This is a genomic window from Actinoplanes sp. NPDC023936, from assembly GCF_040639325.1.
In the GTDB taxonomy this organism is placed as follows: domain Bacteria; phylum Actinomycetota; class Actinomycetes; order Mycobacteriales; family Micromonosporaceae; genus Actinoplanes.
This window is the reverse complement of sequence record NZ_JBEZZR010000007.1, coordinates 113,685-171,355: the sequence shown is the minus strand read 5'-3', so window position 1 is coordinate 171,355 and position 57,671 is coordinate 113,685. Positions and strand designations below refer to the sequence as shown.

General features: G+C 70.0%; 52 protein-coding genes, 1 tRNA gene and 1 pseudogene (2 of these 54 cut by a window edge). 21 read left to right on the top strand and 33 right to left on the bottom strand.

What is annotated here, in order from left to right; translation table 11 throughout:
* Both AB0F72_RS12915 and AB0F72_RS12910 read left to right on the top strand, forming a co-directional pair.
* On the top strand, positions 1–502 hold the 3' portion of the coding sequence (locus tag AB0F72_RS12915; RefSeq protein ID WP_360429724.1) for a helicase-associated domain-containing protein. 1,892 nt of this gene lie to the left of the window's left edge; 502 of the gene's 2,394 nt are visible here — the last part of the coding sequence; its start codon lies off the left edge, out of view; it ends in the stop codon at positions 500–502.
* A 135-nt stretch (positions 503–637) separates the two neighbouring features.
* Positions 638–2,299, top strand: a complete 1,662-nt coding sequence (locus tag AB0F72_RS12910; RefSeq protein WP_360429721.1) for a DNA repair helicase XPB — start codon at positions 638–640, stop codon at positions 2,297–2,299.
* Here the strand turns inward: AB0F72_RS12910 and AB0F72_RS12905 are convergent.
* From AB0F72_RS12905 to ligD (AB0F72_RS12870), 8 genes are all read right to left on the bottom strand, one after another.
* The gene (locus AB0F72_RS12905) at positions 2,282–2,980 is read right to left on the bottom strand and encodes a GntR family transcriptional regulator (RefSeq protein ID WP_360429718.1); all 699 of its coding nucleotides are present in this window, start codon (positions 2,978–2,980) and stop codon (positions 2,282–2,284) included. The two genes, AB0F72_RS12910 and AB0F72_RS12905, sit on opposite strands and share 18 nt — an antisense overlap.
* 21 nt (positions 2,981–3,001) lie before the next feature.
* Positions 3,002–3,739: a tryptophan synthase subunit alpha gene (gene trpA, locus AB0F72_RS12900; protein WP_360429715.1), complete on the bottom strand. Its 738-nt coding sequence runs from the start codon at positions 3,737–3,739 to the stop codon at positions 3,002–3,004.
* Complete coding sequence (gene trpB, locus AB0F72_RS12895) at positions 3,736–4,926, bottom strand: tryptophan synthase subunit beta (RefSeq protein WP_360429713.1); 1,191 nt, start codon at positions 4,924–4,926, stop codon at positions 3,736–3,738. Before trpB ends, trpA begins: the two co-directional genes overlap by 4 nt.
* Before the next feature lie 115 nt (positions 4,927–5,041).
* On the bottom strand, positions 5,042–6,457 hold the full coding sequence (locus tag AB0F72_RS12890; RefSeq protein ID WP_360429710.1) for an Ig-like domain-containing protein: 1,416 nt from the start codon (positions 6,455–6,457) through the stop codon (positions 5,042–5,044).
* Between the two features lie 33 nt (positions 6,458–6,490).
* On the bottom strand, positions 6,491–7,915 hold the full coding sequence (locus AB0F72_RS12885; RefSeq protein ID WP_360429931.1) for an Ig-like domain-containing protein: 1,425 nt from the start codon (positions 7,913–7,915) through the stop codon (positions 6,491–6,493).
* Positions 7,916–8,100: 185 nt separating this feature from the next.
* Positions 8,101–9,789, bottom strand: coding sequence for an Ig-like domain-containing protein (locus AB0F72_RS12880; protein WP_360429707.1), 1,689 nt, complete (start codon positions 9,787–9,789; stop codon positions 8,101–8,103).
* A 23-nt stretch (positions 9,790–9,812) separates the two neighbouring features.
* The gene (ligD, locus tag AB0F72_RS12875; protein WP_360429704.1) at positions 9,813–10,739 is read right to left on the bottom strand and encodes a non-homologous end-joining DNA ligase; all 927 of its coding nucleotides are present in this window, start codon (positions 10,737–10,739) and stop codon (positions 9,813–9,815) included.
* On the bottom strand, positions 10,726–11,670 hold the full coding sequence (ligD, locus tag AB0F72_RS12870) for a non-homologous end-joining DNA ligase (RefSeq protein WP_360429702.1): 945 nt from the start codon (positions 11,668–11,670) through the stop codon (positions 10,726–10,728). Before ligD (AB0F72_RS12870) ends, ligD (AB0F72_RS12875) begins: the two co-directional genes overlap by 14 nt.
* A gap of 63 nt (positions 11,671–11,733) precedes the next feature.
* On the opposite strand from ligD (AB0F72_RS12870), the gene AB0F72_RS12865 reads away from it, so the two are divergent.
* The 3 genes from AB0F72_RS12865 to AB0F72_RS12855 are packed head-to-tail and all read left to right on the top strand — an operon-like array spanning position 11,734 to position 14,515.
* Positions 11,734–12,651 carry a Ku protein gene (locus tag AB0F72_RS12865; protein WP_360429699.1) on the top strand — a complete coding sequence of 306 codons (918 nt, stop codon included), beginning with the start codon at positions 11,734–11,736 and terminating at the stop codon, positions 12,649–12,651.
* A 51-nt stretch (positions 12,652–12,702) separates the two neighbouring features.
* Positions 12,703–13,191, top strand: coding sequence for an NUDIX domain-containing protein (locus AB0F72_RS12860; RefSeq protein WP_360429696.1), 489 nt, complete (start codon positions 12,703–12,705; stop codon positions 13,189–13,191).
* 34 nt (positions 13,192–13,225) lie between these two features.
* On the top strand, positions 13,226–14,515 hold the full coding sequence (locus AB0F72_RS12855; RefSeq protein WP_360429693.1) for an MFS transporter: 1,290 nt from the start codon (positions 13,226–13,228) through the stop codon (positions 14,513–14,515).
* Here the strand turns inward: AB0F72_RS12855 and AB0F72_RS12850 are convergent.
* Both AB0F72_RS12850 and AB0F72_RS12845 read right to left on the bottom strand, forming a co-directional pair.
* Entirely contained in the window at positions 14,512–15,051 is a 540-nt protein-coding gene (locus tag AB0F72_RS12850) for a type 1 glutamine amidotransferase domain-containing protein (RefSeq protein WP_360429929.1), read from the bottom strand. The two genes, AB0F72_RS12855 and AB0F72_RS12850, sit on opposite strands and share 4 nt — an antisense overlap.
* 24 nt (positions 15,052–15,075) lie before the next feature.
* The gene (locus tag AB0F72_RS12845; protein WP_360429690.1) at positions 15,076–15,561 is read right to left on the bottom strand and encodes a DUF2231 domain-containing protein; all 486 of its coding nucleotides are present in this window, start codon (positions 15,559–15,561) and stop codon (positions 15,076–15,078) included.
* Between the two features lie 437 nt (positions 15,562–15,998).
* Here AB0F72_RS12845 and AB0F72_RS12840 point away from each other — a divergent pair, with 437 nt between their 5' ends.
* From AB0F72_RS12840 to AB0F72_RS12820, 5 genes are all read left to right on the top strand, one after another.
* On the top strand, positions 15,999–16,436 hold the full coding sequence (locus tag AB0F72_RS12840) for a DUF6232 family protein (protein ID WP_360429687.1): 438 nt from the start codon (positions 15,999–16,001) through the stop codon (positions 16,434–16,436).
* A gap of 230 nt (positions 16,437–16,666) precedes the next feature.
* A complete protein-coding gene (locus AB0F72_RS12835; protein WP_360429684.1) occupies positions 16,667–17,518 on the top strand; it encodes a helix-turn-helix transcriptional regulator in 852 nt (283 codons plus the stop codon).
* A 21-nt stretch (positions 17,519–17,539) separates the two neighbouring features.
* Positions 17,540–17,734 carry a DUF397 domain-containing protein gene (locus AB0F72_RS12830; RefSeq protein ID WP_360429681.1) on the top strand — a complete coding sequence of 65 codons (195 nt, stop codon included), beginning with the start codon at positions 17,540–17,542 and terminating at the stop codon, positions 17,732–17,734.
* A gap of 213 nt (positions 17,735–17,947) precedes the next feature.
* A complete protein-coding gene (locus AB0F72_RS12825) occupies positions 17,948–18,148 on the top strand; it encodes a DUF397 domain-containing protein (protein ID WP_360429678.1) in 201 nt (66 codons plus the stop codon).
* 56 nt (positions 18,149–18,204) lie between these two features.
* The gene (locus AB0F72_RS12820) at positions 18,205–18,726 is read left to right on the top strand and encodes a DUF6226 family protein (RefSeq protein ID WP_360429675.1); all 522 of its coding nucleotides are present in this window, start codon (positions 18,205–18,207) and stop codon (positions 18,724–18,726) included.
* A 50-nt stretch (positions 18,727–18,776) separates the two neighbouring features.
* On the opposite strand, the gene AB0F72_RS12815 is transcribed toward AB0F72_RS12820, so the two are convergent.
* Entirely contained in the window at positions 18,777–19,907 is a 1,131-nt protein-coding gene (locus AB0F72_RS12815; RefSeq protein ID WP_360429672.1) for a geranylgeranyl reductase family protein, read from the bottom strand.
* Between the two features lie 129 nt (positions 19,908–20,036).
* Here AB0F72_RS12815 and AB0F72_RS12810 point away from each other — a divergent pair, with 129 nt between their 5' ends.
* Positions 20,037–20,612 (top strand): acyltransferase family protein, encoded by a 576-nt coding sequence (locus AB0F72_RS12810; protein WP_360429669.1) that lies wholly within the window; start codon positions 20,037–20,039, stop codon positions 20,610–20,612.
* Between the two features lie 275 nt (positions 20,613–20,887).
* Here AB0F72_RS12810 and AB0F72_RS12805 read toward each other — a convergent pair.
* A tRNA-Thr gene (locus tag AB0F72_RS12805) sits at positions 20,888–20,964 on the bottom strand.
* 82 nt (positions 20,965–21,046) lie between these two features.
* On the opposite strand from AB0F72_RS12805, the gene AB0F72_RS12800 reads away from it, so the two are divergent.
* Entirely contained in the window at positions 21,047–22,798 is a 1,752-nt protein-coding gene (locus tag AB0F72_RS12800; RefSeq protein ID WP_360429666.1) for a metallophosphoesterase, read from the top strand.
* On the opposite strand, the gene ricT is transcribed toward AB0F72_RS12800, so the two are convergent.
* Positions 22,764–23,636 (bottom strand): regulatory iron-sulfur-containing complex subunit RicT, encoded by an 873-nt coding sequence (gene ricT, locus AB0F72_RS12795; protein WP_360429663.1) that lies wholly within the window; start codon positions 23,634–23,636, stop codon positions 22,764–22,766. The genes AB0F72_RS12800 and ricT overlap by 35 nt on opposite strands.
* Positions 23,637–23,778: 142 nt before the next feature.
* Here ricT and AB0F72_RS12790 point away from each other — a divergent pair, with 142 nt between their 5' ends.
* On the top strand, positions 23,779–25,236 hold the full coding sequence (locus AB0F72_RS12790; protein WP_360429660.1) for a hypothetical protein: 1,458 nt from the start codon (positions 23,779–23,781) through the stop codon (positions 25,234–25,236).
* A gap of 58 nt (positions 25,237–25,294) precedes the next feature.
* Here the strand turns inward: AB0F72_RS12790 and AB0F72_RS12785 are convergent, their stop codons facing one another.
* The 3 genes from AB0F72_RS12785 to AB0F72_RS12775 are packed head-to-tail and all read right to left on the bottom strand — an operon-like array spanning position 25,295 to position 26,516.
* Entirely contained in the window at positions 25,295–25,891 is a 597-nt protein-coding gene (locus AB0F72_RS12785; protein ID WP_360429657.1) for a hypothetical protein, read from the bottom strand.
* Positions 25,892–26,188 carry a hypothetical protein gene (locus tag AB0F72_RS12780; protein WP_360429654.1) on the bottom strand — a complete coding sequence of 99 codons (297 nt, stop codon included), beginning with the start codon at positions 26,186–26,188 and terminating at the stop codon, positions 25,892–25,894.
* A 1-nt stretch (position 26,189) separates the two neighbouring features.
* Entirely contained in the window at positions 26,190–26,516 is a 327-nt protein-coding gene (locus AB0F72_RS12775; protein WP_360429651.1) for a YbaB/EbfC family DNA-binding protein, read from the bottom strand.
* Between the two features lie 808 nt (positions 26,517–27,324).
* Here AB0F72_RS12775 and AB0F72_RS12770 point away from each other — a divergent pair.
* On the top strand, positions 27,325–28,518 hold the full coding sequence (locus AB0F72_RS12770) for a DNA polymerase III subunit delta' (RefSeq protein ID WP_360429648.1): 1,194 nt from the start codon (positions 27,325–27,327) through the stop codon (positions 28,516–28,518).
* 109 nt (positions 28,519–28,627) lie between these two features.
* Here AB0F72_RS12770 and tmk read toward each other — a convergent pair whose 3' ends face one another.
* Positions 28,628–30,625 (bottom strand): dTMP kinase, encoded by a 1,998-nt coding sequence (gene tmk / locus AB0F72_RS12765; RefSeq protein ID WP_360429927.1) that lies wholly within the window; start codon positions 30,623–30,625, stop codon positions 28,628–28,630.
* Between the two features lie 253 nt (positions 30,626–30,878).
* Between tmk and AB0F72_RS12760 the strand changes: the two genes are divergently transcribed.
* Positions 30,879–32,084: an amino acid deaminase/aldolase gene (locus tag AB0F72_RS12760; protein WP_360429645.1), complete on the top strand. Its 1,206-nt coding sequence runs from the start codon at positions 30,879–30,881 to the stop codon at positions 32,082–32,084.
* A gap of 4 nt (positions 32,085–32,088) precedes the next feature.
* On the opposite strand, the gene AB0F72_RS12755 is transcribed toward AB0F72_RS12760, so the two are convergent.
* Positions 32,089–32,718, bottom strand: coding sequence for a TetR family transcriptional regulator (locus AB0F72_RS12755; RefSeq protein ID WP_360429642.1), 630 nt, complete (start codon positions 32,716–32,718; stop codon positions 32,089–32,091).
* A 157-nt stretch (positions 32,719–32,875) separates the two neighbouring features.
* Here AB0F72_RS12755 and AB0F72_RS12750 point away from each other — a divergent pair, with 157 nt between their 5' ends.
* The gene (locus AB0F72_RS12750) at positions 32,876–34,174 is read left to right on the top strand and encodes a D-arabinono-1,4-lactone oxidase (protein ID WP_360429639.1); all 1,299 of its coding nucleotides are present in this window, start codon (positions 32,876–32,878) and stop codon (positions 34,172–34,174) included.
* Between the two features lie 3 nt (positions 34,175–34,177).
* Here AB0F72_RS12750 and topA read toward each other — a convergent pair whose 3' ends face one another.
* The 6 genes from topA to AB0F72_RS12720 all read right to left on the bottom strand — a co-directional run bounded on the left by topA (position 34,178) and on the right by AB0F72_RS12720 (position 42,121).
* A complete protein-coding gene (gene topA, locus AB0F72_RS12745) occupies positions 34,178–37,021 on the bottom strand; it encodes a type I DNA topoisomerase (protein WP_360429636.1) in 2,844 nt (947 codons plus the stop codon).
* 195 nt (positions 37,022–37,216) lie between these two features.
* On the bottom strand, positions 37,217–37,870 hold the full coding sequence (locus AB0F72_RS12740) for a hypothetical protein (protein ID WP_360429925.1): 654 nt from the start codon (positions 37,868–37,870) through the stop codon (positions 37,217–37,219).
* A 141-nt stretch (positions 37,871–38,011) separates the two neighbouring features.
* Positions 38,012–38,542, bottom strand: coding sequence for a hypothetical protein (locus tag AB0F72_RS12735; RefSeq protein WP_360429633.1), 531 nt, complete (start codon positions 38,540–38,542; stop codon positions 38,012–38,014).
* A 103-nt stretch (positions 38,543–38,645) separates the two neighbouring features.
* Entirely contained in the window at positions 38,646–41,069 is a 2,424-nt protein-coding gene (locus AB0F72_RS12730) for a sodium-translocating pyrophosphatase (RefSeq protein WP_360429630.1), read from the bottom strand.
* Positions 41,070–41,327: 258 nt separating this feature from the next.
* Positions 41,328–41,768, bottom strand: a complete 441-nt coding sequence (locus AB0F72_RS12725) for an ATP-binding protein (protein WP_360429627.1) — start codon at positions 41,766–41,768, stop codon at positions 41,328–41,330.
* Entirely contained in the window at positions 41,765–42,121 is a 357-nt protein-coding gene (locus AB0F72_RS12720; RefSeq protein ID WP_014440444.1) for an STAS domain-containing protein, read from the bottom strand. Before AB0F72_RS12720 ends, AB0F72_RS12725 begins: the two co-directional genes overlap by 4 nt.
* Before the next feature lie 111 nt (positions 42,122–42,232).
* Between AB0F72_RS12720 and AB0F72_RS12715 the strand changes: the two genes are divergently transcribed.
* Complete coding sequence (locus tag AB0F72_RS12715; protein ID WP_360429623.1) at positions 42,233–44,614, top strand: DEAD/DEAH box helicase; 2,382 nt, start codon at positions 42,233–42,235, stop codon at positions 44,612–44,614.
* Between the two features lie 636 nt (positions 44,615–45,250).
* On the opposite strand, the gene AB0F72_RS12710 is transcribed toward AB0F72_RS12715, so the two are convergent.
* From AB0F72_RS12710 to ssd, 7 genes and pseudogenes are all read right to left on the bottom strand, one after another.
* Entirely contained in the window at positions 45,251–45,598 is a 348-nt protein-coding gene (locus AB0F72_RS12710; protein WP_360429620.1) for an Rv3654c family TadE-like protein, read from the bottom strand.
* Positions 45,599–45,711: 113 nt separating this feature from the next.
* Positions 45,712–46,074: a TadE family type IV pilus minor pilin gene (locus tag AB0F72_RS12705; RefSeq protein WP_360429617.1), complete on the bottom strand. Its 363-nt coding sequence runs from the start codon at positions 46,072–46,074 to the stop codon at positions 45,712–45,714.
* Positions 46,071–46,199 (bottom strand): DUF4244 domain-containing protein, encoded by a 129-nt coding sequence (locus AB0F72_RS12700; protein ID WP_231859364.1) that lies wholly within the window; start codon positions 46,197–46,199, stop codon positions 46,071–46,073. The genes AB0F72_RS12705 and AB0F72_RS12700 overlap by 4 nt, the downstream gene beginning before the upstream one ends.
* 221 nt (positions 46,200–46,420) lie before the next feature.
* A complete protein-coding gene (locus AB0F72_RS12695; RefSeq protein ID WP_360429923.1) occupies positions 46,421–47,008 on the bottom strand; it encodes a type II secretion system F family protein in 588 nt (195 codons plus the stop codon).
* A 122-nt stretch (positions 47,009–47,130) separates the two neighbouring features.
* A pseudogene (locus AB0F72_RS12690) lies at positions 47,131–47,607 on the bottom strand (hypothetical protein); the annotation flags it as partial.
* Between the two features lie 323 nt (positions 47,608–47,930).
* Positions 47,931–49,106, bottom strand: coding sequence for a TadA family conjugal transfer-associated ATPase (locus AB0F72_RS12685; RefSeq protein ID WP_360429614.1), 1,176 nt, complete (start codon positions 49,104–49,106; stop codon positions 47,931–47,933).
* Positions 49,103–50,176: a septum site-determining protein Ssd gene (gene ssd / locus AB0F72_RS12680; RefSeq protein ID WP_360429611.1), complete on the bottom strand. Its 1,074-nt coding sequence runs from the start codon at positions 50,174–50,176 to the stop codon at positions 49,103–49,105. The genes AB0F72_RS12685 and ssd overlap by 4 nt, the downstream gene beginning before the upstream one ends.
* Positions 50,177–50,384: 208 nt before the next feature.
* Between ssd and AB0F72_RS12675 the strand changes: the two genes are divergently transcribed.
* Together AB0F72_RS12675 and AB0F72_RS12670 are read left to right on the top strand one after the other, a co-directional pair.
* Entirely contained in the window at positions 50,385–50,762 is a 378-nt protein-coding gene (locus AB0F72_RS12675) for an STAS domain-containing protein (RefSeq protein ID WP_360429608.1), read from the top strand.
* A 311-nt stretch (positions 50,763–51,073) separates the two neighbouring features.
* Positions 51,074–51,877 (top strand): HAD-IB family hydrolase, encoded by an 804-nt coding sequence (locus tag AB0F72_RS12670; protein WP_360429605.1) that lies wholly within the window; start codon positions 51,074–51,076, stop codon positions 51,875–51,877.
* A gap of 265 nt (positions 51,878–52,142) precedes the next feature.
* Here the strand turns inward: AB0F72_RS12670 and AB0F72_RS12665 are convergent, their stop codons facing one another.
* Positions 52,143–52,616, bottom strand: coding sequence for a PH domain-containing protein (locus AB0F72_RS12665; RefSeq protein ID WP_360429602.1), 474 nt, complete (start codon positions 52,614–52,616; stop codon positions 52,143–52,145).
* A gap of 20 nt (positions 52,617–52,636) precedes the next feature.
* Positions 52,637–53,374: an oxidoreductase gene (locus AB0F72_RS12660; RefSeq protein WP_360429599.1), complete on the bottom strand. Its 738-nt coding sequence runs from the start codon at positions 53,372–53,374 to the stop codon at positions 52,637–52,639.
* 202 nt (positions 53,375–53,576) lie between these two features.
* Between AB0F72_RS12660 and acs the strand changes: the two genes are divergently transcribed.
* Both acs and AB0F72_RS12650 read left to right on the top strand, forming a co-directional pair.
* On the top strand, positions 53,577–55,562 hold the full coding sequence (acs, locus tag AB0F72_RS12655) for an acetate--CoA ligase (protein WP_360429596.1): 1,986 nt from the start codon (positions 53,577–53,579) through the stop codon (positions 55,560–55,562).
* Positions 55,563–55,761: 199 nt separating this feature from the next.
* Positions 55,762–57,671, top strand: partial view of a S8 family serine peptidase gene (locus AB0F72_RS12650; protein ID WP_360429593.1) — the 5' portion only. 1,399 nt of this gene lie beyond the right edge of the window; only the first 1,910 of its 3,309 coding nucleotides appear in the window; its start codon is at positions 55,762–55,764; its stop codon lies beyond the right edge, outside the window.

Genomic DNA, 57,671 nt, shown 5'->3' with positions numbered 1-57,671 from the left:
CCGTCCGGTGGCCCGCCTGCTGGGCGCGCTGCGGGACGCGGGCTACGCGCCGGTCGCCGAGGACGCCGGCGGCGCGACGGTGCTCACCCGGCCGAAAACGCGACGGGCGCCGACCCGTACCCCTCGGATCGCCGAACCGCTGGGGCCGCCGCTGCTGGCCGGCCCCCGCCTGGCCGGCGTGGTCGAACAGCTGCGCCGCGGCGACATCGCGACGCGTGCGGCCCGGCGGGCGCCGGTCACCGTGCGCGCCGCACAGGGCCAGGCGATGCCCGGGCTCACCGCCGTGCAGCAGCACAGCCAGGCCATGGCGGTGCTTCAGCAGGCGGTCCGGGACAAGGCCCGGGTCTGGGTCGGGTACGTGGACTCGCACGGCGCCACGCTCTCCCGGCTGGTCAAGCCGGTGTCGTTGAGCGCCGGTTACCTGCGGGCCGAGGACGAGCGCGGGGAGAGCCTGCACACCTTCGCGCTGCACCGGATCACCGCGGCGGTCACCGAGGAGTGAGGTTTTGCCGGGCCGCGCGCCCCCGTATCGCGCACGGCCCGGCACCCTATACACGCACCAGCGCCGCGGAATGTTGCACCGGATTTCCGTGGCAGACTGGAGGGTCGGCTTTTTCGCGGTGCGGAGGGTGTACGAGTGAGCGGCGGACCACTGATCGTGCAGTCGGACAAGACTCTGCTCCTGGAGGTGGATCACCCGGACGCGCATGCGTGCCGGATGGCAATCGCACCCTTCGCCGAGCTGGAGCGCTCGCCGGAGCACGTGCACACGTACCGGCTGACCCCGCTCGGGTTGTGGAACTCGCGGGCCGCCGGGCACGACGCCGAGAGCGTTGTCGACGCGCTGATCAAGTTCTCGCGCTACCCGGTGCCGCACGCGCTGCTCGTGGACATCGCCGAGACGATGGACCGTTACGGCCGCCTGCAGCTGCTGAACGACCCGGTGCACGGCCTGGTCCTGCGCGGCCTCGACAAGATCGTGCTGGTCGAGGTGGCGAAATCGAAGAAGCTGGCCGGCATGCTCGGCGCCCGGATCGACGACGAGACGATCGCGGTGCACGGCTCGGAGCGCGGCCGGCTCAAGCAGGCGCTGCTGAAACTCGGCTGGCCGGCCGAGGACCTGGCCGGTTACGTCGACGGCGAGGCGCACGAGATCGACCTGGCGGAGGACGGCTGGACGCTGCGCTCGTACCAGCAGGAGGCGGTCGACGGCTTCTGGGCCGGCGGCTCGGGCGTGGTGGTGCTGCCCTGCGGCGCCGGTAAGACGCTGGTCGGTGCGGCCGCGATGGCGACGGCGAAAGCAACGACCCTGATCCTGGTGACCAACACGGTCGCCGGCCGGCAGTGGAAACGCGAGCTGATCGCGCGCACGTCGCTGACCGAGGACGAGATCGGGGAGTACAGCGGCGAGCGCAAGGAGATCCGCCCGGTCACCATCGCGACGTACCAGGTGCTCACCTCCCGCCGCGGTGGCGCCTTCACCCACCTGGACCTGTTCGGCGCCCGCGACTGGGGCCTGGTGATCTACGACGAGGTGCACCTGCTGCCCGCGCCGATCTTCCGCTTCACCGCGGACCTGCAGGCCCGCCGCCGGCTCGGCCTCACCGCCACCCTGGTACGCGAGGACGGTCGCGAGGGTGACGTCTTCTCGCTGATCGGCCCGAAACGCTACGACGCCCCGTGGAAGGACATCGAGGCACAGGGCTGGATCGCCCCGGCCGAGTGCGTCGAGGTCCGGGTCACGCTCACCGACGCGGAACGGATGGCGTACGCGGTGACCGAGGCCGAGGAGCGGTACCGGGTGGCGGCCTCCGCGCGTACCAAATTGCCCGTGGTGAAAGCCCTGGTCGAGAAACACCCGGGCGAGCAGGTGCTGGTGATCGGCGGCTTCCTGGACCAGTTGCACGAGCTCGGCGAGTACCTGGACGCCCCGATCGTGCAGGGCTCCACCACGAACAAGGAGCGGGAACGGCTCTTCGACGCGTTCCGTGACGGCTCGCTGCGGACGCTGGTGCTCTCCAAGGTCGGCAACTTCTCGATCGACCTGCCCGAGGCGGCGGTCGCGGTCCAGGTCTCCGGCACGTTCGGCTCCCGCCAGGAGGAGGCGCAGCGCCTCGGCCGGGTGCTGCGGCCCAAGGGCGACGGCCGGCAGGCGCACTTCTACACGGTCGTCTCCCGGGACACCATCGACACCGAGTACGCGGCGCACCGGCAGCGCTTCCTGGCCGAGCAGGGTTATGCGTACACGATCGTCGACGCCGACGACGTTCTCGGCCCGCCGCTACCCCAGGTCGACTGAGCTGCCCCACTGCAACGAGAGGCGGGTGGCGGCCCGCTCGGCCCGGATCTCCAGCAGGTCACCGAGGATGATCGCGCGGTCCTCGACGAGAGTCTTCTCGTCGAGGCCGAACGTGGTGCGCTCGCTGACGAAGACCGGGCTGCCCGCCGGGCGTTCCAAGAACGGGGCGAGCTCATCGGCGAGCAGGCCGGGAACGATCCGTTCGGAGGCCCTGGCGATGGTCGCCCCCGCTTCGGCCAGCGCCGCATAAAGCGAGGTCTTCCGGAAATCGGCACTCGCCACGGCCGGAACGAACGGCATGGCGATCCTGGAGGTCTGGTGGATCGCCGGTTGCCCGTCGAGCAGCCGGAGCCGTTCCAGGATGCCGTCGCCGAACCCCAGCACCACTGTCGTCACCTCGTGCCCCTGCTCCCGCAGATCCTCGACGAAGCTGCGCAGGGTGTCGACGCGATAAGCGGCGTGGGCCGGTGTCACATAGGTGCCCCGGCCCGCCTGCTGCACGATCAGACCCTGGTCGCGAAGCTCCTGCAACGCCTGGCGCAGGGTCATCAGCGTCACGCCGTAACTGGCGCTGAGCTCCCGCTGAGCCGGCAACGCGTCACCGGGCCGATAGACGCCGTCACGGATCTTCTCGGCCAGGTCGGTGGCGATCCGCCGATAGGCCGGTACCCGATCCGCCATGGTCCTCCTGTCACGGTCACCTCAAACCGTCACAGTATCGAGGGCCACGCGAAACTCACCGAGGACCGCACCCAGCTCCTCCGGAGTTCCGCCGTCCAGGATGCGGCGCATCAGCGCGGCACCGATCACCACACCGTCGCAGACGCCGGCGGCGGCCGCCGCGTGCTCCGGCCGGGAGATCCCGAACGCCAGCAGCACCGGCTTGTCGGTGAGTTTCCGCAGCTCACCGGCGAGTCGGATGCCGGATTCGGCGATCTGGTCGCGCTCCCCGGTGGTGCCCATCACCGAGATCGCGTAGATGAAGCCGCGACTGCGCCGGGCGATCTCGGCGAGGCGGTCCGGCGGGGTGGTGGGCGCCGCCAGCAGGGTGAGGCCGACGCCGTGCTTCTCGGCGGCGGCCGCGAGGACGCCGGCCTCGTCGATCGGCAGATCGGGCACGATCAGACCGGTGATGCCGGCGTCCGCGAGTTCGCGGCAGAACAGGTCCGGCCCACGATGGACGACCAGGTTGTAGTAGGTCATCGCGATCAGAGGGATGTTCAGCTGCACGGCGGCGAGCTCGTCGAGGATCGTGGAGACTGAGGCACCTCTTCGCAGCGCCCGATCGGACGCCTCCTGGATCGTCGGCCCGTCCAGGATCGGATCCGAGAACGGCAGGCCGATCTCGATCGCGGTGGCCCCGTTCCGCTCGTACTCCCGCAGGTAGCGTGTCCAGTCCGGCCCGATTCCGCCGGTCAGATAGGGAACCAGGCCCTTCACTGCTCCTCCATCAATGTCGCCATGTCCTTGTCGCCCCGGCCGGAGAGCGTCACCAGAACTGTGGAGAACGGCGGCAGTTCGCCGGACTCGGCCGCCCGGATCACCCAGGCGATCGCATGTGCGGATTCCAGAGCAGGCAAAATTCCTTCGGTACGGGCTAAACGATGCACCGCAGGCACCACTTCGTCATCGCTCACCGTGACGTACCGAGCTCGCCCGATGTCGTTGAGATACGCGTGCTCCGGCCCCACGCCCGGATAGTCCAGCCCCGGCGCGATCGAGTGCGCCTCGCTGACCTGCCCGTTCTCGTCCTGCAGCAGGTAGGACCGGAACCCGTGCAGCACACCGGTCCGCCCCGACGCGACCGCAGCCCCACCGGCCGCCTCCACACCGATCAGCTTCGCCCCGGTGTCCGCGAACCCGGCGAACGTCCCGGCCGCGTTCGATCCGCCGCCGACACACGCGACCACGTAGTCGGGGATCCCGGTGCTCAGCTCGGCCGCGCTCTGCCGCCGCGCCTCGTCCCCGATGACCCGCTGAAATTCCCGGACCATCCATGGGTACGGGTGTGGGCCCATCACCGAGCCGAGGCAGTAGTGCGCCTCGTCCACGCAGGTGACCCACGCACGCATGGCCTCGCTGGTGGCGTCCTTGAGGGTGCGGCTGCCACTCGTCACCGGCACCACCTCGGCGCCGAGCATCTTCATCCGGAAGACGTTCAGCGCCTGTCGCTCGATGTCCTTCTCGCCCATGTAGACCGTGACACCGAGCCCGAGCAGCGCGCCCGCGGTCGCGGTGGCCACGCCGTGCTGCCCGGCGCCGGTCTCGGCGAGCAGCCGGGTCTTTCCCATCCGGCGGGCCAGCAGCGCCTGGCCGAGCACGTTGTTGATTTTGTGGGAGCCGGTGTGCGCCAGGTCCTCGCGCTTGAGCAGCACGGTGATCCCGAGCTCCGCGGAGAGCCGCCAGGCCGGGGTGAGCGCGGTTGGGCGTCCGGCGTAGACGGCGAGCAGCCGTTCCAGGTCGCGGTGAAAGCTCGGGTCGGCCCAGGCCTCCCGGAACCCCTCCTCCAGCCGGGCACACGCCGGCACCAGCGACTCCGGGACGAAGCGGCCGCCGTGCTCACCGAAGCGGCCGAGCTCACCCGGCTCCGCCATCATCCGCTTCGCGGGCAGCACAAGATCAGACATGACCCACCCCACTGTTCTAGAACTCCACAGTTCTAGAACAGTGTGACACGCCGTCCCGGAAATGCAAACGACCCGGCCCCCGTCGTCCGGGGCCGGGCCGTTCACGCAGCTCAGATCAGCGGCGGTACCAGGTGCGGGTGCTCGTGGTGGTCACGTTGCCCGCCTTGTCGTACGCCCGCAGTTGGACCTTGATCTTCTTGCCGTACTTCTTGGTGTTCAGTGAGAACTTGTAGGCGGCCTTGGCGTCGGTCGCCACCACCTTGCCGTTGACCAGCAGCTGAACCTTGGCGACGCCGTTCCTGTCGCTCGCCGAAGCGGTGATCTTCACGGTGCCCTTGACCTTCGCCTTGTTCTTCGGCGCCTTGGTCACCTTCAGCGAAGCCTTGGTGTTGTCCACGATCACCGGGCGGCGGACGGTCGTCGCGTTGCCGAAGCGGTCGTAGACGTACCAGACCAGGTTCTGCTTGCCCTCGACGAGCAGGGCCTTCGAGCTGCAGATCGGCTTGCAGACCAGGTATCCGGAGGCGTTGTTGCCGAGCAGGGCCTCCGACTCGGTGTGCGCGTCGACCGCGCGGATCGACGTCGGCACCGTCTTCCCTCGGAGCAGAACGCCGGACTTCGGCGAGATCCAGGTGACCACCGGGCCGGTCGCGTCCACCGTCACCTTGCGGGTGAGCGAGGAGGCGTTGCCGAACCTGTCCCACGCCTTGATGGTCACCGTCGCGACACGGCTTCTGGTACCGAAGTCGTGCTGGTAACCGTTCTGTGTGGACCGCCGGACGCCGTCGATCCACCACTCGAAGCGATCAGTGCCGGTCACTTCACCCGTACGTGCGTACAGGTAGGTCTGGCCGGTTCCGACCAGAGCCGGTAGCGAGCCGACCGTGATCGCCGGACCGGTGGCGTCGATGTAGTGCCGCCGGACGTATTCGGCATAGTTGCCCGCTCGGTCATAGACCCAGAGTGTGAGCCCCGACTCCGTGTTGACCTCTGCTCGGGGATCCCATGTGAGGTTCCACGGCGCCGACGTCGCTTGAGCACCGTTGGATGCCTTGATCGTGACAACGTCCGGGGACACCTCTGTCGCCTTGATGGTCACGACCGCACTGGGCAGCGCGGTGCCGTTCCTGGGCGTGAACTCCGCCTCCGGCGCAACCGTGTCCACCCGCACCCGTGTCATCGCCGTGCCGGAGTTTCCAGCGGCGTCGACGGCCTCGACGGTGAGGTCCACCTCACGACCGTTGAACTTGGTGTCCGGCTGAAGAGGAAGGCTCCAGATACCCGGAGAGATTTTGTACGAGTGCTGAAGCTCCCCGTTGATCAGCAGATTCAGCCGATCCACTCCGACGTTGTCGCTGAAGACGGGCGCGACCCGCTGGAACGTCCCGAGGAACTGCCCCGCGACGACGCCGGTCGACGTGACGATCGGCTTCGTGTCGTCGGGGACTTCCTCAGCCGAGGCCGGCGATGCGCCGGCGAGAAGCAGAGAGGTGACGAGCGCCGCGACGGCGCCCGCACGCGAGTATGTCATTCGTTGTCCCCAGTCACCCCGTGTCGGCCCTGATCAGCGGCGGTACCAGGTGCGGGTGCTCGTGGTGGTCACGTTGCCCGCCTTGTCGTACGCCCGCATTTGGACCTTGATCTTCTTGCCGTACTTCTTGGTGTTGACCGAGAACGTGTAGGCCGCTTTGCTGTCCGTGGCCACCACCTTGCCGTTGACGAGCAGCTGAACCTTGGCGACACCGTTCTTGTCGCTCGCCGAGGCGGTGACCTTCACGGTTCCCTTGACCTTCGCCTTGTTTTTCGGCGCCTTGGTCACCTTCAGTTTCGCCTTGGTGTTGTCCACGGTCACGGTCCGGCTCACCGTGGTCCGGTTGTCCACCCGGTCGTAAACGTTCCAGGTGAGCGTGTACCGACCGTCGGCCTTGACGTACCGGACTCCGGTCACCTTGCCACTTGTCGCATCGACGGCCGGCCCGCTGATCGTCTCGCCACCGACCACACTGCCGTGGATGAAACCGGACGGGTCGGAGACCTTGACGACGGTCGAAATCTTGGTGCCTCGCAGGAGCGCACCGGACTTGGGCGTGACCCAGGTGGCCCCGGGCCCGGTCGCGTCCACGACCACGTTCTGGCTCACCGCCGTAAGGTTGCCGAACCTGTCCCAGGCCTTCACCGTGACCGGGGCGACCCGGCTGCGGGTCCCGAAGTCGTAGGAGAAGTCCCAGTCTTTTCCACGCAGCGCGCCGTCCACCCACCACTCCAGGCGGGCGACTCCGCCCTGGTCGGAGACGAAGGCGTAGAGGTTCGAACGCCCACGACCCACCAGAGGCGTGACGTCTTCGACCTTGGGTCCGAGGTTGTCGACGCGGTAGGGCTTGTAGACCTCAGTCACGTTGCCGGCCCGGTCCCGAACGGTGAACTTGACCTTCGAGTTCCCGTCCCGACCGGGATCCGTGCTCCGGGTGTGCCAGGTGAGGACCCACGGCGCGGCAGTCGCCCGGCTGAGCTTCCGGTCGCCTTGGCTCAGAACGATCTCGATGACGTCGTCCGGTACGGCTGAGGCCGTGATCGTGGCGGTGCCACTCACCCGCTGGTAGGAGCCCGGCGTGAAGGTGGCCGTCGGCGCCACCGCGTCAACATGGACCCGCGTCGTGGCTTCGGCATAGTTCCGGGCAGCATCGTAGGCACGGATCGTGAGATCCACATCCTTGCCGTCGTACTGGACCCCCGGCGTCACCAGCAATCCGTCCTTCGCCACCGACTCGCGGGTCTGCATACGGCCCCTGCCGTCGATCAGCACCGCCAGGTACTCCACGCCGGTGTCATCGGTGGCGGTGGGGAAGATCCTCGATGAGAGCCCGATCAGCTGCCCCTCGGTGACGCCGGTCGAGGTGACCACCGGATCCACGTGGTCGACGACCTCATCGGCAAGGGCGGGCGCCGCGCCCGAGAGGATGAGAGAAGTGGAAAGCGCCGCCACAACCACGGTCCGCAACGTGCTCAAAGATGTCTCCCGAAGATCAACTGAGCAGGAGCCTAATCCCTGCGAATCATGAAAGTCGATCTCAATCGGCGATCATTCTGCGGGTAGCCGAGATGACGTTGCCGGCTCGGCACGGGAGGCTGACCTCGGCCGATCGACCGGGTCGATCGGCTGAGAAGCTCAGATCGTCACTTCCGGTACCAGGTCCGGGTCGCCGTAGTCGTCACGTTGCCCGCCCTGTCGTACGCCCGCAGTTGGATCTTGATCGTTTTGCCGTATTTCTTGGTGTTGACCGCGAAGGTGTAGGCCGCCTTGGCGTCCGTGGCGACCACCTTGCCGTTGACCAGCAGCTGGACCTTCGCGACGCCGTTCTTGTCGCTGGCCGAGGCGGTCATCTTCACGGTGCCGCTCACCTTGGCCTTGTTTCCCGGCGCCTTGGTCACCTTGAGGGAGGCCTTGGTGTTGTCCACGATCACGGTCCGCCGGACCGTCGTCGGGTTGCCCAGCTTGTCCAGGACCGTCCAGGTCAGCGTCTTCTTGCCGTCCTTGCCGGCGGCGATCGACGCGGCGTAGGGCGCCAGGGTGTCCGCCTTCGCGCCGGAGAGCGTGGCCGACCGGACGCCTGCCGCGTCACTGGCCTTGACGCTCGACGCGATCTTGGAACCGCGAACGAGGGCGTTGTTGCCCGGCGAGAGCCAGCCCACCGACGGACCGGTGTTGTCGACGATGACGGTCTGGTAGATCTTCCGCTCGTTGCCCCAGACGTCCGCGACCAGCCAGCCAAGGTTGTGCTTGCCGTCCGGACCGAGCCGGAACCGGGCCGTGTAGGGGGAGGTCCCGACGGGCCCGTAGCCCTCATCCGTCATGACCCACCCGACCCCGGAGGGGTCCGACACACGCAGCGAGGCCTGAAGAGTCGTGCCCCGCACCCGGGTGTTCGCGGCGGGCGAGTGGGACACGAGAGTCGGCGCCTGCGTGTCGACCTTGAACGGGTACCGCCCGACTGTCACGTTGCCGAGTTTGTCCCAGACGCGCAGCTCCACGGTGACGGTCCGCTCCCGCGTGCCGAAGTCGTAGTTGAGCTGGTCCAGGTTCCGCCCGCGCACCGCGCCGTCGACCCACCACTCGGCCCGCGCGACGCCGGCCCGGTCCTCCGCGAAGCCGAGCACGGGCCGCATGCCGGGACCCATGACCCCGGGAACCTGGGACTCGATGGAGATCTCCGGACCGGTGGTGTCGATGTCGAAGAAGCGGTAGTAGTCGGTCTGGTTGGTGGCCCGGTCGACGATGCTGATCCGCACGGAGTGCACGGTGCCCAGGTCCGCTGTGTTGAGAGGTAGCTTCCAGGGCGCGGCGGTCGCCCGGGCGAGCTCCCGGTCGTCGCGGTCGTACATCACGATCGACCTGGTGTCCACCGGCACGTCCGACGCGGTGAACGTCAGGGAACGCCCGACCAGGAGGAACTCGTCCGCCGGCGAGATGGTCGCCGTCGGTACCACCCGGTCGACGAGGACCTTCGTCGTGACGGTCTCGCTCCAGTTCCACGCGGCGTCCCGGACGCGGATGCCGACCTTCACCTCAGCGTCGTCAGCGATGTCCACGAGGGGGATCTGCGCGAGGAGCTGCCCGTTGTAGAGGCCGTAGGCGCCACCGGGTGGCTCGCCGTTGACGATGACCTCCACGGCCACGGGCGCCACGTCGTCGGTGGCGGTCACGACGAGCCGGTGGAACGGCCGGATGTACTGGCCCTCGGTCAGGCCGGTGGAGACGATCACCGGCGGAGTGGTGTCGGGAGCCGGCTCGGCGGCGGCGGCCGGTCCGGCGGCGGTGAGAAGAAGAGAAGAAGTGATCACCGCTGATGCGGCAGCGCGAAGCATGCCGAGACTCTACGACCTGAAGATCACTTACGTCGATCCGGTTCCGGTACGACGGGCCCGTCGCGCAACAAATTCACCAGAAGGTCACCATGCTCCTCCACCCGCTGGAGCACCTCGCCCGCCCCGAACTGCCGCGCCTCCGCCTCCCCGGTCGCCATCGCGATCACTTCGTCCCAGGTCAGCGGTGTCGAGCCGGTCGGCGTCTCCCCCGCCCGCAGCGAATACGGCGTCACCGTCGTCTTCGCCGCCGCGTTCTGGCTCCAGTCGATGAAAATCTTGCCCGGCCGGACGGCCTTGGCCATCTTCGCGGTGATCGAGCCGGGGACCATCGCCGCCAGCTCTTCGGCGACCTTCTTCGCGTACGCGGAGACGACCTCGGAGTTCTGCGTGCCGGAGATCGGGCAGCACAGTTGCATGCCTTTCTTCCCGGACGTCTTCGGGTAGGCGTCGATCCCGTCCGCGGCGAGCCGGTCCCGCATCAGGGTCGCCACCGCGCAGCACTCCCGCAGCCCGGCCGGCGCGCCCGGGTCCAGGTCGACCACCATCAGGTCCGGGTCGGCGCCGATCCGCCACTGCGGGGTGTGCAGTTCGATCGCGGCCAGGTTGGCCAGCCAGACGAGCGTGGGCAGGTCCTCGACGACCACGAACTCGATGGTCTCCCGGCTCTTGGTGGAACCGGGCACCGGCAGGGTCTCCAGGCGCACCCAGTCCGGCGTACCCCCGGGCTTGTTCTTCTCGAAGAAGTGCATGCCCTCGACGCCGTTCGGGAAGCGGATCCGCGTGGCCGGGCGATCGCGCAGGTGAGGCAGCATGACCGGGGCGATCCGGGTGTAGTAGTCGATCACTTCGCCCTTGGTGAATCCGGCCGCCGGGTACATCACCTTGTCGAGGTTGGACAGCTCGAGGTCGCGACCCTCGACGGTGACCACGAACCGGTCAGGCGTCTTCATCGTCGGCACACTCCGCTGCGGTCTTGTCGTCGCGCAGCCGCAGGAACCGGGGGAACCGCAGACGACGGTCGGGCGTCTGGTTGCCGTATCTGATCTCGGCGACCAACTCCGGGCGTACCCAATGGGCTCCGCGCGAATCCTCCCTCGGCACCGCGCCCGCGGCGAAGGGCGACTCGCTGGAAGCGAGTGGCTCGAGCCGGGCCAGCAGCTCTTTCTCCGCGACCGCGCCGATGCCGCCGCCGACCCGGCCGCGGAACGCCAGGCCGCCGGCGGTCGGCACGCCGATCAGCAGGCCGCCCAGTTTGCGGGCGCCCGGCCGCCAGCCGCCGATCACGTAGTCGCCGGTCCGGTCGAACTTGACCTTCACCCAGTCCGGCGAGCGATGTCCGGGCAGGTAGACCGAGTCGGAGCGCTTCGCCATGACGCCCTCGAGGTGGTTCTCCCGGGCGGCCGCGGCGGTCGCGGCCCCGTCACCGAACGACGGCGGCACCATCCAGCGTGGCCCCCCGAGGCCAAGCTCCTCCAGCCGCTCCCGGCGGGCGAGATAGGGCAGCCCGGTGTGATCGATCCCGTCCAGATAGAGCAAATCAAAGATCATGTACGTGACCGGCAGGCTCACCGCGAGTCGGGCGGCCCGGGTCTTGTCCCGCACATGCATGCGCTCGGCCAGCGCGGTGAACGACGGCCGTCCCGCCGCGTCGAGGACCACCATCTCGCCGTCGAGCAGCGTGCCCTCCGGCAGATGCAGGTCAGTGATCTCCGGGTAGGCGGCGGTGACCACGGCTCCGGAGCGCGCGAAAAGGTCCGGCGGACCGCCGCCGAACAGGGCCAGGACGCGGACGCCGTCCCACTTGAACTCGTAGCTCCACTGCGGCCCCACCGGTAGCGGGCCCGCCGTCGCGAGCATCGGCGACAGGGGTGGACCCGGCATCTGATCACCATAAGCAGAAGCAATCACCTTACGCAGGCGTCCCAGTAATGCGATTCTGAGAACATGCGGGCGATCTGGAAAGGCGCTGTCTCGTTCGGCCTGGTGTCGATCGCGGTCAAGCTGTATTCGGCGACCGAGGAGAAGGACATCCGGTTCCACCAGGTGCATCGCACCGACGGTGGCCGGATCAAGTACCAGCGCACCTGCTCGGTCGACGGCGAAGTGGTCAGTTACGACGACATCGCCAAGGGGTACGACATCGGCGGCGGCGAAATGGTGATCTTGACCGACGAGGACTTCGCCGAGCTGCCGCTCAGCACCTCCCGAGCCATTGACGTGCTGGAATTCGTCCCGGCCGAGCAGATCGACCCGATCCTGTTCGCGAAGTCGTACTACCTGGAGCCCGAGGGCCAGGCCGCCAAGCCGTACGTCCTGCTCCGCGACGCCCTGCGGGACGCCGACCGGGTCGCCATCGTCAAGATCGCCATCCGGCAGCGGGAGCAGCTCGCCACCCTCCGGGTCCGCGACGACGTGCTGATCCTGAACACCATGATGTGGCCCGACGAGGTCCGCACCCCCGACTTCGGCTTCCTCGACGACGACATCGAGACCCGGCCGGCCGAGCTGGCGATGGCGAGCTCCCTGATCGACTCGATGGCCGGGACGTTCAACGCGGACGACTTCACCGACAACTACCGGGCCGCGCTCCAGGAGGTCATCGACGCCAAGGTCGAGGGCCGCGAGGTGGTCCAGCCGGAGGAGGCCGAGGAGGCGCCGGCCGCCGCGATCGACCTGATGGCCGCGCTCAAGGCGTCCGTCGAGCGCGCGCGTCAGGCACGCTCTTCCACGGAAGAGGCGCCGGCGAAGAAGGCGGCGCCGGCCAAGAAGAAGGCCGCTCCGAAGAAGGCGGCGCCCGCCAAGAAGGCCACCACTGCGAGGAAGTCCACGTCCGCCGAGAAGCCCGCGAAGAAGTCCGCGTGACTACGCTCGGCCCATGGGATTTGCATGGGTCGTCAGCGGCGGGGTGGCCCGGTGGCGCTGACGTGGGCTGAGTCTTACCTGGGCCGGGTTCGGGCCAGCGTCGGTGACACCGACACCATTTTCTTCGTCGGGGCGCGCACCCTGGTCTTCGACGATCAGAACCGGTTGCTGCTGATCCAGCGCTCGGACAACCATCGCTGGGCGATCCCGGCCGGTGCGATGGAGCTCGGCGAGAGCATGGAGGAGTGCGCGGTCCGCGAGCTCTGGGAGGAGACCGGGCTGCGGGCGACCTCGCTCACGCCGTACGCGTTCTACACGGCGTACACGTACACCAACGAGTTCCAGCACACGTACCAGCAGGTGCTGATGTCGTTCGTGGTGCACAGCTGGGAGGGCGAGCTCCTCCGGCAGACCGACGAGAGCGTGGACGCCGGGTTCTTCCCCCTGGACGCGCTGCCCGGTCCGAAATCGTTCGTCCTCGACGAGGCGTTGAGCGACCTCGAGAACTTCCGCAAGACCGGGCGGCTGGTAATGAAGTGACCGGCGGGGGCCAGGTCAGGCAGGATGGCCCCTCGTGACCGACCGCAAGCGCTTCGCCCTCGACCTCACGCCGTTACGCACGTCCCGGGACTTCCGGTTCGTGTTCACCGCCGGCGTGGTGACGAGCTTCGGGTCCTTCATCAGTTACGTCACCATCCCGTACCAGGTGGCGAAGCTGACCGACGACCCGCTGATGGTCGGTCTGATCGGCGTCTGCGAGCTGGTCCCGATTCTGATCATGGCGTTCGTGGGTGGCGCGCTCGCCGACTACATCGACCGGCGGCTGCTGGTCCGCGGCGCCGAGGTCGCGCTCGCCGTGATCTGCGGCATCCTCCTGGTCAACTCGCTCTCCGACGAGCCGCACCTGTGGCTGCTCTACGTCGCCGCGTTCCTCACCGCGGCCGTGGCCGGCCTGCAACGCCCGGCCCTGGAGGCGATGGTCCCGCGTCTGGTCAAGCCGGAACAGCTGCCGGCGACAATGTCGCTGCAGTCGCTCGGCGCCCAGTTCGCCCAGCTCTTCGGCATGCCGCTGGCCGGCATCCTGCTCGCCAACTTCGACCTGGCTTGGGTGTACGCGTTCGACCTGCTCACCTTCGCCGTCTCGCTGACCTGCCTGACCCTGGTCAAAGCCGTCCCGCCGCCCCCGGCCGCGGACCGCCCGTCCCTGTCCAGCGTCGTCACCGGCCTGCGGTACGCCAAGTCCCGCCCCGAGCTGCTCGGCACGTACCTGGTCGACATCAACGCGATGTTCTTCGGCATGCCGTCCGCGCTCTACCCGTTCCTCGCGAACAAGCTCGGCGGGCCCAGCGTGCTCGGCCTGCTCTACGCGGCGCCGGCGGTCGGCTCCCTGATCGCGACGCTCGGCTCCGGCTGGACCGGGCGGGTGCACCGGCACGGCCTGATGGTGCTGATCGCGGCCGGCTTCTGGGGTGTCGGCATCGTCGGCGTCGGCCTGTCGACATCGCTCTGGCTGACGCTGCTCTGCCTGGCCTTCGCCGGCGCGGCCGACATGATCTCCGGCATCTTCCGCATGATCATCTGGAACCAGACCATCCCCGACCATCTGCGCGGACGGCTGGCCGGCATCGAGATGCTCTCGTACACCACCGGCCCGCTCACCGGCCAGCTGCGATCCGGCCTGATGGCCCGCACCTCGCTGGGCGTGCCAGGCGCGATCTGGGTGGGTGGCGTGCTCTGCGTGGCCGGGACCGTCGCCCTGGCCGCCGCGCTGCCGAAACTGGTCCGCTACGACGGCAAGGACGGCATGGCCCTGAAGAAGGCCGCCGACGACGAATGGGCCGCCGCGGCAGCCGCCCGCTCCTAGGCGGCGATCTGGTCCAGCATCGCCTCGCAGAATGCCGGCAGGTCGTCCGGCTTGCGGCTGGTGACCAGCCCGTTGTCCACGAAGACCTGCTCGTCGACCCACGTCGCCCCGGCGTTGACCAGGTCGGTGCGCAGGCTGGGCCAGCTGGTCAGGGTGCGGCCGTCGACCACGCCGGCTTCGACGAGGGTCCACGGGCCATGGCAGATCGCAGCCACCGGCTTGCCGGCGTTGACGAAATCACGCACGAATCGGACCGCGTCCGAGTCGGCACGCAGGAAATCCGGATTGGCGACGCCGCCGGGGAGGACGAGCGCGTCGTAATCGGCGGGGTCGGCGTCGCTGACGCTCTTCTCCACGCGGTACGTGCCTGCCTTGTCCATGTGATTGACGGCCTGGATGTCGCCGTCTTTGATCGAGATCAGTTCCGCGGTTCCACCGGCGGATTCCACGGCTTTCCGGGGTTCGGTGTACTCGATCTCCTCCACACCGTCGGTCGCGAGGAAAGCAACGCGCTTCCCCTTGATCGATGCGGCCATCATCCACTCCTTCCGCAACAACTGTCAGATGTTGCGGTTCCCGGTGACCGGCCGGGCAAACGCCTTCCCGGTGGCGGCTCGGGCGAACGCCGGCGTGCGGCCGTTGGCGAGCTCACCGGCGAACCAGGCTCCGAAGATCGCGAGCGCCAGCGCGAGCACCTCGACGACGAAGAGACCGCCGCCGACGACACGTTCGGGGGTGTGCACGCGGAGCATCAGGGTGACCGCGAAGATCACCAGCACACCCATGTTGATCAGGCCGCGGAGCACACCGAGGCGGCGCGCTTCGGGGCTGCTCACGAACATCACGTCGACCGCTCCGGCCAGCGTGGCGAGCACCCCGCCGACCAGTCCGGCGATGACGTTCCAGTAGGCCAGGGCTCCCAAGATGCTAGGGCCCCCCAGCAAGTCGGCCATATCGAACATAACGGCCATCGCGAATAGACCGAGCGGGAACATCACCAATATCGGCTGCACCGCCTGGCCCGCGACACTCAATCGGCTCTCCATCCGGCATTCGCCTTCCCACCTGGGTAAATACGGGTTCGTCGCGGCGTCCGTGTCTGGGCTACCCGGTCGACTCGGGGCTGAAACGCCACCGGGGGAGGCCATGCCCGTACCCACAGTCGGTCACATCGGCTTGTACGCAATCTGCAACATGGCAGATTGAGTGATGGCGGACAGCGGGGTGGCGTGCTGTACTACAGATACGGCAAGAAAGGGTGGAGTCGGAGGGAGAGACATACAACGGCACCCGGCGGCAAACGGGTGCCGTTGTCCGCCTCTACGGCATCGTTCTGTGTACGGCTCTTCTTGTTTACGGCTCTTCTGTTACGGCTCTTCTGTTACGGCTCTGATCTTTTGCGGCACGCGAGGCGGGGGCGTCCTCGCGCCAATGGTGGCCCGCTCTCCTCCCCCTCGCAAGACAAAGCGAAGAGGAGTTCGCCATGCGCACGCGAACCTATTATCACGGGCCCGACGCCATGGTGACCGACGATCTTTTCGTCTGGAACACCGTCTCGGCACAACGCTCCTTCACCGTGCGGGAACTTCGCAATGTCGGCCTCGTCCAGGCGCCCGCGCGGATGCGACCATTCGCGCCGGCCCTCGCCGTCGGCGTCATGTTCGCGGCGGTCGCCGGCTGGAGCCTGATGCCGAGCCCCACGTGGTACGTGGCGGGATTCCTCGCCGTCTCAGCACCGGCTGTAATGGCCGTGTGGCGGCAGCCGAGGCACTGGGAGCTGCATGCGCAGTACCGGAACCAGGCAGTGGTGCTCTATTCCTCGTCCGACGCACGGGTCTTCAACCAGGTGAGCCGGGCGCTGCGAAGGGCCATGGAAGGCTCCGGCCGAACGCCCTGGGGGTACGGGCTAGCCGTGGCCTGACCAGGCGATTCGCGAATACCTCTCGGGTGAGATCTCTATTTGATCAAAACCGCACCTTGCACCCCTCGTTCTGATAGGACAGTAATAGGATGTCCGCGACCTCGCTGAGTGCCACTTGGCATTCAGCGAGGTAGCACATCGCAGGTCCGCTGTTACCGAATGTCACCATTTACTTCGACGATGAAGGACTCATGGCTGAGGGTGACTCGCCTACGATCGCGCGCCGACGCGTGCGGCTCGCGCTTCGTGAAGCGCGGGAGCGAGCCGATCTCACCCAGCTCCAGGTCGCCGAGGAGATGGAGTGGTCGCTCAGCAAGGTGATCCGGATTGAGAACGGGGACGTCAGCATCTCCCCGAACGACCTCCGGCCCCTGCTGTCCTACCTCGGGATCCGGGACAAGGCGGCCGTCGCGGCGATGATCGCGGACGCCCGCGTCGCACGGACCCGGCAACGCCAGGCGTGGTACCAGGCGCCCGGGTTCCGCGAGAACCTCACCGACCACCTGCGCAAACTCATCGAGTACGAGTCCGAGGCCGCTGAGATCCGGTCGTACTCGATCTACTACATTCCCGGCCCGTTGCAGACGACGGCGTACGCAACTGCCCTGATGCAGCGGTACGAGGATGAGTTGACCGAAAAACAGCGGAGCTGGCGGGTGAAGGCCCGGGCGCTGCGCCGGGAGGCGCTGCTGTCCCGGAACGACGTACAGATCCTGATGATGGTCGACGAATCGGTGCTGCGACGCACCATCGGCGGGCCGGAGATTTTTGCCGACCAGCTGCGTGACATCAAGGCGCTGGCCGAGAACGGCACCGTCCGGGTACGGATGGTCCCGTTCTCCCTCGACGCCTCGGTCACCAACAACGCCAGCTTCGACCTGCTGGTGCTCGGCGAGGGTGAGGTCCTCTACCGGGAGACCGGTATCGGTGACGAATTGATCGAGGACCGCGAGTCGACCGCGAAACATCGCGCTCGTTACGACAAGGTCTGGCAAGAGGTCGCGGATGAGGAAGACACGATCGAATTCATCCGCGGGCAAATAGAGATCCTGGAGAGCAACGGCTCTCGGGAAACCCGATAAACAAAGCGTGGAAGGTCCACAATGGTAGACATGAACGTGCCCGCATGGCGCAAGAGCAGCCGCTGCGGAACGTCAACCTGCGTCGAGGTCGCCAAGGTCGATGACCGGTACCTCATCCGCGACTCGAAGAACCCGCAGTCCGCGGCGCTCGCCTTCACGAAGGACGAGTGGGACGCGTTCGTCGAGGGTGTGGCCGCGGGCGAATTCCGCTTCTGACAGTCCGGCCAGCCGCCCGCTTCGCGTAGCCGGCTTCGTGAGGCGGGCGCGGCAAAAAATATTCACAAATAACGTATATCAGTTCGAAGAGGCGCCGCATACCTCACATTTGAGGTGATAAGCGGCGCCCTTTCGTTTCACTCATGTGAATACGCTTCCAGGCCCGGTTCATTCGCATACCGTGGATTCGAGCCGTCATGGAGGTACGCACACATGATCAATCCGACGGAAAGGCTGCACTGGCGACGTAGCAGAGATTGCACCGGCGGCACCTGTGTCGAGGTGGCGACGGTCGGAGACGAGGTCCTGATCCGGGACTCGAAGAATCTCGGCATCGCTCCGCTGGCCTTCACCCGTGCCGAGTGGGAGGCGTTCGTCGCGGGAGTCAAGGCCGGGGATTTCGGTTTCGGATGACTCCGCTTCCGGTGGAGCATCCTGGCGCCGCGGGCCGTACGCGGCATACTGCACTGGTGGACGGCGATCGGCACGCCACCCCGACGGACCGCTTCGGTGCGCTGCACGATGCGGCCGACGCCCTGCTGGACGACCTCACCGAGCGCTACCTGGTGGAGCGCCGGGAGACCAAGGAACCGTTCGGGCTCGACGACGCGCTCGTGCGGACCGTCCGCCTCATCCCCCGCTCCCCCTCCGCCGCGCCGCTGGCGATCCACTTCACCAGTCCGGGCCTGGTTCTGCGGCTCGGCCGCTGGTGGGAGGAGTCCCTGCCGCCGTGTGCCTGCGACACCTGCGACGACGACCCGCGAGTGCTGGCGGAACGGTTACGCGTTCACACCGCTGCCCTGATCGAGGGCGGGCTCTGGGAACGCGTTCGTCGTGGCGTGGGGGGATCCTGGTTCGAGACCAGGCTGATCGGCGCCGGCGTCACCGCGGACCGGGAGGGCCCGCTCTCCGCGGCCGGCGCGCGGGACGCCCGCCGCGGCGGATTCGCCGCTGCGGTGCAGTGGGCGCCCTGGCAGTTCCGATCGCGGTAATTCCGATCGCGGTAATTCTGATCCTGACGAACTCACCGACCCTGACAAACTCACCGACCCAGAAACCCGACGGCCGCACGGATCGGGCGGCGGCGCAGGACCCGGGTCATGGAGATCTCTCCACGACAGAAGCCGGTGAACGCCCGCCACCCGAGCGGACTCGCCATGGCAGCGTGCACGAGCGCCGGATGCCTGCCGAAAAGCCGCAGCAGCCGCCGGCCGGCCGCCATCTCCGGCGCGAGACGCTCGCCGACGATCCGGTCGTACTCACCGAGGTCCGCGTCGCCCGCGGCGATGCGCCCGGCCCACGTCCCGGACCGCAAGGCGTAGCTGATCCCCTCACGCGTCCACGGTTCGAGCAGCCCGGCAGCGTCCCCCGCGACGAGTACCCGCCCGCGCCGCACCGGGGCGTCCGCGCGCCGGCACCGGGTCAGATGCCCCGAGTCACGCAGCACCGCGCGATCAGCCAGGCCGAGCCGCGCCACGAAGTCCCGCAGGTACCGCTTCGTCTCGGCGCCGCGCCCCTTTTCCATGATCACGCCGACGGTGGTCTGGTCGCCCTTGGGAAACACCCAGCCGTAGGAGCCCGGCACCGGCCCCCAGTCCAGCAGCAGCCGCCCCTGCCACCGCTCCCGGTCCTCCCTGGTCGCCGCCAGCTCCAGTTCCAGCCCGAGATCCTGCTGTTCGAACGTCACACCGACATGCCGCGCGCTGACCCCCGCCGAGCCGTCCGCCCCGATCACCACCCGCGCGGTGATCTCCGCACCGCCGTCGAGCGTCACCGTGGCCCTATCCCGGTCCTGCGCGATACCCCGTACCAAAATGTTTTGTCTGACGATGCCGCCGGCCTCGACGACCGCGCGGCACCAGGCAGAGTCGAAGTCGTCCCGGCGCACCATCGTGACCACCGGCTCCCCGGCCGACCTGCGGGTGAAGGCCCGCCGCCCGTCGTGGGTGAAGGTCACCGCATTGATCCGGTCCCGAGCCGGAACGGTGAACTTGTCGGCGCTCAACGCCACGGACGGCGCGAGCAGCCCGCCACCACATGTCTTGTAGCGGGGATGTTCGGCCCGCTCCAGCACCACCACCCGGGCGCCGGCCGAGGCAGCGGCATGAGCCGCCGCGAGGCCCGCCGGGCCGCCCCCGACCACAGCGACGTCCCATTCCGCCTCCGGCCGCATCCCGGAAGTCTATTGAGATCACCCCGGCAACGAAAAGGCAGACGTCGATACGTGGCGGGACGACCTCACGGTGGGTGATCTTTCCCACACCTGCTAGCCCGGATATCGACCGACCGGCACCCTAGCCGGGTGACAACCACGGTGGCCACGGTGCTCGGTCACCCCCTGTCCTTGAACCGGGTGGCGGGAATGCTGCCCTTCTTCGTCCTCGGCGTCTGGCTCGGTCGCGGCAAGCTCGCGTACCGCCCGTCTCGGCTCGTGCAGCTGACCGCGGTCGCCGTGCTCGTCGCCGCCGTGCCGATCGCCTATCTGGTCGCCTCGCGCCTGTCGAACGCCTGGGTGTACTGGAACAGCGCTTACCAGCGGCTCGAGGTGGAGGTGAGCGAGGGCATCCTGATCCGGCTCGGTCTGATGGCCGTGGGGGTGGCGATGATCTGGGCGATCATGATGCTTGCTCCCCGTCGCCAGACGGTCCTCACGGGCTGGGGAGCCAACTCCATGTACCCGTACCTGCTGCACGGGTTCGTCGTCCTCGCCTTCGCCTGGTCGTCCCTCCCCCGCCAGGTCGACAACATCGCAGCCTTGCTGCTGCTGGTCGCCGCGGTCGTCGCGCTGGTCTGGATCACCGCCAGCAGGCCTGCGGTGCGGGTGTTGCGACCGCTGGTCAGCCCTCCGGTCGACTGGCTGCTCAAGCCACAGCGGTGACCTGCCGGATCACCCCGGCAAGATGCACAGCGAGCACTCCGCGCACCGCACCGACCGCGACTCCTGGGTGGTGCGGGGCTGGGTTGTGACGGACCCGGACGCCATGGCCGCCATGGACATCCCCGAAGGCGAGGCATGCGTGGAAGACCTGTAGTCACCCCGCCCGGGCGGCTTATGGACAGGATGCCGACGCGGCAGTGCCCCCATTGCAGAGCGTCACAGCTTTTCGATCTTCAAATGCAGAAACCCCAGGCCTTATGACCTGGGGTTTCTCGTGGAGCCGCCTGACGGAATCGAACCGTCGACCTACGCATTACGAGTGCGTCGCTCTAGCCGACTGAGCTAAGGCGGCAACGAGAAGTCAGTGTACGGCATTGTCCGGAACCGTCCGCACGGGGACGGCACATCCCCCTCGCCGCGACTACGATCGTTCGATGGCCTTCGTTCCGCGGCAGGATCCGGTGGAGTCGGAGCAGACGGTTCCGGAGCGGCCGAGCAGTCTGCACCCGCAGGAGCTGGGCTTCACGCCGAGAGGGCCGATCGGCTGGCTCTCGCCGCTGCTGCTGCTCAGCACCGGGCTGCGGGCGCTGCTGGCGATCCTGTTCGGTGCCTACCTGGACAAGCGTGAGCTGCAGAACGCTCTGGACGACGACGTCTTCGACCACTCGTCGACGGCGGACGGCGAGTTGTGGCTGGACTACGTGGCGGACCTCGGGGACGGGTTCGACGCGACGTACTCGGTGGCCTATCTGCTCGCCCAGCCGGAGCTGGAGGTGGACGGCGAGCGGCTGCCGCGCGGCCGGCTGCTGCTGATGGGTGGGGACCAGGTCTATCCGCTGGCCAGCGGCGACGGTTACGAGAACCGGATGAAGGGACCGTACCGCGCGGCCCTGCCGGAGGCGCCGGCCGGCGAGCCACGGCCCACGCTCTTCGCCCTGCCGGGCAACCATGACTGGTACGACGGTCTGACGGCTTTCCTGCGTCTCTTCGCTCGCCGCAAGGACGGCTACATCGGCGGCTGGCGGACCGAGCAGCGCCGGTCGTACTTCGCGGTGAAGCTGCCGGGGAACTGGTGGCTCTTCGCGGTGGACGAGCAGTTCGGGGCGTACATCGACGATCCGCAACTGCTGTATTTCGAACGGGCCGCCGAGCAGGTCGGGCCGGACGACCGGGTCATCCTGATGACCCCGTCGCCGGCCTGGGTGAAGGCGGCCGACACGCCGGAGAGGTACGACGCTGTCGACTACTTCATCCGGACGATTCTGGCGCCGGCGCGGGCGCACGTCCGGGTGCTCGTCTCCGGTGACCTGCACCACTACGCGCGCTACACCGGCGACGACCGGGAGCTGATCACCTGCGGCGGCGGCGGGGCGTACACGCTGGGGACGCAGAATCTGCCGGGTGAGCTGACGGTGCCGCCGAAGGAGACGCTGACCCGGAGCAAGAGCCGGAGCCGGACGTACCGGCTGAAGAAGAGCTTCCCGGACGCGGCCATGTCCCACCGCTGGGGCCGGGGCGTGTTCCACCGGCTGCCTCGCCGCAACAAGGGCTTCGCCACGATGCTCGGGATCATTCAGACGCTGACCATGCTGGCGATGGCCGGCGCGGCCGCCTCCCGACAGGACGGCAGCATCCTGAAGCTGTTCACGATCCCGCTGGCGCTGATGCTCCTCGTGATCATGGCGGCGACGACCCTGTTCGCTCAGCCGCCGCCCGCCTCGTCACCGAAGCGCGCCCGGTACTGGATCCTCGGCATCCTGCACGGCTTCGCCCAGATCGCCCTGGCGGCCGGTGGGACGTTCGTCTGGCTGCGGCTGGACTTCCGGGACTGGCCGTGGCCGTGGCCGCTGGTGGTCGCCGCTGTCGTGTACGGGCCGCTGATCGCGGTGCTGTCGACCCAGCTGACCGCGCTCTACCTGCTGATCGCGGCCCGGTTCGGGGTCAACGTCAACGAGCTCTTCGCCGGTCAGGGCATCGAGGACGGCAAGAGTTTCCTGCGGATGCACATCGACGCGCACGGGACACTGACGATCCACCCGATCGGGCTGAAGAAGGTCTGCCACAAGTGGGTGCCCGACCCTCAGGGATCACCGCAGAGCCCGTGGCTGCGCCCGGAGACCCCGCTGACCCCGCACCGGATCGAGCCGCCGGTCAGGGTTGCGGGTCCGCAGGGGCCGCGGCCGTAGCGTCGTAGTGCGCGTCGTGGGCCTGGCGCGGGCCGCAGACCGAGGCGCGGCTGCACGAGCAGCGCGAACCGTCGGCGTCGAGGCGGACCACCACCTCGTCTTTCGGGACGCTGTGCCCGACGACCCGGCCGTCGCCCTCGGCGGTGGTGACCCGGGTGCCGACCGCCGGCGCGGAGGCCTGGAATTTCTGGTACAGCGGATGCTCGTACTTGAGGCAGCACATCAGCCGCCCGCAGGCGCCGGAGATGCGCAGCGGATTGAGTGGCAGATCCTGGTCTTTCGCCATCCGGATGGTGACCGGCTCGAAGTCGGTGAGGAACGTGGCGCAGCACAAATCCCGCCCGCACGAGCCGATGCCGCCCTGCACGCGGGCGGAGTCACGGGCGGAGAGCTGGCGCAGCTCGACCCGGCAGTGCAGGGTCGCGCCGAGGTCGCGGACCAGGGAGCGGAAGTCGACCCGGTGCGGCGCGGTGAAATAGATCGTCGTCCGGGCGCTGCCCGGTGACCCGCCCTGGTCCAGGACGTGGTCCACGGCGACCACCTTCATCGGCAGGTCGTGCGCCTTGATCAGTTTCTTGGCGGCGACTTTCGCCTCGGCTTTGCGTTTGCGCAGCAGCTCGTCGCGGCGCAGGTCGCCGTCGTCGGCGAGCCCGACCACCTTGGGGAAACCGTCGGTCTCCTCGCTGACCCATTGCGGCGCCCAGACGCACTCCGCCACCTCGGGGCCGTCGTCGGTCGGGACCAGAACGCGATCACCGACGGACGGGGTGAACCCGTTCGGATCGAGGTAGTAGAGACGGCCGTACCGGTTGAAGCTGACCGCGCACAGCATGCCCATGCGACAACCCTACGACGGACAGCAAGCCGTACCAAATGCCGGTTTTGACCTACCCGCGAGGGTTGTCGCATAGATGCTGCGCAACCGCCCCAATCGACAGTCGTTGGCCAGTCCCGTAGACGACACGTCGAAAGGAACTGCCATGACACCCCCCAGGTCGGTGGCCGCCAGTGTCGTTGCGCTGGGCTTCGCGGGCGCGCTCACGGCGCCGCTGCCCGCGCTCGCCCAGAACGCCCGCTGCACCTCGCCGGGCAGTCACGCCGCTCAATCCAGTGCGCAGGTGCTCCGAATCAATCGGCTGGAGCTGGGCGCTGTCGCGGAGCCGGCGCCACGATCAACGGCCGCGGAGCCGGCACCACGATCAACGGCCGCGGAGCCGGCACCACGATCAACGGCCGCAGACCCGGCACCACGATCAACCGCGGAGCCGGGCGACCGTGGCACGACCGAGGGCGAGCCGAAAACGCCCCCCGCGATCAGCGGGGTAGCGCTGGGCGACGTCCGCAGCGTCCTGATCGCGGGCGGTGAGATCAAGTCAGCGGCGGCGGCCCGCACCCTCGACGGCCGCGTCTCCGGCGGATCCCGCAACGATCTCGTCCTGCAGCAGGCGCCGCCGGACAACCGCACGGCGAGCCGGCAGCGCGTCAGCACGAAACGCTTCGGCCCGCTGCGTACCGGACCTGGCACGCTCACCGCGCACGCCCGCTGGAACAACGGGCTGGCCTGCGCGAGCGTCACCGGCGAGTCGTCCGAGTCCGCCGCCGCGCTGAACCGGGTGACGCTGACCGGCGGCGGCAACCAGTCACTGGTCCGGGTGCCGGAGGCGTTCTCGGCGACCAGCAGCACCGGTCTGCGCAAGCGCGACGGCGAGACGGAGTCGGTGTCGACCACCACCCTGAACGCCGGAAAGATCAGCCTGGTCGACGGCGAGGTGCGCCTCCGGGTGCTGCGGGCGGCCACGCTGCGGGTCAGCATGTCCTCCGGCGGGCGCGGCGAGGCCGCATACGAGCCGGCCGTCGTCGAGATCACCACGCGGGAGGGCGAGCGGACCCTTCTCGACACGCCGGGTGACCGCCATGACATCACGCTGAGTGATCCAGCGACGCCTCCGGAGTCGCTCCCGTCGCTGCTCCCGGCCGCTGACCCGCTGCCCCTGCCGTCGATCCCCGGCGTGCCCGCCGCGCCCGAGTCGGAGAACGCTCCGGCACCGACCTCCCCGACCGGTGCGAAGCTGCACATTTCTCTCGGCGCGGCACGCCAGGCCACCAAGGGCAAGGCCATCGCGGCGCGGGCAACTGCGATCAAGATTTCCCTGGTACGGGGTGACGACGGTCCCGCCACCACCGGCCACCAGTCGTCAGCAGTGGTCGCCGACCTCAGCCTCGGCGTGCTCGACGGCGCCGCAGTGGCGCCGAAACGCTCCACCGGCCACCCCTCTCCGCCCGCCGCACCCGGTTCACCCGGTGTCTCCCCGGCCGGCGCGGCCGGTCTGCCGATCACCGGGCCGGGCCTGGTCCCGTTGCTGCTGGCCGGTTCGGGCATGGTGATCGGCGGAGTGTGCGCGTTCCTCCTGAGCAGCCACCGGCGCCGGGAGTTCTGAGCGGCACACAAAGTGGACGGTCGCCCGGTGGCGGCCGGGCGACCGCCCCACCCGGACGTCACGTCTGCAGGGACACCGATGCGTCCAGCAGCGCCTCACCCCGGTCGTAGCTGTCGGCCACCGTCCGCAGCACCGGAGCTGCCACGTCGGCGGCCAGCCGAGCCTCCTCGTCCGGCGGGAGGTCCCCGGCGGTGAGCGCCACGGCCTCCGCCGAGGTCAGGACGGCGGCCAGCATCGCTGCCAGATCGCCACGAGAACGCGCCATCCAGGCGGTCAACGCGTCGGCCAGGTCGGCTGTCGCCTCCATCCGGTGCCCCAGGCTCTCCGGACCGCCGTTGAGGTGTTCGGCGGTGCGGCGACGGGCTTGCTCGTACGCATCGGCGGCCTCGCCCTCCCACGCACCCGCCAGCGGCAACGCATCGGCGACCGCAGCGTAGGCCCGCGCGTCAGCACGCAGCTCGGGCACCGCGTCGAGGATCGCCTCCGGATAGAGCGCACCCACCGCGCGGGCCGCGTCGCCCGGCAGCACGCGCACCCGGCGCAGCTCCGGCCAGACCGGGTGGCCCTCCGGCGCGCCGACCGTGGAGAGCACCCGATCAACCCGGTCCAGCAGCGGGCTCGCGGCGTCGAGCAGGTGATCCAGCCGGTCCATCATCTACAGCTCCCGGTGGAACCTGTGCCGGACCGCTTCGTCAGTCTCGGCATAGGCGCGGGCACCCGCCCGCACCGAACGGGCCATCTCGGCCAGGCTCGCGGACGCGTTCGCCGCCTCCCGGGCACGCGCGGCCAGCACCGCGGTCCAGCCGGCGTAGAGGGCACGGCCGATCCGCCCGGGCCGGCCCGCGTCGTCGGCGCCGAACGCGGCGGCGGCCGGTGTCAGCAACGGCATCTGTCGGTCCATCGTCGACAGAACAGCCGCCGCGTTGTCGATCTGGTCGGCGAGTCGGTCCACCTCAGTGCCCCTCCAGCGTGCGGAACGATCCGAAAACTTCGCCGTGCAGTTTTTCCCTCGCCCACCGGGCGGCCTCCGCCGCGCTCACCACCGCGGCCTTGATCTCGGCCGCGAACTCGGCCGGCACACGATGGCGCAGCTCACCATGCAGCCGGACGTCCACGATGGTGCCGGCGGCGGTGACCACGACCTCGATCGACTGGTCCGGCGAGTGCACCGAGACAGAATGTGCGGACACCGCGCGATCGAACTCGGCACGCAGGTCCTCGACACGCCGATACCGCTCGATCGCCTCGTCGATCCACGCTTCGTCGATCTCGCGGGCCATTCCGGCTCCTCACCGCGTGTCATGCCGCCGTTGCGCTCCGGCAACAGACCGTACCGCTTCGGTGACCGTCCCGCTACGCCACGAACGTCCCCTGTGGATAACCGATAGTTCAGGACCGACCGTAACGAAGATCGCCATAAGGGTGACCGAAAGTAATCAAACGGCTGACTTTTCATGGTCATCCGGGGGGGCGGGTGGTCGCCGCCGGGTCGCGCCGCCCGGGTGCCCGGGTGGCCGCCGTCTACGTCGGTCGCGATGGCCGCCGTCTACGTCAGTCGCGATCGAGGGTGACCACCCGCAGCTCCCCGGAGTGGCCCGCGCGACGACACGGCCCAGCCGAAAGCCGCCTAAGACCCGTCCAAGATCCGGCCATGGACCAGCCAAGATCCGGCCAGGGGCGGGCCGAGCCGTAGTCGGAGCAGGTTATGACGGCGTTTCAGATGCGTGGACGACGGCTCGGACAGCCGAGCCGTAGCCAGCGCAGGCTAAAACGGCGCCTTACCTGCGTGAACTACGGCTCAGACCGGCCAGCCGTAGCCAGCGCAGGCTACGACGACGGTTTACCTGCGCGGGCTACGGCTCGGACCGGCCAGCCGTAGCCAGCGCAGGCTAAAACGACGGTTCACCTGCGTGAACTACGGCTCGGACCGGCCAGCCGTAGCCAGCGCAGGCTAGGACGACGGTTCACCTGCGCGGGCTACGGCTCGGCGGCGGCGCTGGGAGGTGGGGACCGCGACGACGGGGCGGCGGGTGGGGTGGGCTGACATGGCGTGTGCCTGTTGTCGGGGGGTCGCAATACGATCGTCGGGTGCATGACGTCTTTGCTGAACTGGTGGGGCAGGACGAGCCGGTGGAAACGCTTCGCCGGGCGGCCTCTGCTGCGGCGCGCGTGGTTGCGGGTGACGCGGCCGGTGGCGGCGGCATGACGCATGCCTGGATCTTCACGGGGCCGCCGGGCGCCGGGCGTTCCACGGCGGCACGGGTGTTCGCGGCGGCGCTGCAGTGTGAGCGGGACGGCACCGGGTGCGGCGAGTGCCACGGGTGCCACACGACGCTGACCGGGACGAATGCGGACGTGCGCATCGAGAGGTCGGAGGGGCTCTCGATCGGTGTCAAGGACATGCGGGCGCTGGTGCTGCGGGCGGCGAGCTCGCCGTCGGCCGGGCGCTGGCAGGTGGTGATCGTCGAGGACGCCGACCGGCTCGGTGAGCGGGCCAGCAACGCGCTGCTCAAGGCCGTCGAGGAGCCGTCACCGCGGACCGTGTTCCTGCTCTGCACCCCGTCGGTGCATCCGGACGACATCTCGGTGACGATCCGGTCCCGGTGCCGGGTGGTGGCGCTGCGGCAGGCGCCGGCGGCCGCGGTCGCCGACGTGCTGGTGCAGCGGCACGGGATCGATCCCGAGCAGGCGGCTTGGGCGGCCGCGGCGGCGCAGGGTGACGTGGAGCGGGCCCGGCAGCTCGCCACCGACCAGGAGGCGCGTCTGCGGCGCGAGGAGGTGCTGGCGGTGCCGCGCCGGCTGAGCAGCATCGGCGCGTGTTTCGACGCGGCGCAGGCCATGGTGAACTCGGCCCGCCGGGAGGCACTCGACGCGGTCGTCGAGACGGACGCGGCGGAGCGTGCCGCGCTGGAGCAGGCGCTCGGCGCGGGCGGCACCGGTCGCGGCGCCACCACCGCGATGCGTGGCGCCGCCGGCCAGATCAAGGAGCTGGAGAAGAAGCAGAAATCCCGGTCCACCCGGTCTCAGCGGGACGTGCTGGACCGGTCGCTGAAAGATCTGGCCGGGTTCTACCGGGACGTGCTCGTCACCTCGATGCGGGCGCCGGTCGCCGTGGTGCACGGCGACATCGAGCAGGTCTCGGCAGCCGCGGCCGGCAAGTGGTCACCGGAAAGCGTGCTGCGTCGCCTGGAGGCGGTGCTGGCCTGCCAGGACGCGATCGAGCGCAACGTGAAACCGGACATCGCCCTGGAGGCGATGATGGTCACCCTGTGGCGCGGCTGAGCCCACCCGAAACGCGCGGCCGAGCCCCGAAACGCGCGGCCGAGCCCACCCGAAATTCGCGGCCGAGCCCACCCGATATTCGCGGCCGAGCCCACCCGAAACAAGAGCGTCAGGACTCGTCGACCGCGCCCAGCATGCCGGACAACCGCTCCGTGACCGCCGCGGCCAGCTCCTCGACCGGCCGGGACGCGTCCAGCACCAGGTAACGCTTGGGGTCGGCCGCGGCCAGGTCCAGGAACGCGTACCTGACCCGCTCGTGGAAGGCCCGTGACTCGCTCTCCAGGCGGTCGGCGCTGCCACCCCGCGAGTCGACCCTGGTCAGCCCCACGCCGGGTTCCACGTCGAGCAGCACCACGAGGTCGGGCTTGAGACCGCCGGTCGCCCAGGAGGACAGCCAGGAGATTTCCTGGACCGGGAGGGTACGTCCGGCGCCCTGGTAAGCGAGAGACGAGTCGACGTACCGATCGCTGACCACGACGGCACCGCGGGCGAGCGCCGGCCGCACCACCGTGGCGACGTGATGTGCCCGGTCGGCGGCGTAGAGCAGCGCCTCGGCCCGCGCGGACGGCGCGTCCTCCGCCTTGTTCAGCACCAGCCCCCGGATCCGGGAGCCCAGGTCGGTCGCGCCCGGCTCGCGGGTGACGACCACGTCCCGGCCCTCCTTGTGCAGCGCTTCGGCGAGCAGCGTGACCTGCGTCGACTTGCCGGCGCCCTCGCCGCCCTCGAAGACCACGAAGACGCCGGGCGCGACGAACGACTCGGCCGGGGATAGCGGGCGCCCGCGCAGCGAGCCCCACAGGTCGGCCAGGACGGCCACGCCCGGTTTGTCGTCCATCTGCCGGAACGAGCCGATGCCGACCCAGATGCCGATCGCGCCGGCCACCAGCAGCAGCACCCGGGTGGCCGAGACGTCGATGCTGAACGCGCCCAGGTCGACCTGGCGGGAGCTGCCGAGGCCGACCAGGAACCCGGAGAGGGTGATCGCCAGGAGCAGGACCATGCGGACGCCGATCTGCACGACGGCGAAGACCCGGCCGCGCAGTTCGTCGGCGATCTCGCCGTAGAGCAGGGTGGTGCCGGCGAGGAACGCCATGCCGGCACCGGCGCCCACGAGCAGGGCGCCGACCAGCGCCATCGACAGGTGGAACGCGAGGCCGAGGAACATCACCGAGCCGCTGGCGAGCACGATGCTCATCCCGAACCAGCGGCGGCGGGAGAGTTCCCGGACGATCATCGGGCCGAGTCCGATGCCCAGCGCGAGACCCATGAAGATGGTGCCGAAGAGCAGGTAGAACGCGGCTTCACCGGCGCCGAGCGAGACCGCGTAGGTGCGGGCCGCGCCGATCACCACACCGCCGGCCGCGAACGCGCCGAAGATGCCGACGACCAGGCCACGGACCAGCGGGGTGCTGCCGATGTACTTCCAGCCCGCGGTGAACTGCTTGCTCATGCTCTGCTCGGCGGCCATCTCACGCGCCGGGCTCTTGCCGCCGATCTCCTTGATGCCGAAGAACACCACGATCGCGGTGGCCAGCCGGGAGAAGGCGTTGATGTAGAGCGCGATCTGGATCGGCTGTGCCCAGTCCGGCAGGGAGGCGCCGGACTGCTGGAGGCCGGCGGTCAGGGCGGAGAGCAACAGGGCCGCCAGGATCGGCGTGATCCCGTACGTGGTGACGAGCGTCAGCTGGTTGGAGATCTCGATCCGCGATTTCGGGATGAGGTTGGGAACCGCCGCTTCCTTGGCCGGAATCCAGATCAGGGTGATCGTCTCGCCGAGGAAGGTGGCGATGGTGGCCCAGGCGACGGTCAGGGCCGGTGACCCGCCGAACAGCGGGACGAGCGGGATCGACAGGTAGATGACGAACCGCAGCAGGTCGACGATCACCATCGTGTAACGGCGGTCGAACCGGTCGGCGATCACACCGGCGATCGGGCCGAGCAGCAGCGCGGGCAGCAGGCGCACGGCGATGGTCCCGCCGAACGCGGCGCCCTGTGCCGCCGGGTTCTCGAACTGCGCGGACGCGAACAGGCCGGTGGCGAGGATGCCGATCCAGTCGCCGAAGGAGGCCGCCGCGAGGACGAGCCAGAGCCGGCGGAAGCCGCGCAGCCGGAGGACGGACCGTAGCGCTGCCGCCCCGGAGAGGTCGACTGGGCCGCCGTCCTGGCGTTGTTCGGTACTGATGGCCCTTACCTCCCGTGGTCACTTGCCCGGAGCACTGTATCCGGCCGCCGCAGCTCACCGAGGGTCCGGCAGGGTCCCGCGGATCAGCACGGCGCATCAACGCGCCGGATCCGCACGTTCGGGTGGAACAGAGATGAATGTCTTTCGCATTACCCTCGGAAGGCGATACCGTGCTGACGTGGTGACTGACCGCATTGCCCTGCGCCAGCGACTCGACCAGGCCACCGATCACCTGGAGACCCCGGTCGCCGCGGTGAGCCTGGCCGCCTTCGACGCCAACGCCGACGAGCTCACCCGCCGCGCCGCGGGCAAGCCGATCCGCGTGGCCAGCAAGTCCGTGCGGTGCCGGGCGCTGCTGGAGCGTGTCCTGACCCGCCCCGGCTGGAACGGCGTGATGGCGTACACGCTGCCCGAGGCGATCTGGCTGGTGCGCACCGGTGTGACCGACGACGTCCTGGTGGCGTACCCCACAGCCGACCGGACCGCGCTGCGCGAGCTCGCCGCCGACCCGGCCCTGGCCGCCGCGGTCACCGTGATGGTCGACCACCCGGCTCAGCTCGACCTGATCGACCAGACCTCCACCCCCGGCGCCCGCCCGCCGATCCGGCTCTGCATCGACGTGGACGCCTCCTGGAAGCCCGCCGGCCCCCTGCACGTCGGCGTCCGGCGGTCACCGGTGCACTCCGCCGTCCAGGCCGGCACGCTGGCCCGCAAGATCAGTACGCGTCAGGGGTTCCAGCTGGTCGGCGTGATGTCCTACGAGGCGCACATCGCCGGAGTGGGCGACGACCCGCCCGGCCGGGCGCTGCGCGCGCGGGCCATCCGCCTGATGCAGAAGAAGGCGCTTCCCGAGCTGCTGGCCCGGCGCTCCGCCGCGGTGCGCGCGATCCGGGAGCACGCCGACCTGGAGTTCGTCAACGGCGGCGGCACCGGGAGCGTGGCCGCCACCAGCGCCGACCCGGCCGTCACCGAGGTGACAGCCGGCTCCGGGCTGTACGGCCCGACGCTCTTCGACACGTACCGCAGCTGGCGTCCGGCGCCCGCCGCGTTCTTCGCGCTGTCGGTGGTCCGCCGCCCGGCGCCCCGGATCGCGACGGTGCTCGGCGGCGGCTGGATCGCGTCCGGCCCGGCCGAGGCGTCCCGCCTCCCGACGCCCTACCTGCCGGACGGCCTGAGGTTCAAGGGCGATGAGGGCGCCGGCGAGGTGCAGACGCCCCTGCTCGGGCCGGCCGCCGACGAGCTGCGTCCCGGCGACCGGGTCTGGTTCCGGCACGCCAAGGCCGGCGAGCTGTGTGAACGCGTCAACGAGCTACAGCTGATCGACGGTGACACAGCGACACCGGCCCCCACGTACCGCGGAGAAGGCCGTGCTTTCCTGGGCTGATGCCTCAGGCGTCGACGTGGCGGTGCAGGTATTCCCTTATCAACGCCTTGGCCTCGACGAGCACCGATTCGTCGCCGGCCGGGTCACGCCGGAACGCCAGCTTGATCAGCGCGTCCGCCGCCTCCACCGAGATCTGCAGCGCGAACCGCAGCCGGACCCGGTCGATCAGCTGGAACTGCTCGACCAGAAGCTCGGCCAGGCGCTCGGCGATGACCGCGTTGTTGTCCCGGTCGGAGTCGAGCAGGTGCAGGTCCACCACGTCACCGAAGTGCAGCGTCCGGAAACCGGGAACGCTGCGGTGCATGTGGATGTAGCCGTCGATGGCCGCATCGACGGCGTCCCACCAATGGGTGAACGTCTCGCTGGCGAATCGATCGGAGAGACTCTGCAGGTACGCGTCCATGTTGCGCAGCGCCAGAGCCTGGACGATGGCCCTCTTGTCCGGGAAGAACTGGTAGACCGAGCCGATGGCGACTTCGGCGCGCTCGGCCAGCAAAGTGGTGGTCAGCCCTTCATAACCGACCTCGTCCACCAGCTCGGCGCACGCGTCGAGCATGCGCTGTACCCGGGCAACGCTTCTGCCCTGCACCGGAACCCGCCGCAGCGGACCGGTGCTGACGGTTGGTGTCGACACGCGTCGCCACTCCCTCTCAGCAGTGAGATCTGTTCACGAGCAGCAAGGTCATGAATAAATCTCAGTGTTAAATCGAACGTTACTCGGATCAACGAGCGAGGCGCATCGACGGGACGCCAGGTACGGGTGTCCGCTCGGATGGAGGACAAAAGCCGGAATGACTACACCCGTTAACGCGCGGCGCTGGACCAACTGGGGACGCAACCAGGAGTCCGTCGCGGAGGTCATGACCCCTGGCAGTGTCGACGAAGTCGCAGCCTCAGTGAACCAGGCAGCGGCAAACGGGCGGCGGGTCAAAGTTGTCGGCAGTGGGCACTCGTTCACCGCGATCGCTGTCGCCGACGACCAGCGGATGACGGTGCACCGCCTCAACCAACTCGTCGGGATCGACGGGCCACTGGTCACCGTACAGGCCGGGATGCGGCTGTCCACTCTCAACGCGGTACTCGCGGAGAACGGGCTGGCCATGCCGAATCTGGGCGACATCGACGCGCAGACGGTCGCCGGCGCGATCTCCACCGGCACCCACGGCACCGGCGCCGCACATTCCACGCTGGCGTCCAGCGTGGAGGCGGTGACGATGGTGACAGCGGCCGGCAAGGTCGAGCGGTTCACCACGGACGCCCCGGAGTTCCAGGCGGTCCGGCTCGGACTCGGCGCCCTCGGCATCCTCGTCGAGGTGACGCTGCGCTGCGTGCCGGAGTTCGTGCTGCACGCCGACGAGCGTCCGATGGCGCTGGCCGACGTGCTGGCCGGGTTGGAGGACTGGATCCCGGCGAACGATCACGTCGAGTTCTACTGGTACCCGTACACCGACCGGGCGCAGCTCAAGCGCAACAACATCGTGGGCGTGAACGACAAGCCGCTGTCGCGATTCCGCGGCTGGCTCGACGACGAGTTCCTCTCCAACACCCTCTGGCAGGGCGTCTGCGAGGTCGGCCAGCGGGTGCCTGGCACGGTCCCGGCGCTGAACGGCTTCGCGGCCCGCGCGCTGAGCCGGCGGACCTACACCGACCGGTCCGACCGGGTCTTCTGCTCGCCCCGCCGGGTGCGGTTCACCGAGATGGAGTACGAGATCCCGCGCGCCGCCCTTCCCGAGGTGCTCGACGCGCTCCCCCGGATCTACGACGTGCTGCCGTTCAAGGTGCAGTTCCCGGTCGAGGTGCGGTTCACCGGCCCGGACGACGTCTGGCTGTCACACGGGTACGGCCGGGAGTCCGCGTACGTCGCTGTGCACCAGTTCCTCGGCAGCGAGTACGAGCCGTACTTCAAGGCCGTCGAGTCGCTGTGCGAGCCGCTGGGCGGGCGTCCGCACTGGGGCAAGCTGCACTACCGGACCGCCGCGAACCTGCGTCCCGCGTACCCGAAGTTCGATGACTTCGTCGCGGTCCGCGACCGCCTGGACCCGGCCCGGGTCTTCACCAACGAATACCTGGACCGGGTGCTGGGAGCCTGACTCCTACTCGCTCGCGGAGGCGGCGGCCTTACGCGGCGCCGCCTTCTTCGCGGGCGCCTTCTTCGCGGCGGTGGTCTTCGCGGCCGTCGTCTTCTTGGCGGCCGTCGTCTTGGCAGCGGTCGTCTTGGCAGCTGTCGTCTTCTTGGCGGCCGCCGTCTTCGCCGGGGTCTCGGCCGCCTTCTTCGCCGGGGCCTTCTTCGCGGCCGCCTTCTTCTTCGGCGCCGGGCCCTTGGCACGTTTCTCGGCGAGCATCTCGGACGCCTGCTCGATGGTGATCTCCTCCGGCGTCTGACCGCGCCGCAGCGTCGCGTTCGTCTCGCCGTCGGTCACGTACGGCCCGAAGCGGCCGTCCTTGATCACCATTGGCTTCTCGGTCACCGGGTCCGGGCCCAGCTCACGCAGCGGCGGCTTGGCCGCCCCGCGCTGCCGGAGCTTCGGCTGGGCCAGCAGGGCCAGCGCCTCGTCCAGCGTGACGGTGAAGAGCTTCTCCTCGCTGTCCAGCGAGCGGGAGTCCTTGAGCCGCTGGATGTACGGCCCGTAGCGCCCGTTGCGCGCCACGATCTCGTTGCCCTCCGCGTCCTTGCCGAGGATCCGGGGCAGCGAGAGCAGCTTCAGCGCCTCGTCGAGGGTGAGCGTCTGCGGCGAGTGCGAGGCGAACAGGGACGAGCTGCGCTCGCCGCTCTGCACGTACGCCCCGTAGCGGCCGGACTTGACCACCACCTGCTCGCCGGTCGACGGGTCCTGGCCGATCGTCCGGTCGCCGTTGCCGGCCAGGAAGAGCTCCGCCACCTTCTCCGGGGTGAGCTCGTCGGGGGCCATCCCGTCCGGGATCGAGGCGCGGTCCTCGGCCTGCTCCTCGGCGCCCTCGGCCGACGGCGACCGGCGCTGGAGGTACGGCCCGTAGCGGCCGACCCGGACCACGACCTGCCGGTTCTCCTCGTCGACGTAGAGCGGGATCGAGTTGACCACGCGGGCGTCGATCGCGCTGAGGTTCTCGGTGACCATCTTCTTCAGGCCACCGGCCCGGGCGATCTCCTCGTCCGCGCCGCTCGTCTGGCTGCCGAAGTAGAAGGAGGTGAGGAAGTCCAGCTGGGTGTGCTCGCCGGCCGCGATGTCGTCGAGCTGGCCCTCCATGGCGGCGGTGAAGTTGTAGTCCACCAGCCGTGGGTAGTGGCCCTCGAGCAGCCCGATCACCGCGAACGCCAGGAACGACGGGATCATCGCCTGGCCGCGCTTCTCCACGTACCCCCGGTCCTGGATCGTCTGCATGATCGAGGAGTACGTCGAAGGACGCCCGATGCCCAGCTCTTCCAGGGCCTTGACCAGCGAGGCCTCGGTGTAGCGAGCCGGCGGCGAGGTGTGGTGCCCGGCCGCGCTCAGCTCGTCGGCGGTCAGCGGCTGGTCCTTCACCAGGTTCGGCAGGCGGCGCTCGGCGTCCTCGGCCTCGGCGGTCTCGTCGTCCGACGACTCCACATAGGCGCGCAGGAAGCCGGGGTCGGTGATGGTCTTGCCGGAGGCGGCGAAGTCGGCCTCCTCGTTCGAGGTGGAGACCGCCCGGATCCGGACGCTCACCGAGTTGCCGACCGCGTCGGTCATCTGCGACGCGATGGTGCGCCGCCAGATCAGCTCGTAGAGCTTGAACTCGTCGGTGCTCAGCTCCTTGGCGACCTCACCCGGGGTGCGGAAGTTGTCACCGGCGGGCCGGATCGCCTCGTGCGCCTCCTGCGCGTTCTTCGCCTTGGTGGTGTAGCGGCGCGGCTGCGGCGGCACGTTGTTCGCGCCGTACAGCTCGGCGATCTGGCGGCGCGCGGCGGCGATCGCGGTCTCGGAGAGGTTCACCGAGTCCGTACGCATATAAGTGATGTAGCCCTTCTCGTACAGGCTCTGCGCGGTGCGCATCGTCTGTGCCGAGGAGTACCGCAGCTTGCGGGCGCCCTCCTGCTGCAGCGTCGAGGTGATGAACGGCGCGTACGGCTTGCGGCGGTACGGCTTCTCCTCGACCCGGGTGACGGTGAACGGCCGGTCCGCCAGGCGGGCGGCCAGCCCGCGGGCGCCGTCACCGTCCAGCTGCACCGCGCCGGAACCCGGCTTGAGCCGGCCGGTGGTGGGCTCGAAGTCCTTGCCGGTGGCGATCCGGTCGCCGTCCAGCGCGATGAGCGTGGCCTGGAACGAGCGAGCGCCCTCGACCCGGCCCTGCACGGACAGCTGGGCCAGGATGTCCCAGTACTCAGCGGAGCGGAAGGCCATGCGCTGCCGCTCCCGCTCCACCACGATGCGGGTGGCGACGGACTGGACACGCCCTGCGGAGAGCTTCGGCATCACCTTCTTCCACAGGACCGGGCTGACCTCGTAGCCGTAGAGCCGGTCCAGGATCCGGCGCGCCTCCTGCGCGTCGACCAGGGAACGGTCGATGTCCCGCGGGTTCGCCACAGCGGCCTGGATGGCCGGCTTGGTGATCTCGTGGAAGACCATCCGCTTGACCGGCACCTTGGGCTTGATCGTCTCGACCAGGTGCCAGGCGATGGCCTCGCCCTCGCGGTCCTCATCGGTGGCGAGGAAGATCTCGTCGACTTCCTTGGCCAGTTTCTGCAGCTTCGCGACCTGCTGCTTGCGGCCCTCGGAGACCACGTAGAGCGCGTGGAAGCCGTTGTCGACGTCGACACCCAGCCGCGCCCACGACTCGCCCTTGTATTTCGCCGGCACCTCGTCGGCGTTGCGGGGCAGGTCGCGGATGTGGCCGACGGAGGCCTCGACCAGATAGTCGGGGCCCAGATAACCGGCGATCGTCTTGGCCTTCGACGGGGACTCGACGATGACCAGACGGGTCGTCCTGGCGTTACTCGGCACGGCACTCCCAGCTATCAAGACTCGGCGCTCCCCGTCTCGCCCGGCGGAGCACAGATGTTCAACGTAACGCGCCGGACAAGCCTGCATTCCCGGGGAGCCCCGCAGTCGGATGGTAACGGTCCGGCCACCGCATGCGTCCGACCGCGACACCGTACACCGGAAAACCGGTGTCGTGTCGGACACAGTCGGTGAAGATCACGCAGCTGCGCCGCCTGGCCAGAGCTCTTCGGGTGCTGCTGACGGACGCTCACCGACCAGCTCGGCGAGCCGGGCGAGTCGTCGCCGGCCGGTGATGAGATAGATCCGTCCGTCATCCGACACCCGGCCCGCCAGACCCGCTCGGACCAGCGCGGCATCGACCGGATCGGGGTCTTTGCCGGGATCCAGGCCGAGTGTCCAGCCGCCGCCTCTCCGGCCGCCCGCGGCGGCCACCCAGAGCCGGAGCCGAGGTCCGCTGAGGAAGAGCTGGGTGGCGGCCTGCGGCCAGGCGTTCGCCAGAGCGTTCAACCTTCGGGAGTACGCGGTACGCACCTCGAAGAGCCGAGCCGGTGGTTCCGGCTCCTCGGCGGTTTCCTCTTCCTCCGCCGGTGCCGGTTCCTCCCCCGATGCCGGTTCTTCGTCCGGCTCGGCGGGTGAGTGCTCCGCCCGTACCGAATCGGGGGTGACCGAAGCCCACGTGGCCGCAAGGCCGCGCGTGCGCAGCTCATTGACCAGCACATGAACCCGCCAGGCGGCATCCACCTGGACCCAGACCCGCGCCGTGCCGCCCATCCGGCCGAGGTGGCCAGGACCGGCCAGCAGACCGGCGAGATCGGCCGGCGACGGCTCCGAGGTCTCCGCGCCGAACATCGGCAGCTGATGACCCGGGTGCCGGCCCGCTGTGCCGCGTGGCACGGCCCGTTTCGCCACCGGGACCGGCGGAGGGAGGATCTCGCGCGGTATCAGCGGCCACCCCGCGTCGGTCATCTCACCGGCGCTCCGTAGCGAATCTCACTGGCACTCCGGCAGTGAGTCGAAGGCCTGGCGCAGCTCCACCGACTCCAGTTTCGTGGTGTCCAGGCTGCTCTTCTCGTAGTTCGCGGAGAGCTGGTCGAGCACCTTGCCGACCTCGGCGTAGAACGTCTCCGTCGGCCGGGTGGCGAGCGCCTCGATGCCGGTGCGGGCCTGCCCGTAAGCGTCCCGGATGCCGGCCAGCGAGCCCAGGAAGCCATCGGCTATCCGCTCGCCGTCGTCCACGTCCGGCACGCCGGCGCGCTCCACACCGACGCGGGCCTGCTCGCTCGCCGTCGCAGCGCCGTCGAAGAGCCGGGCGAGGTTCTCCTTGGCCTGGCCGGGTGTCGTCTCCGCGGTCATCTGCGCCTGGGCCCGGCTGGTCAGCGAGTCGATCTCGCTGCGCCAGGGACTCAGCGACGTGCAGACCAGAGCGGCCCAGGCCTGCGCGCCGGGCTGGCCGGAGCAGGCCGCCAGCGGCACGGCGAGCACGAGGACGAGAGCCAGGGATATCGGTCGGACCGCGCGCATGGGAGCAGAGTACGGGCACAGGCGGACACTCCACACGCCTCGATCGAGTCATAGCGAAGGGCACCCGGGGTCCGGGTGCCCTTCGTCATGCTGTTCTTACAGGTCAGACGTTGTCCTTCACCCGTGAAGCCGAGGACTCGCGGGCGTCCTGCGCTGCCTTCGCGGTGTCGGCGGCACCGGCGGCGGACGCCGATGAGACGTCGCCGGAGACGTCGTCGCCCATCGAGATCGGCTTGCGCTTGCTCCAGATGACCGCGGCCGTGACGATCGCCACGGCCAGGACCGCGACGCCGACCCGGATACCGACGCTCGCGTCCGCGCCGTAGCTCACCGCGACGACCGCCGGTGCGATCAGCAGCGAGACCAGGTTCATCACCTTGAGCAGCGGGTTGATGGCCGGACCGGCGGTGTCCTTGAACGGGTCGCCGACCGTGTCGCCGATCACCGTGGCGGCGTGCGCCTCGGAGCCCTTGCCACCGTACGAGCCGTCCTCGACCAGCTTCTTCGCGTTGTCCCACGCGCCGCCGGAGTTGGACAGGAAGACCGCCATCAGCGTGCCCGTGCCGATCGCGCCGGCCAGGTACGCGGCCAGGGCGCCCGGGCCGAGCCCGAAGCCCACCGCGATCGGGGCCATGATCGCCAGCAGACCGGGGGTGAGCAGCTCGCGCTGCGCGTCCCGGGTGCAGATGTCGACCACCCGGCCGTACTCGGGACGCTGCGAGTAGTCCATGATCCCCGGGAACTCGCGGAACTGGCGGCGAACCTCCATCACCACGGCGCCCGCCGAACGGGACACCGCGTTGATCGCCAGACCGGAGAAGAGGAAGACCACCGCGGAGCCGATCAGCAGGCCGACCAGGCTGCGCGGGTTCGCGATGTTGAGCACCGCGAGGATCTCGGCGGCCGTGTCGGTCACCCCGGCGTCGGCCAGCGCGCTGGCCAGGCTGTTCGTGTACGACCCGAAGAGCGCCGTGGCCGCGAGGACCGCTGTCGCGATCGCGATCCCCTTGGTGATCGCCTTCGTGGTGTTGCCGACCGCGTCCAGCTCGGTGAGGATCTGCGCGCCCTTCTCGTCGACGTCACCGGACATCTCGGCGATGCCCTGCGCGTTGTCCGAGATCGGGCCGAACGTGTCCATCGCCACGATCACGCCGACCGTGGTGAGCAGACCGGTGCCGGCCAGCGCCACCGCGAACAGCGACAGGGTCAGCGACGATCCGCCGAGCAGGAAGGCGCCGTAGACGCCGGCGCCGAGCAGCAGCGCCGAGTAGACCGCCGACTCCAGGCCGACGCTGATGCCGGCCAGGATGACGGTGGCCGCGCCGGTCTGCGACGACTTGCCGATGTCCTGCACCGGGCGGCGGTTGGTCTCGGTGAAGTACCCGGTCAGCGCCTGGATGGCGGCGGCCAGCACGATGCCGATCACGACCGCGCCGATGGCGACCAGCTGCGGGTTCCGCCCGCTCGCCAGGACGCCCTCGTCGATGCCGGCATCACCGAAGCCGGCGAAGGTACTCGGCAGGTAGAGGAAGCTGACCACGGCCACCGCGATCGCGGAGATCACGGCCGAGATGTAGAACGCCCGGTTGATCGCGGTGAGTCCGTTGCGGTCGCTCCGGCGCAGGCGGGTGATGAAGACCCCGATGATCGCGATCAGCACACCGACCGTGGAGACGATCAGCGGGAAGATCAGACCGTCCTGGCCGAACGCCGCCTGACCCAGGATCAGCGCGGCGACCAGGGTCACCGCGTACGACTCGAAGAGGTCGGCGGCCATGCCGGCACAGTCACCGACGTTGTCGCCCACGTTGTCCGCGATCGTGGCGGCGTTGCGCGGGTCGTCCTCCGGAATGCCCTGCTCGACCTTGCCGACCAGGTCGGCGCCGACGTCCGCGGCCTTGGTGAAGATGCCGCCGCCGACCCGCATGAACATCGCGAGCAGCGCGGCGCCGAAGCCGAAGCCCTCCAGCACCGTCGGCGCGTCACCCTTGAAGATCAGGACGACCAGGGCCGCGCCGAACAGGCCGAGCCCCACGGTGAGGAAGCCGACCACACCACCGGTACGGAACGCGATGCCCATCGCCTTCTCGCGGCCGCCCTCCTCACCGGCCGCCGCGGCGACCCGCAGGTTCGCCCGGGTGGCCAGGGCCATGCCCGCGCCGCCGATGAACGCGCTGAAGATCGCGCCGACGACGAAGAAGAGCGACCTACCGATCTTGACGAGCGTTTCGTTCTCGGTGGCGTGCACCGGCAGCAGGAACAGCAGCACGACCGCGATCACTACGAAGATCGCCAAGGTCCGGAACTGCCGGATCAGGTACGCCGAGGCGCCCTCCTGGACCGCGCCGGCGATCTCCTGCATCTTGGGTGTGCCACGCCCGTTGCGCAGCACGGATTGAACGAACATCGCGGCGAATCCGAGCGCCACCAGCGCGAACACCAGCGCCACGATGACGTAGGAGAGGTTTGCACCGCTCAGGGACACCCCGCCACCCTCGGCGGCGAGGTCTATCGAGGTCCCGGACATCAATGTCCTCCTGTACACACCGACCGCACCCGGACGGCGGACGAGACCTCCGGGCGCATTCCCCGGATCGCGGGGAACGACCGACCAGGCCCGCGGACGCGGACCAGCAGTAGCTGATAACTCGCGTACTGTATAGGGCCGATATGGCGATCGTCACACCTGCGCACAGCCGTGTCGCGGTGATGTTTGCCGCTGTGTTAGCGGGACGGCGAGCGGGTATAGGTCGCGGTTGATCTCTTTGCGCTGCTCAGTCCGCCGTCAGCGGCGAGCGACAGGCCAGACCATGCGAACTTCGGTGCCCGGGCCGTCATCCACCGGACGCACCTGCAAATCATCGACAAATCCGGCAAGGAGTGCAAATCCGACACCCGTGGTCAGCGCGTCGTCGGTCAGCGACTCGTCGGCGAGCTCGTCCGGGGGCAGCTTCGTCAGCCCCACACTCGCCTCGATCGGGGCATGGTCGATGACCCGGACGGTGTACGAGTCCGAGTCGGACATCTCCACCGTGACCAGCTCGGTGAGGCCGTACTGCCGGTGCAGGGTCACGGCACGCGTGCAGGCCTCACCGATCGCCAGCCGGACCTCGTCGAGCAGCTCCTCGGCGACACCCGCCCGGCGCGCGACCGCGACACCGACCAGTCGCGCGGTGCGCACGTGGACCGGAGCCGGCGAGAAGGAGAGCCGAACCGTAGCCATCACGAAACAGGACCGCTGCCGTCGCGTTCGGTGGCCGCCTCGACCGTTGGAAAGATCGGGAAAACCTGGTCCAGCGCGGTGATCCGGAAGATCTTGAGGAGTGGCTCCTTCGCACAGACGAGACCGAACGTCCCGTGCGCGGTTCGCAGGCGTTTCAGGGCGCCGACCAGCACGCCGAGACCCGTCGAGTCGAGGAACTCGACCCGCTCCAGATCGACGACCACGTCACGTGCACCCGCGTCCACCAGCTCGATCAGCCGCTCACGCAGCCGGGGGGCGGTGTAGACGTCAACCTCACCACCGACCTCGAGCACGGTGTGACCCGCGACGGTGCGGTCCGCCAGCGACAGCTCCATCGGTCCTCCTCCCTGATCTCCCCCCGCGAAATCTAACCACCGACCGACAGTGGGCGACGCGTGGCACCCACCGTCCTACCCGTTTGAGGTTCGGGGCATACCGGTGTCACAGTGCAATGCGTGACCTCCACCGCCTTCGGTCCTGCTGAGCTGCTGCATCGACTGCGAAATCGGGGCACCGCGGCGGAGGTGTCACCGATCACGCACATCGAGCGAGTGCCACCCCGGGCCGGGCAGGCGGCGCCATGGCCCGGATGGACCGATCCCACGGTGCGCGACGCGTTCACCGCGCAACGGATCATCGCGCCGTGGAAGCATCAGGCTGCCGCCGCCACCCTCGCCTGGGAGGGCACGCACGTCGTGCTGGCCACCGGCACCGCGTCGGGCAAATCCCTCGCGTACCAGCTGCCGGCTCTCAGCGCGCTCGCCAGGGACCCTAAGGCGACCGTGCTGTATCTGTCACCTACCAAGGCGCTCGCGGCCGACCAATTACGTGCGATCGCCCGGCTCGGCCTGGACGGCGTGCGCCCCGCCACCTTCGACGGCGACACCCCGCGCGAGGAGCGCGAATGGGTGCGCCAGCACTCACGGTTCGTGCTGACCAACCCGGACATGCTGCACCACTCCCTGCTGCCCGGGCACGCCCGGTGGGGGGTCTTTCTCCGGCGCCTCTCGTACGTGGTGATCGACGAGTGCCACACGTACCGCGGGGTGTTCGGCTCGCACGTGGCGCACGTCCTGCGGCGGCTGCGCCGGGCAGCGGCCCGGTACGGGTCGTCGCCCACGTTCATCCTCGCCTCGGCGACGTCCGGCGACCCGGCCGGAGCGGCGTCCCGGCTGACCGGACTTCCGGTGACAGAGGTCACAGAGGACACCTCGCCGCGCGGCGGGGTGACGTTCGCATTGTGGGAGCCGCCGCTGCTGCCGCAGTCCACGTTGTCGTTGCCCGCCGTCAGCGCGGACTCCGAGTTCCTCGACGTCGAGCTGCCGCCGATCCGGCGCTCCGCCCTGCGGGAGACCGCGGATCTGCTCACCGACGCGGTGGTGGCGGGTACCCGTACCCTCGCCTTCGTCCGCTCCCGGCGCGGCGCCGAAGTCGTCGCGTCGATGACCCGGCGGTCCCTCGACGAAGCGGTTCCCGGTCTCGGTGACCGGGTCGCCGCATACCGCGCCGGATACCTGCGGGAGGACCGGCGGGCGATCGAGCGGTCCCTGCTCTCCGGTGAGCTGCTCGGCCTCGCCTCCACGAACGCGCTCGAACTCGGCGTCGACCTGGTCGGCCTGGACGCCGTGCTGATCTGCGGTTACCCGGGCACCCGGGCCTCGCTCTGGCAGCAGGCCGGTCGAGCCGGACGGGCCGGCGGTGAGGCGCTCGCGGTGCTGATCGCCCGGGACGACCCGCTCGACACCTACCTCGTGCACCATCCGGAAGCCGTCTTCGGCCGTCCCGTCGAGGCCACCGTGCTCGACCCGTCGAACCCGTACGTCCTCGGCCCGCAACTCTGCTGCGCCGCCTCCGAGGCGCCGCTCACCGACGCCGACCTGGAGCTCTTCGGCGGCGAGCCGGCGGTCGCCGCCGCACACGCGCTGGCCGGGGAAGGCGTGCTGCGACGCCGTCCGTCCGGCTGGTACTGGACGCACCGCGGCCGGCCCGACGTGGACCTGCGCGGCACCGGCGGCGCCCCGGTCGCCGTTGTCGAGTCGTCGACCGGCCGGCTGCTCGGCACCGTCGACCACGGCTCCTCGCACGTCATGCTGCACACCGGCGCGGTCTACCTGCACCAGGGCGTCTCGTACGTGGTGGACGAGCTGGACCTGGACGACGCGATCGCCCTGGTGCACCAGCAGGAGCCGGACTGGACCACACACGCCCGCGACGTCACGAACCTCTCCGTGGTGAACGTCCGCTCGTACGTCGACGCCGGCCCGGTCGGCCTGTTCCTCGGCGAGGTGGACGTGACCAACCAGGTCGTGTCGTACCAGCGCCGCCGGATCGGCACCGGCGAGGTGATCGACACGAAGCCGCTCGACCTGCCGGTGCGCGAACTGCGCACGGTCGCCGTCTGGTTCACCATCTCACCGGAGGCCCTGGTCGCGGCCGGCGTCGAACCGGCCGACTTCCCGGGCGCCCTGCACGCGGCCGAACACGCCGGGATCGGCCTGCTGCCGCTGATCGCCACCTGCGACAGGTGGGACATCGGCGGCCTCTCCACCGCCAGCCACGCGGACACCGAGGCCCCGACGGTCTTCGTCTACGACGGCCATCCCGGTGGGGCGGGGTTCGCCGAGCGGGCGTACGGGGTGGCCGCGGACTGGCTGCGAGCCACCCGCGAGGCCATCTCCGCGTGCGTCTGCGAGGCGGGTTGCCCGGCCTGCGTCCAGTCCCCGAAGTGCGGAAACGGCAACAATCCCCTCGACAAGCACGCAGCGGTCAAGGTCCTCGACACGGTGCTGGCCGCCCTCCCGCCCTCGCCCGGCGAGGCACGCCGCTAGCCACCGGCCACCGCGCCGCGCTCCCGCCGCTGCCGGCCACCGCGCCGCGCTCCCGCCGCTGCCGCGGTGGCTCCGCGCGGGCTCCCGCTCCGCCGCGATCTTGGTAACCCGGGGTCGCCCCGCTCCGGCGCCCGCCGAGTTGCCAAGATCGCGGCCGAGGACGCGGTGAGGGCACACACAACGCCATCGTGAGCTTTCCACCTGTGCCAGGACCGAGACGCAGGCACACGCACGGCTTCGGTGTGCGCTCATCCACGTGCCGGAACCGCATCGTGTGCCCCTGCCCCGGTCGCAACGCGGACAAGCAACGGGTCGGCCGGATGACACCTGCCTCAGCTACGGCTCAGGTCCGCGAGCCGTAGCTGAGCCATGGAATCAAGCCGTGATGACATGCGCCCGCTACGGCTCGGCCCCGCCGGCCGTCGCTCAAGCATGGAATCAAGCCGTGATGACATGCGCCCGCTACGGCTCGGGCCGCCCAGCCGTAGCTGACACATGTGATCGAGCACTGCCCACCCGGTGGCAGCCAAACATTTCACCAATCCTGGCGATTGCTGCCCATGTACGACCGTCAGCTGCCTAGATCGCGAAAGTGGGCGGAGATCACGCTCGCCCAAGCGCAGCTGTGGGGAGAGTTCAGCCGGGCGCGTGGAGCGGGCCGGCTCGGGCGGCTGCCTCCGCTGTTCCGAAGTGGTCGGCCGGCACCTCGGTGCGAACCACGACGTCCAGGCCCTCCAGGACGCAGGAAGTCAGCCTGGCCCGGTTGAGTTCCACGATCCGGGCGGCGGCCCGGCATGCCGGCCCCGCGCCAAGCACCGCCTGCTGGGCGCCGGCCAGGGCCCCCAGGTCGGCCGCGTTCCGGGCTTCGCGGCGGGCCACCTGGGCCGAGCCGAGAGCCGCCCCGGCCAGACCGCCCGCGAGCAGGACCAGCCCGAACGCGAGCACCAAGATCGACGCAGCGCCCCGATCCCGCGCTTCAACCACGGGCCGGGCACGGCGGCGGCCGGCCACCACGCGCCGGGCACGGTGGCGGCAGGCCACCACGGGCCAGGCGCGGTGGCGGCTGGCCACCACGGGCCGAGCGCGACAGCGGGTGGTCACCACGGGATCTGTTCCGGCTCGCGGGCGGCGTGGGACTCGGCTCGCAGCGTCGTTCCGGGTAGGTGGGCGCCGCCCGGGACGCGTACCCGGGAAATGACCACCACCGTGACCGTCTCCGCATCGCCGGACACCTCGATCCGGGCGCCTGCCGGGGCCAGCCTCGCGGCCCGGTCCGTGGGCGCGCCGCGGGCGGCGGCCGTGGCCGCCTCGCGTGCCGCGTCCAGGCAGCGCGCCTGGTCGGTCACCGCCGAAATCGCCGTCAACCCGGCGTAGAACAGCAGCAGGAGCGCCGGCAGCCCGGCCGCGAGCTCCGCGGTGAACGCACCCCGGTCCCGGCCGGGCCGCCGGCGCCGCTTCACTTCAGCGCCCGGCCGATGATGCCGCCGAGCGCCTGTTGCACGGCCGGGCTGGTGACCACCTTGAGCAGGATGCCGGCGAAGGCCACCGCGGCGAGCGTGCCGACGGCGTACTCGGCGGTGCTCATTCCGGCGTCGGCGGCCTCGGCCCGGAGCCGCCGGAAGCGGGTGACGATGTTGTGCACGTGGTCCTCCTCAGGTAGGCGGCACGGCTCTCTGCCATGCCGGTCTTGCGGTGGCGCGGCGGATGCCGCACCGGTCTCGAAGCCGTGCCGGTCGTGCCGGGGCGGCTCGGAGCTCTCACAGCTCTCGAAGCCGTGCCGGTCGTGCCGACGGCGACTCGGAGCTCTCACAGCACGTCGCTGAGGACGGCGATCAGTACCGGCACCAGGCCGGCCAGCAGGAAGGCGGGCAGGAAGCACAAACCGAGCGGCAGCACGATCAGGACGCCGGCCCGCTGAGCCGCCGCCTCGGCCGCGACGGCCCGGTCCGAGCGCAGGTCACCGGCCAGGCGTTCCAGCGCGCCGGCCAGCGCACCACCGCTGGCACTGGATCGGATCGCGGCCGCCACCAGGCGTTCCGCCCCTGGCACGTCACCGAGGTGTGCCCAGGCCTCGGCCGGACCGGCGCCGAGACGCAGCGAGCGGGCGACGCGGTCCAGCCTGGTTCCGAGCGGCCCGCCCAGCGCATCCGCCACGGCTGCGGCAGCCCGGTCCACCGGGGCTCCGGCGCGGAGCACGGCAGCCAGCAGGTCCGCTCCCAGGGGAAGATCAGCGAGCGCTCGCTGCCGCTCACGGCGCACACCGGGCGGTTCCCGGCGCCGCAACGCGCGTTCCGCTCCGAGCGCGGCGATGACACCCAGGGGTACGTCCCACCGGCCCCCGACAATCACGATGACGCCCAATCCCACCAGCATGGCCGGGATGATCCGTGGCATTTGTCGGTTCTTCACGCTGGGTGCCGCGTGCGAGCCGATCCGGCGCAACCGCTGACCGGATCGGTTCATCGGGATGACGAGCAGGACGGCGGCCAGGCCCAGACCGGCAGCCACGATCCCGGTCATCGTGGGCCGTCCACCAGCCGCTGGGACCAGCGCAGCCCAGCGACCTGTAGCAGGACCGCCAGCAGCGCACAGCCCGCGCCGATCGGGGTCCGCAGGAGCACGGCCAGCGGGTCGGCGCCGATCGCGTAGCCGAGTCCGATCCCGCCCAGTGGCAGACCGGCCAGCAACAGTGCCGTGGCCTGCGCCCCGGCCGCTTGGGCGGCGGCCGTCGCCGTGGTGCGGTCCGCGGATCGGGCATCGGCCTCGATCCGGTCGAGCAGATCCGCCGCCGGCGCACCGGTCTGCTCGGCGAGCCGCCAGACCGCCGCGACGAGCTCCCGGATCCGCACCGCGCCGCCCTGCTCAGCACCGGAGGAGTCAACGTCGGCAGAACCGGCACCGGGTGGGATCGCCGCGGGAAGACCACCGGCCGAGTAGCCGGCCGGCGGGAGGCCGGCTCGCAGGTCGGCCACCAGCGAGCACAACCGGTCCAGCTCCGCCGCCCGCGCGGCCGACGCCCGTTTGCGGCGGTCTCGGCGTGCCCACTCGCCGGCGCCCAGGGCCGCGTAGACCGCCGCGATCGCCGCGCCGGCCGGACCCCCGGCCAGCAGCGCCGGCACTGCGGCCAGGCCTGCGGCCGACAGCACCGGGCGCCACACCGGTCCGGTGGCGACGCGGGCGCGCGAACGCCGTACCCAAGCAGTGTCGAACCGGATCGGAGCCCGCCGCCGCCCCGGCAGGCGGGCCCGAGCCGCACGCCGCGGCCTCAGCGCCACGAGCACCGCCCCGGCCATCAGCACCGCGGCCAGCGCCCCGGTCATCCCAGCCGCCCGGAGGGATCGGCGTGGAGCGCGGGTGGGACGGCCACGCCGCGTTCGGCGAGCAGCCGCGCCAGGACCGGCGCGCCCGGGCCCCGCGAGCCGGACCAGGCCGGCTGGACCGTGATCAGCCGGGACTCCTCGGCCGGTGCCAGGACGCTGATGGATTCGAGGACACGGCCGGTCGCGGTACGGCGTACCTGAAGGACCACCTGCAACGCCGCGAGCACCTGCGCGTGCAGCGCGGCTCGGGGCAGCCCGCCGAGCATGCCGAGCGCCTCCAGCCGGGCCGGCACGTCGCCTGGCGCGTTGGCGTGCAGGGTGCCCGCGCCGCCGTCGTGACCGGTGTTCAGGGCTGCCAGAAGATCAACTATTTCGGCGCCCCGGCACTCCCCGACGACCAGCCGGTCCGGTCGCATCCGCAGCGCCTGCCGGACCAGGTCGGTGAGGCCGACCGCGCCGGCGCCCTCCACGTTCGCGGTACGCGCCTGCAGCGCCACCACGTGCGGGTGCACCGGCCGCAACTCGGACGCGTCCTCCACCAGCACGATCCGCTCGGTCGGCGGCACCAGCCCGAGCAGCGTCGCGAGAAGCGTGGTCTTGCCGCTGCCGGTGCCGCCGGTCACCAGGTACGCCAGCCGCGCGTCCACCAGCGCCGCCAGCACCTGCGCGGCGGCCGGCGCGACGGTGCCGTGCCGGACCAGGTCGTCCAGGCTGAACGGCCGCTGCCGGAAGGTGCGCAGCGACAGGTACGGCCCGTCGACGGCGACCGGCGGCAGCACCGCGTGCAGGCGGGTGCCGTCCGGGAGGCAGGCGTCGGCGTACGGCTGGCCGTCGTCGAGCCGGCGACCACAGGCCGCCACCAGTCGCTGTGCCAGGCGGCGCACCTCGTCGGGGCCACTGATCCGGACGGCGGCCCGTTCCAGCCCGGCGCCCCGGTCCACCCAGACCTGCCCCTGATTGACCAGGACGTCGGTGACCGCCGGATCCGCGAGCAGCGGCGCGAGCGGCCCGGCGCCGAGCAGTTCGTCCCGGACCCGGTCGGCGAGCCGCAGCACGGCCGTGTCGCCGAGAACCTTGTTCTCCCGGCGGACCACGCTGACGACCGCTGCCGGGGTGGCTTCGGCGCCGGAGTGGGCGAGATGGTGGCGTACCCGATGGGTCAGCGCGCTCATGCCGGCACCGTGCCCGTACGCATCAGATCGTCGACGAGCCGGCGGCAGAGGTCGGCGAGCGGCCCCTTCCCGTCCGCGCACGGCGCGGCGCCGTTCTCCACCTTCTCGCAGAGTGATGGTTCCGGGCGCAGCGTCCCGGCCAGCGGCAGGCCCAGCGCCCCGGCGACCTCCCGGGCCCGCAGTTTGCCGGGGGCGGGTCCGCGCACCACCACCGCGACGTCCTCGCAGTGCACGCGGATCGAGGCGGCGGTGCGCGCGGCCGAGGCGGCGGCCCGCAGCTCCGCCGGGACCACCAGCAACGTCCGGTCGGCCGCCTGCAGGGCCAGCACCGCGGCGTCGTCGAGCTGCCGGGGCAGGTCCGCCACGATCACGTCACGGCCGCGCCGGGCCGCGTCCAGCGTCGCCGCCATCGCCTCGGCCGGCACGCCGGGCAGCTGGTCCCGATCGAACGAGAGCAGGACCAGGTCACCACGCTGCGGCAGCGCGGCGAGCAACGCCGGCGGATCGACCCGGCCGTCCGCGGCGCTGAGGCCCGGCCAGCGCAGACCCGTCACGTCCTCCCAGCCGAGCAGCAGGTCGAGCCCGCCGCCGAGTGGGTCGGCGTCGACGAGCAGGGTCCGGTGCCCGCAGCGCACCGCCGTTGTCGCCAGCCCGGCCGCCAGCATGCTCGCGCCGGCGCCACCTCGCCCGCCGATCACCGCGATGGTCCGCGACCCGGCGTCCGGCTCGGCCCGGGCCGCGAACTGCTCGACCACCCAGGTCTCGGCGGCCGGCAGCACCGCCACGTGCTCGGCGCCGAGCGGCTCGGCGAACTCCCAGGTGGTGGCGTCCATGGCCGAGTGGCGGCCGACCACGATCACCCGGGGGCGGCGCGGCAGCCGGGCCCGTGCGCAGGCCTCGGCCTGATCGGCGCCGACCACCACGAGGCACGCGCCGGGATAACGGGCGCGGGCCGCGGCCGGGTCGGGCGCCACGTCGACCTCGGCGCCACCGGCGGCGGCGAGCCGGAGCAGGTCGTCGAGCAGGTCACGGTCGGCGGTCACGACCAGGGGACGGCGCGGTGCGGGCATCGGGGCCTCCAGGCTCGGCGGCGGGTTCGAGTGCCCACCGTCGCCAGCCACCTCCACGCCGGGCAACCGGCCGGAGGCAGCCTGTGGATAACTTCCGATCCTGTGGATAACTCCCTGCCGGGAACACGATCCGGTACGCCGAGCCGCCCCGCGTATGAACCCGGGCGGATTGGGTATCTTGGTTCGGACACGGACCGATGGAGCTGGCATGGACAACGCGATCCGGACCACGGTCGCCGACGACGGGACAGTGACCGTCACCGTGTTGGGTGAGGTCGACTTCTCCCGGTCCGACGAGGTGGCCCAGAGCATCCGCGACGCGCTCATCGACTGGTCGGCGACAGTCGTGCGAGTCGACCTGCGCGACGCGTCCTTCATCGACTCGACCGGGCTGGGCGCCCTGATCGAGGGCTATCGGGACGTCACCGAGCGCGGCGGCCAGTTCATGGTGGTCAACCCGACCGAGTCGTTCCGCCGGGTGCTGGAAGTGACGGGTCTCTCCGACTTCTTCGGCCTGATCAGCTCGTCCCCGGCCGGGACAGCGGACGAGACCCAGCCGGAGCGGACGTCGGCCACCGGAGCCTGAACGGGAACGACCCCCGTCGGGGGAGACGGGGGTCGTCCTTGGATTCGGCTCCGGGGGGGTCGAGCCGAATCAACTCGGCAATCGCGGGGGGCGCGATTACCGAGGGCCAGCTTCACTGGACGGGGTCGTAACAACACGGTTCACAGTGGCAAACACAAGTCTGCCTCAGACTCTGCCGTTCCGTCGAGTACCGAATGTAACCCGATGCGCCGCTCCCTGCCTGTCTGACCGTTTTCACAGCGCGTCACCAAGGGGGCGGTTGGGCGTACGGATCGAACGTCCCGGGCGCGGTACGGCTACACTTTCGGCCCGTGGGCCCGAGCGCCGCCTTTTTCGATCTCGACAAGACCGTCATCGCCAAGTCCAGCGCCCTGGCCTTCGGACGGCCTTTCTACCGTGATGGCCTGATCAGCCGCCGTGACGTGGTCAAGTCCGGATACGCGCAGCTGATGTTCCGCCTCGGTGGCGGCACCGACGAGCAGGCGATGGCGCGCACCCGTGACTACATGGCGGCTCTGAGCAAGGGCTGGCGGGTCGAACAGGTGCAGCAGATCGTCGCCGAGACCCTCAACGACCTGATCAATCCGTACGTCTACGCGGAAGCCGCCGCACTGATCGCCGAGCACCAGGCGGCCGGCCGCGACGTCGTGCTGGTCTCCGCGTCCGGCGACGAGATGGTCCGCCCGATCGGCGCGCTGCTCGGCATCACCGACGTGATCGCGACCCGGATGGCGATCGCCGACGGGCGCTACAGCGGCGAGGTCGACTTCTACTCGGCCGGTCCGAACAAAGTGGTCGGTGTCCGTGAGCTCGCCGAGTCCCGCGGCTACGACCTGGCCGAGTGCTTCGCCTACTCCGACTCCAGCAGTGACCTGCCGCTTCTGGAGGCCGTCGGCCATCCGAGCGCGGTGAACCCGGACCGGGCACTGCGCCGGGTCGCCGCCGAGCGGTCCTGGCCGATTCTGGAGTTCCGTAACCCCGTACCCCTGGGAAGACGCCTCCGTGACCGGCCGGCCGTGCCGGTCGCCGCCGCGGCCCTGGGTGTCGGTGTCGGGGTGGCGATCGGCTTCGCGCTCTACGGGCGTCACCGGCGCACTCGCGCCGCCGTGGCGTAACTACCAGCGCAAATGCCATTGGTCTGAGTAATCGGGCATATCTGGTGATCATGCGCGAAGGGGCGTAGAAAGAAGTCGCGGGCCCGTGCGAACGGGCACCGTGCACGGCCACCGGGAACCCACGCGCGATCAGCCACGGCAGGCACGTTGCGGCGGGACCTAATGCTTCGCGAGGGGCTGCCGGACCGTCGACAACGACCCAGGTGCACGCTTGATAACCCGGATCGGACGCGCGCAGCCGGCGCCCCCGCGAGGGACGCCGGCTCTATCTCTGCGCCGCCTGGTGACGGTTGCGGATCTCCTGATAGACGTCGCGGAAAAGCCGCGGGCGGGCGTGGAAGTCCACACCCTGCGCCCACAGCTCGGTGCCGACCGTCGCGCCGTCGTGGCGCTCCAGGAGCACGGTCGTCCCGCTCTCGATCCGCCAGGGGCCGACGCGATGGGTGGCGTGGTGCAGGCGTACCCCCGCGACCTCCCGCCACCGCATGGTCCGCGACCGCAGCAGACCCTCGATGCGCACGCCCTGAGAGCTGACGTAGACGCCGTGCCGCAGGATCCGGTAGGCGCCGACCACCCAGACCGCCGCGAGGACGCAGGCGGTCAGCCGGACGCCGTGCCCGATCAGGCCGAACTGCTCGATCGTGGCGTAACTCAGCAGCCCCAGTGCCGCCGCTTCCCAGGCGATCACCAGCCAGCGGCCGGAACCCGGCGGGTACGGACGGACCCAGTCGTCATCCACGCCAAGAAGTATGCCGCCGCTCAGACCGCCGCCAGGACTCCGTCGCCGATTACCGTGATCTGCTGCGCACCGGCAGTAACCGCCGAGGCGTAGTGCCGCAGCCACGACCGCACGCCGTCCGGGGTGCCGGTGGCGTAGGCGCCGGCCGACCCGACGTACTCCGGCTCGCGCTCGAGGTGACCGGCCTCGACGCCGACCAGGCCGCGCGGGTCGAAGCCCCGGCCGATCAGCGTGAGGCGGGCCGCCGCCCGGGCCACCACACCGGCCGGCCCGGCGAACGGCCGCAGGGTGATCAGCTCGGCGTGCACGATCGCGGCGAGCAGCAGCGGCGGGGTCTCCTCGTTGCCGGCGACCAGGGCGGACAGGGCGTCGATCCGCTCCGCGCCGGAGACCAGGCGGCCCAGGTCGTGGTCGTGCACGACGCCGCGGGCGGCCAGCACGTGCAGTTTCGCGAGGACCTGGCGAGGCGCCCGGGGCCAGAGGTCGACGAGGCCGCCGAGCGACTCGGCGACACGCAGGGCGCCCTGCACTGTCGGGTCGGTGACGGTTCCGCCACGGACCTCTTCGAGGTCGTACTTGCTGCCTTCCAGGGCGGCGCTGGCGACGGCGGCGCGCAGGCTCGCCTCGGCCGCGACCTGACCGCCGTGCCGGCGCAGGGCGCGGTGCCGCATCGCGGTGTCGACGGTGTTGCGGGCTTCGGCGAATGCGGGCGCGACGTCGGCGAGGTCGAGCAATGGGGCTAGTGGATCCACGTGCACACGGTAACCGGTAAAACAGCTGAAACATGGGGTGCACAAACGAGCGTGGAAATGGCAAGATTCGCGCAGAACCGAGCAGTGATTCGCCGGTCGGCGCGCATACCGCACCGCCGGGCGCGCCCTGCCGTGCAAAACTTCGCCGGGCCCACCGGCAGAACTAGTGTGCAACGAAGAGACCCGGCCAGGCAGAGGAGCCGCCCTCATGAGCGAGACCCTGGAGAACTTGTCCTCGGAGACGCGGAAGTTCCCGCCGCCCGCTGAACTCGCGGCGGACGCGAACGTCAAGGCCGAGGCGTACGAGCAGGCGAACGCCGACCGGCTGGCCTACTGGGAGCGCCAGGCGGAGCGTCTCACCTGGGCCAAGAAGTGGGACCAGGTGCTGGACTGGTCCAACCCGCCGTTCGCCAAGTGGTTCGTCGGCGGCGAGCTGAACATCGCGTACAACTGCGTGGACCGGCACGTCGAGGCCGGCAACGGCGACAAGGTCGCCATCCACTGGGAGGGCGAGCCCGGCGACAGCCGGACCGTCACCTACGCCGAGCTGCTGAAGCTGGTCTCGCAGGCGGCGAACACGCTGACCGATCTCGGCGTCACGGCGGGCGACCGCGTCATGATCTACCTGCCGATGATCCCGGAGGCCGCGGTGGCGATGCTCGCCTGCGCCCGGATCGGCGCGACGCACAGCGTGGTCTTCGGCGGCTTCTCGGTGGACGCCCTCTCCACCCGGATCCAGGACGCCGCCGCCAAGGTCGTGATCACCGCGGACGGCGGTTACCGGCGGGGCAAGCCGTCGGCGCTCAAGCCGACCGTGGACGAGGCGGTGTCGCGTACCGACAGCATCGAGCACGTGCTGGTGGTCCGCCGCACCGGCCAGGACGTCGCCTGGACCGACAAGGACAAGTGGTGGCACGAGACGGTCGAGCAGGCCGGCACCTCGCACGAGGCGCAGCCGTTCGACTCCGAGCACCCGCTCTTCATCCTCTACACGTCCGGCACCACCGGTAAGCCGAAGGGCATCCTGCACACCACGGGCGGGTACCTGACGCAGACCTCGTACACGCACCATGCGGTCTTCGACCTGAAGCCGGAGACCGACGTCTACTGGTGCACGGCCGACATCGGCTGGGTCACCGGCCATTCGTACATCGTGTACGGTCCGCTCTCCAACGGCGCGACCCAGGTCATGTACGAGGGCACGCCGGACACCCCGGACCGCGGCCGGTTCTGGCAGATCGTCGACAAGTACAAGGTGTCCATCCTCTACACCGCTCCGACGCTGATCCGCACGATGATGAAGTGGGGCGACGACATCCCCGCGAAGTACGACCTGTCGTCGCTGCGGGTCCTCGGCAGCGTGGGCGAGCCGATCAACCCCGAGGCCTGGATGTGGTACCGGGAGCACGTCGGCCGGGAGCGCACCCCGATCGTCGACACCTGGTGGCAGACCGAGACCGGCGCGATCATGATCTCGCCGCTGCCCGGCGTGACGGCCGCGAAGCCGGGGTCCGCGATGACCCCGCTGCCCGGCATCGGCGCCGACGTGGTCGACGATCAGGCGCAGTCGGTGCCGAACGGTGGCGGCGGCTTCCTGGTGCTGCGTGAGCCGTGGCCGTCGATGCTGCGCACGATCTGGGGTGACGACCAGCGGTTCCTGGACACGTACTGGTCGCGCTTCGGGGCCGGCGCCGGACAGGGCGACGAATGGATCTACTTCGCCGGCGACGGCGCCAAGAAGGACGATGACGGCGCGCTCTGGCTGCTCGGCCGGGTGGACGACGTCATGCTGATCTCCGGCCACAACATCTCCACCACCGAGGTGGAGTCGGCGCTCGTCTCGCACCCGTCGGTGGCCGAGGCCGCCGTGGTCGGCGCGACCGACCCGACCACCGGCCAGGCGATCGTCGCGTTCGCCATCCCGCGCGGCAGCGTGGAGACCGAGGGCGCGGCCGGCGAGGACCTGATCAAGGAGCTGCGCAACCACGTGGCGAAGACGCTCGGCCCGATCGCCAAGCCGCGTCAGATCATGCTCGTCGCCGAGCTGCCGAAGACCCGCTCCGGCAAGATCATGCGGCGCCTGCTGCGCGACGTCGCGGAGAACCGGTCGCTCGGTGACGTGACGACGCTTCAGGACTCGACGGTGATGGACATGATCTCGTCCGGGATGACGACCGGCAAGTCCGAAGACTGACCCTCTGAGGCCAGAAAAAGGCCGGTGACGCACTGGACGTCACCGGCTTTTTTCCTGCCCGAAAACCGTCCGATGTAGCAAGGTCACGGCCAGGTCACAACGTCATCGATCTTAGTGACTTTCATCCGGATCGATCGCAGGATCCAGGAGATTCGCCCGATCACCCCTCGGGCGCTTGTTCCCTCCGGAGGACCCGTACGTGACACAACAAATCACCTGGGGCCGGCGAACCGTCACCTCTGTCATCGCGCTCGGTGTTGCCGCCGGCGTGACGACGTTGAGCAGCCCCCTTCCCGCTTCGGCGGAACCGGGCACGGGCACGGTTCCCGCCGCATCTTCCCCCGCTGCGCAGCAGGAGCCGGCCACCCCCAAGGACTCACCGGCGGACACGCTGGGCGCGCACGACGCTGACCTTCTGGCCGACGCGGAAGCCCAGAACAAGCCGCAGGTCACCGTCATCATCGCGGCCGACAAGGGCAAGTCCGGCGACGTCGCTGCCCGGATCGAGAAGCTCGGGGGCAGCGTCAACCGCCGCTTCGACCAGATCGGGTACATCCTCGCCACCGTCCCGACCGCCAAGGTGCTGAACACGGCGAACCTGCCCGGCGTCGCGGCTGTCGACCTGGACGAGACGATCAAGCTGCCCGAGACGGACCTGCCGGCGAGCAAGGGCGCTGCCAAGCAGGCCGCCACGCCGTCCGGTCCGGGCGCCACCACGCCCGCCGACAACCCGTACATGCCCACCGGCGAGACGGGTTCGGTCGACTTCAAGAAGAAGAACCCGAAGTACGACGGCCGCGGCGTGACCATCGGCATCATGGACTCCGGTGTGGACCTGGCCCACCCGGCGCTGCAGAAGACCACCACCGGCGAGCGCAAGATCGTCGACTGGGTCACGGCGACCGACCCGGTCGTCGAGAGCGACGGGACCTGGCGGGCCATGCTCACCACGGTGACCGGCCCGACCTTCTCGTACGGCGGATCCACCTGGACCGCTCCGGCGGGCACCTGGACGATCAACCGCTTCTCGGAGAGCATCACGGCCGCTTCCGAGCCCGGCGGCGACGTGAACCGGGACGGCGACACCACCGACCGCTGGGGCGTCCTTTACGACCCGGTGAGCCACGACATCCGGGTCGACGTGAACCAGAACCTCGACTTCACCGACGACGCCGTGATGCGGCCGTACAAGGAGAAGTACGACGTCGGCTACTTCGGCACCGACAACCCGGCGACCGCCATCGCCGAGCGGATGCCGTTCGTGGTCGAGTTCCGCGAGGACGTCTCGCTCGAGCCGTTGGAGGACCCCACGCTCCCGGCGAGGGCCGACTTCGTCAACATCGGCATCGTCGAGGGCATGCACGGCTCGCACGTGGCGGGCATCGCCGCCGGGAACGACCTGTTCGGCAACAAGGACCTGGACGGACAGGCGCCCGGCGCGAAGATCGTCTCGGCCCGGTCCTGCTCGTGGGGCGGCGGCTGCACCGCGGCGTCGCTGACCACCGGCATGTCCGACCTGGTGATCAACCGGGGCGTCGACGTGGTCAACGTGTCGATCGGCGGCCTGCCCGGCCTCAACGACGGCAACAACGCCCGTGCCGTGCTCTACGACGACCTGATCGACACGTACGGCGTGCAGATCGTCATCTCGGCCGGCAACTCCGGCCCGGGCACCAACACGATCGGCGACCCGTCGGTGGCGACCGACGTGATCAGCTCGGCGGCCAGCATCAGCAAGGAGACCTGGCTCGCCAACTACGGCTCGGTCACCCGCCGCGACCTGCAGCTGTTCACGTTCTCGTCGCGCGGCCCGCGTGAGGACGGCGGCTTCAAGCCGAACCTCGCGGCACCCGGCTCGGCCATCTCCACGGTTCCGACCTGGGAGCCGATAGCCGGTCTCGACACCGTCGGCTACACCCTGCCGCCCGGTTACTCGATGCAGAACGGCACCTCGATGTCGGCGCCGCAGACGACCGGTGGCGTCGCGCTGCTGCTCTCGGCGGCGAAGCAGAACGACCTCGGCGTCACGCCGGCCGGTCTGCGCCGGGCGCTCTACAGCACCGCGGACCTGATCCCGGGCGAGAAGGTGCACGCCCAGGGTTACGGCCA

Bases quoted from the DNA above. Each gene is read 5' to 3' on its own strand.
- AB0F72_RS12905 (WP_360429718.1), bottom strand. From the start codon at position 2,980: ATGGCGGATCGGGTACCGGCCTATCGGCGGATCGCCACCGACCTGGCC.
- trpB (WP_360429713.1), bottom strand. From the start codon at position 4,926: ATGTCTGATCTTGTGCTGCCCGCGAAGCGGATGATGGCGGAGCCGGGT.
- AB0F72_RS12890 (WP_360429710.1), bottom strand. From the start codon at position 6,457: ATGACATACTCGCGTGCGGGCGCCGTCGCGGCGCTCGTCACCTCTCTG.
- AB0F72_RS12880 (WP_360429707.1), bottom strand. From the start codon at position 9,789: ATGCTTCGCGCTGCCGCATCAGCGGTGATCACTTCTTCTCTTCTTCTC.
- ligD (WP_360429704.1), bottom strand. From the start codon at position 10,739: ATGAAGACGCCTGACCGGTTCGTGGTCACCGTCGAGGGTCGCGACCTC.
- ligD (WP_360429702.1), bottom strand. From the start codon at position 11,670: ATGCCGGGTCCACCCCTGTCGCCGATGCTCGCGACGGCGGGCCCGCTA.
- AB0F72_RS12865 (WP_360429699.1), top strand. From the start codon at position 11,734: ATGCGGGCGATCTGGAAAGGCGCTGTCTCGTTCGGCCTGGTGTCGATC.
- AB0F72_RS12850 (WP_360429929.1), bottom strand. From the start codon at position 15,051: ATGGCCGCATCGATCAAGGGGAAGCGCGTTGCTTTCCTCGCGACCGAC.
- AB0F72_RS12845 (WP_360429690.1), bottom strand. From the start codon at position 15,561: ATGGAGAGCCGATTGAGTGTCGCGGGCCAGGCGGTGCAGCCGATATTG.
- AB0F72_RS12840 (WP_360429687.1), top strand. From the start codon at position 15,999: ATGCGCACGCGAACCTATTATCACGGGCCCGACGCCATGGTGACCGAC.
- AB0F72_RS12830 (WP_360429681.1), top strand. From the start codon at position 17,540: ATGGTAGACATGAACGTGCCCGCATGGCGCAAGAGCAGCCGCTGCGGA.
- AB0F72_RS12825 (WP_360429678.1), top strand. From the start codon at position 17,948: ATGATCAATCCGACGGAAAGGCTGCACTGGCGACGTAGCAGAGATTGC.
- AB0F72_RS12815 (WP_360429672.1), bottom strand. From the start codon at position 19,907: ATGCGGCCGGAGGCGGAATGGGACGTCGCTGTGGTCGGGGGCGGCCCG.
- AB0F72_RS12800 (WP_360429666.1), top strand. From the start codon at position 21,047: ATGGCCTTCGTTCCGCGGCAGGATCCGGTGGAGTCGGAGCAGACGGTT.
- ricT (WP_360429663.1), bottom strand. From the start codon at position 23,636: ATGGGCATGCTGTGCGCGGTCAGCTTCAACCGGTACGGCCGTCTCTAC.
- AB0F72_RS12790 (WP_360429660.1), top strand. From the start codon at position 23,779: ATGACACCCCCCAGGTCGGTGGCCGCCAGTGTCGTTGCGCTGGGCTTC.
- AB0F72_RS12785 (WP_360429657.1), bottom strand. From the start codon at position 25,891: ATGATGGACCGGCTGGATCACCTGCTCGACGCCGCGAGCCCGCTGCTG.
- AB0F72_RS12775 (WP_360429651.1), bottom strand. From the start codon at position 26,516: ATGGCCCGCGAGATCGACGAAGCGTGGATCGACGAGGCGATCGAGCGG.
- AB0F72_RS12750 (WP_360429639.1), top strand. From the start codon at position 32,876: ATGACTACACCCGTTAACGCGCGGCGCTGGACCAACTGGGGACGCAAC.
- AB0F72_RS12740 (WP_360429925.1), bottom strand. From the start codon at position 37,870: ATGTTCGGCGCGGAGACCTCGGAGCCGTCGCCGGCCGATCTCGCCGGT.
- AB0F72_RS12735 (WP_360429633.1), bottom strand. From the start codon at position 38,542: ATGCGCGCGGTCCGACCGATATCCCTGGCTCTCGTCCTCGTGCTCGCC.
- AB0F72_RS12730 (WP_360429630.1), bottom strand. From the start codon at position 41,069: ATGTCCGGGACCTCGATAGACCTCGCCGCCGAGGGTGGCGGGGTGTCC.
- AB0F72_RS12720 (WP_014440444.1), bottom strand. From the start codon at position 42,121: ATGGAGCTGTCGCTGGCGGACCGCACCGTCGCGGGTCACACCGTGCTC.
- AB0F72_RS12700 (WP_231859364.1), bottom strand. From the start codon at position 46,199: ATGAGCACCGCCGAGTACGCCGTCGGCACGCTCGCCGCGGTGGCCTTC.
- AB0F72_RS12695 (WP_360429923.1), bottom strand. From the start codon at position 47,008: ATGCCACGGATCATCCCGGCCATGCTGGTGGGATTGGGCGTCATCGTG.
- AB0F72_RS12685 (WP_360429614.1), bottom strand. From the start codon at position 49,106: ATGAGCGCGCTGACCCATCGGGTACGCCACCATCTCGCCCACTCCGGC.
- ssd (WP_360429611.1), bottom strand. From the start codon at position 50,176: ATGCCCGCACCGCGCCGTCCCCTGGTCGTGACCGCCGACCGTGACCTG.
- AB0F72_RS12675 (WP_360429608.1), top strand. From the start codon at position 50,385: ATGGACAACGCGATCCGGACCACGGTCGCCGACGACGGGACAGTGACC.
- acs (WP_360429596.1), top strand. From the start codon at position 53,577: ATGAGCGAGACCCTGGAGAACTTGTCCTCGGAGACGCGGAAGTTCCCG.